Genomic DNA, 57671 nt, shown 5'->3' with positions numbered 1-57671 from the left:
GCATGGCCTGCCGCTATCCGGGCGGCGCCACCTCGCCGGAGGCGCTGTGGAAGCTGCTGTCCGAGGGCGGCGACGCGATCTCCGGCTTCCCGGAGGACCGCGGCTGGCCCGAGGACCTCTTCGATCCCGAGCTCCGCGAGCCGGGCCGCAGCGCGGTGGACGCGGGCGGCTTCCTGCACGGCGCCGGCGGCTTCGACGCCGGCTTCTTCGGCATCGCGCCGCGCGAGGCGCTGGCCATGGACCCGCAGCAGCGACTGCTGCTGGAGACCGCGTGGGAGGCCGTGGAGGGCGCGGGCATCGACCCGGCCTCGCTCCAGGGCAGCCGTACCGGCGTGTTCATCGGCGGTACGGCCCTGGAGTACGGCCCGCGTATGCATGACGCCCCCGCAGGCGTCCACGGCCACGTCCTGACCGGCTCCACCGCGAGCGTCATGTCGGGCCGCATCGCCTACCAACTGGGCCTCATCGGCCCCGCCGTCACCGTCGACACGGCCTGCTCGTCGTCCCTGGTCGCCCTGCACATGGCCGTACGGTCGCTGCGCTCCGGGGAGACCGGTCTCGCTCTGGCGGGCGGTGTCACGGTGATGGCCACCCCCGGCATGTTCGTGGAGTTCTCCAAGCAGCAGGGCCTCGCGCCGGACGGACGGAGCAAGTCGTTCTCCGCGTCGGCGGACGGCACGTCCTGGGCCGAAGGCGTGGGCCTGCTGCTGGTGGAGCGGCTCTCGGACGCGCGGCGCAACGGCCACCAGGTCCTCGCGGTCGTCCGTGGCACCGCGATCAACCAGGACGGCGCCTCCAACGGCCTCACCGCGCCGAGCGGCCTCGCCCAGCAGCGGGTGATCCGCGAGGCGCTCGCCGACGCGGGCCTGTCCGCCGGAGCCGTCGACGCGGTGGAGGCCCACGGCACCGGCACCCGGCTCGGCGACCCGATCGAGGCGGAGGCGCTGCTCGCCACGTACGGCCGGGAGCGCGAGGGCGACCCGGTGTACCTGGGCTCGCTGAAGTCCAACATCGGCCACACGCAGGCCGCCGCCGGTGTCGGCGGCATCGTGAAGATGGTCCAGGCGATGCGGCACGGCACGCTGCCGAGGACGCTGCACGCCGACGAGCCGACGCCGCACGTGGACTGGTCCTCCGGTGCCGTGGAGCTGCTCACCGAGGAGCGGGAGTGGCCGCGCACCGGGCGGCCGCGCCGGGCCGCCGTCTCGTCGTTCGGGATCAGCGGCACCAACGCGCACGTGGTGCTGGAGGAGGCGGCCGAGGCCGACGTCCCGGCGCCGGCCGTCACGCCCGCGCCGGCCACGCCGGTGCCGTGGGTGGTCTCCGCGCGCGACGAGGCGGCGCTGCGGGCGCAGGCGGCCCGGCTGCACGAGCACCTCTCCGGCCGCCCGTCGCTGCCGGTCGCCGATGTCGGCCGCTCGCTGGCCGCCCGTACCGCGTTCGACCGGCGGGCGGTGGTCACCGGCACGGAGACCGCCGACTTCCTGACGGGCCTCCAGGCGCTGGCGCGCGGTGAGCAGTCGCCGCACGTGGTGGTGGGCGACGCGGGCCGGGACGGCCGTACGGCCTTCCTCTTCACCGGCCAGGGCGCCCAGTACCCGGGCATGGGCCAGGAGTTGTACGCCGCCCACCCGGTCTTCGCGCAGGCGCTGGACGAGGTGGCGGCGGCGCTGGAGGGCCATCTGGAACGGCCGCTGCTGGAGGTGATGTTCGCCGATCCCGACGCCGGTGACGGCTCCGACTCCGGTGACGCGTTGCTGCACCGCACCACCTACACGCAGCCCGCGCTCTTCGCCGTCGAGGTGGCGCTGTTCCGGCTGCTGGAACACCACGGCCTGGTGCCCGACCGGCTGGCGGGCCACTCGATCGGCGAGCTGGCCGCGGCCCATGTGGCCGGAGTGCTGTCGCTGGCGGACGCGGCGGCCCTGGTCGCCGCGCGCGGCCGGCTCATGCAGTCGGCGCGTACCGGCGGCGCGATGATCGCCGTGGAGGCCGACGAGGCCGAGGTGGTACGGAGTCTGGCCGGCCACGACGGCGCGCTCGCCGTCGCCGCGGTGAACGGCCCGGACGCGGTCGTGGTCTCCGGTGACGAGGAGGCCGCCGAGCAGGTCGCGGCCCACTGGCGGGAGCAGGGGCGCCGGACGCGGCGGCTGCGCGTCAGCCACGCCTTCCACTCGCCGCACATGGACGAGGTCCTGGAGGAGTTCCGGGCGGTCGCCGCCGCGCTGGAGTTCCGTGCGCCCGTGATCCCGCTGGTGTCGACGCTGACCGGCGAGCTCGCCACCGCCGACGAGCTGGCCTCGCCGGACTACTGGGTGCGGCAGATCCGCTCCACCGTGCGGTTCCTGGACGCGGTCCGCACGCTGGAGGCCGACGGCGTCACCCGGTTCGTCGAGGTCGGTCCCGACGCCGTGCTCACGGCCATGGCGCAGGCCTCGTTCACCACGGAACACGCCACCGCCGTCCCGCTGCTGCGCGCGGGCCGGCCCGAGACCGCCGTCCTCGCCACCGGCCTCGCCCGCGCCCACGCGCTCGGCGCCGGACTGGAGCTGGACACGTTCTTCCCCGGCGCCGCCCGCGCCGACCTGCCCACGTACGCCTTCCAGCACGAGCACTACTGGTTCGTCCCCGAGGAGCGGACCGACGCAGGCGGCCTCGGTCTCACCGTGTCCGAACACCCGCTGCTCGCCGCGTCGGTGGAGCTGGCCGACCGCGACGGCACCATCCTCACCAGCGTGCTCTCGCCGGCCCGGCAGCCGTGGCTGGCCGACCACGGCATCGGTGACGCCGTCCTGGTGCCCGCCACCGCCTTCCTCGAACTGGCCGTGGCAGCGGGCGAGCAGGCCGGGACCGGCCGGGTGGAGGAGCTCACGCTGGAGGCGCCGCTGGTGCTGGCCGAGCGCCGCAGCACCCGCCTCCAGGTCACCGTCGGCGCACCCGAAGCCGACGGCAGCCGCTCCTTCGCGGTGCACGCGCAGCCCGTCACGGACGACGCCCCGGCCCCGTGGACCCGCCACGCCTCCGGCACCCTCACCGCCCCCTCCCCCGCACCCGCCTCCGAGGCCCCGGGCCCCTGGCCGCCCGCCGGTGCCGTCGCCGAACCCCTCACGGGCGTCTACGAGCGGCTCGCCGGGCTCGGTTACGCGTACGGTCCCGCCTTCCAGGGCCTGCGGAGCCTGTGGCGGCGGGGCGAGGAGCTCTACGCGGAGCTGCGGCTGAGCGACGACCAGCGCGAGGCGGCGAGCGGGTACGCGGTCCATCCGGCGCTGCTCGACGCGGCGCTGCACCCGATGGTGCTGGACGCGGCCCGGGACGGTGACGACGACCGGGAGATCCGGCTGCCGTTCGCCTGGAACGGGGCGGCCGTGCACGCCGTGGGCGCGAGCGAGCTGCGGGCCCGGCTGGCTCCGGCCGGACCCGACGCCTACACGCTGACGCTCACCGATCCCACCGGCGCGCCGGTCGCCACCGTCGACCGGATCTCGCTGCGGCCCGTCCCCAAGGACCGGCTCGGCCAGGCCGCCGGCTCGCGCGCCGAGGCGCTCCACACCGTCTCCTGGCCCGTGGTCCCCGCCCCGGCCGGAGCCACGGTGACGCTGACCGAGGCGGCCGGGGACGTCCTGCCGGACCCTGCGGGCGCCGACGCCGTCGTCGTCACGTACGGGCCCGCGAGCGGTGACGCGCTCACGGCCGAGGCGGCGCACGAAACGGCGACGCGGGCCCTGCGCACCGCCCGCGGCTGGCTGGCCGATCCCCGGTACGCCGAGACCCGCCTGGTGTTCGTGACGCACGACGCCGTGGCGGTGCGCCCCGGCGACCGGCTCACCGGCCTGGCCGCCGCACCGGTGTGGGGCCTGGCCCGGTCGCTCCAGTCCGAGCACCCGGACCGGGTGGTCCTCGTCGACCTCGACGCCTCGGGCACGGAGCTGCTGGCCGCCGCCGTCGCGAGCGGCGAGCCGCAGGTGGCGGTCCGCGACGGCGCGCTCCATGTGCCGCGGCTGGCCCGTGCGGTGCGCGCCGAGGTCGCCACCGGTCCGGTCCTCGGGCCCGACGGCACGGTGCTCGTCACCGGCGGCACCGGCGGCCTGGGCGGACTGCTGGCCCGCCATCTGGTGGCCCGGCACGGTGTGCGCCATCTGCTGCTGACCAGCCGCCGGGGCCCGGACACGCCGGGCGTCGACGTGCTGCGCGCGGAACTCGCGGAGCTGGGCGCCGAGGTCACCGTGGTGGCCGCCGACGCGGCCGACCGCGCGGCGCTCACCGCCGTACTGGACGGCATTCCGGCCGAGCACCCGCTGACGGCCGTCGTGCACACGGCAGGTGTCCTGGACGACGCCACCGTGGAGTCGCTCACCGATGAGCAGCTGGCCTCGGTGCTGCGGCCGAAGGTGGACGCGGCGTGGAACCTGCACGAGCTGACGCGGGACCACGACCTGGCCGCGTTCGTCCTGTTCTCCTCCGTCTCCGGCATCACCGGCACGGCCGGCCAGGCCAACTACGCCGCCGCCAACACCTACTTGGACGCGCTCGCCGCCCACCGGTCCGCCTTGGAGCTGCCCGCGCTCTCGCTGGCCTGGGGCCTGTGGGGCGGCGGAAGCGGCATGGGCACCACGCTGGGCGACGCGGACCTCGCGCGCTGGGCCAGGTCCGGTATCGCGCCGCTGGACCCGGACCACGGCCTGGAGCTGTTCGACGCCGCGCTCGCCGGTACGGAGGCGCTGGCCGTACCGGTCACGTTCGACGCGGCCCGGCTGCGCGCCGCCGCCGGAGCACCGCCCGCGCTGCTGCGCGGCCTGGTCAGGCCCCGTCCCCGTACCGCCGCTGCCGGAGGAACGGGCGAGGGCGCCTCGTCCTGGGCGCAGCGGACGGCGGCGCTCGGCGAGGCGGAGCGGCGGACGGCGGTCCTGGCACTGGTCCGCTCCACGGTCGCCGCCGTGCTCGGCCACCCGGACCCCGAAGCCGTCGATCCGGACCGGGCGTTCAAGGAGGCCGGTTTCGACTCGCTCTCCGGTGTGGAGCTGCGCAACCAGCTCTCCGCCGCCACCGGTCTGCGGATCCCCGCGACCGCCGTCTTCGACCACCCGTCGCCCGCCGCGCTCGCCGCGTACGTCGACGACCAGGTCTCCGGCACCCGCGCGGCCGGTCCGGTCGCGGTGCGGGCTGCGGTGGCGGACGAGCCGATCGCGATCGTCGGCATGGCGTGCCGCTTCCCGGGCGGAGTGCGTTCGCCGGAGGAGCTGTGGCGGCTGGTGGCGGAGGGGACGGACGCGATCAGCGAGTTCCCGGACAACCGCGGCTGGAACCTGGAGGAGCTGTACAACGCGGACCCGGACGTCATCGGTACGTCGTACGTCCGGCACGGCGGGTTCCTGCACGAGGCGGACCGGTTCGACCCGGCCTTCTTCGGGATGTCGCCGCGTGAGGCCACCGCGACCGACCCGCAGCAGCGGCTCCTGCTGGAGACCGCGTGGGAGACCTTCGAGAACGCCGGTATCACCCCGGCCTCGGTGCGCGGCAGCAACGCCGGGGTGTTCACCGGCGTGATGTACGACGACTACGCCTCGCGCCTGGCGGCGGCCCCGGAGGAGTTCGAGGGCTTCCTGCTCGCCGGGAACCTCTCCAGCGTGGTCTCCGGCCGCCTCGCCTACACCTACGGCCTGGAAGGGCCTGCGATCACCGTCGACACCGCCTGCTCGTCGTCGCTGGTGGCGCTGCACCTGGCCGCCAACGCGCTGCGGCAGGGCGAGTGCGACCTGGCGCTGGCCGGTGGCGTGACGGTCATGTCCGGGCCGAACACCTTCGTCGAGTTCTCGCGGCAGCGCGGGCTCTCGCCGGACGGCCGGTGCCGTTCCTTCTCGGCGGACGCGGCCGGCACAGGCTGGTCCGAAGGCGTCGGTCTGCTGCTGGTGGAGCGGCTGTCGGACGCCCGGCGCAACGGCCACCGGGTGCTGGCGGTGCTGCGCGGCTCGGCGGTCAACCAGGACGGCGCCTCCAACGGCCTCACCGCGCCCAACGGCCCGTCGCAGGAGCAGGTGATCCGCCAGGCGCTGGCCAACGCGGGCCTCGCCGCCGCCGAGGTGGACGCGGTGGAGGCGCACGGCACCGGCACCACGCTCGGCGACCCGATCGAGGCGCAGGCGCTGCTGGCGACGTACGGCCAGGACCGTCCCGGGGACCGGCCGCTGTACCTGGGTTCGCTGAAGTCCAACATCGGCCACGCGCAGGCGGCCGCCGGGGTCGGCGGTGTGATCAAGATGATCGAGGCCATGCGGCACGGCACGCTGCCGAGGACGCTGCACCTGGACGAGCCGTCGCCGCACGTGGACTGGGAGTCGGGAGCGGTCGCGCTGCTCGCGGAGGAGCGGGAGTGGCCGGCCGAGGACGGGCGGCCGCGCCGGGCCGGTGTGTCGTCGTTCGGCATCAGCGGCACCAACGCGCACGTGATCCTGGAGCAGGGCCCCGAAGAGGCTCCGCGTGACGAGGAGGAGGCGGTCGGACCGGAGGCGGTCCTGCCGCTGGTGGTCTCGGCACGGGACGAGGCGGCGCTGCGCGACCAGGCCGGCCGGCTGTACGAGCACCTCGTACGCCACCCCGCGCTGCGCACCGCCGATGTGGGCTTCTCGCTGCTGAGCACGCGGGCGCTGCACGAGCGGTCGGCCGCCGTCGTCGGCGACCGGGAGGAGCTGCTGAGCGGCCTCGAAGCGCTGGCGCAGGGCCGTACGGCACCTTCGGTGGTGCGGGCGGCGCCCGGCCGGCGCGGCGGGACGGCGTTCCTGTTCACCGGTCAGGGCAGCCAGCGGCTGGGCATGGGCCGGGAGCTGTACGCGAGTTCACCGGTGTTCGCGCAGGCGTTGGACGCGGTCTGCGCTCACCTGGACGGTGAACTGCCCCGCCCCCTCAAGGAGGTTCTCTTCGCCGAGCCGGACTCCGCCGAAGCGGAGCTGCTGGACCGGACCGTCTTCACGCAGGCCGCGCTCTTCGCCGTCGAGACGGCGCTGTTCCGGCTGCTGGAACACCACGGCGCGGCCCCGGACTATCTGCTCGGCCATTCCATCGGCGAGGTCACCGCGGCGCATCTCGCGGGCGTTCTCGACCTGGCGGACGCCGGTGTCCTGGTCGCCGCGCGCGGCCGGCTGATGCAGGCGGCGCGTGCGGGAGGCGCGATGGCGGCGGTGCAGGCGAGCGAGGAGGAGATCCTCGCCTCGCTCACCGGCCTCGGTGACACGGTCGCCGTCGCCGGGATCAACGGCCCGGACTCCGTCGTCGTCTCCGGCGACGAGGACGCGGTGGAGAAGATCGCCGCGCACTGGCGGGAACAGGGCCGCAAGACGAAGCGGCTGACCGTCAGCCACGCCTTCCACTCGCCGCACATGGACGAGGTGCTGGAGGAGTTCACCGCGATCGCCTCGGGCCTCACGTTCCACGCCCCGAAGATCCCGGTCGTCTCCAACGTCACCGGAGTCCTCGCCACCGATGAGCAGCTGCGCTCGCCGGAGTACTGGGCCGGGCACATCCGCGCGGCCGTCCGCTTCCACGACGGGATCCGCTTCCTGGAGGACCAGGGCGTCGGCGACTTCGTGGAGGTGGGCCCCGACGGCGTGCTCACAGCGATGGCCCAGTCCTGCCTGACGAAGGAAGCCGCTCTCCTGACCCCGGTGCTGCGCTCCGGCCGGTCCGAGCAGCACACCACCGTCGCGGCGCTGGCCCTGCTGGAGCTGCGCGGCGGCGCCCTGGACCGGTCGGCCCTCTTCCCGGGCGCGACACGGGTGGAGCTGCCGACGTACGCCTTCCAGCACTCGCGCCACTGGCTGGAGGCGCCTTCGGTGCCCGGCGACGCGGCGGGGCTCGGGCTGGGGGCCACCGGGCATCCGCTGCTCGGTGCGGCGGTGCCGATGGCCGGTCAGGACGGGTTCCTGTTCACCGGCCGGGTCTCCCGCCACACCCACCCGTGGCTCTGGGACCACGCCGTGCACGGGGTCGCGCTGCTGCCGGGAACGGCGTTCGCGGACCTGGCGCTGCGCGCCGGTGAGCACGTCGGCTGCGACGAGGTCGAGGACCTCACCCTCACCGCGCCGCTCGTCCTGCCGGACCGCGAAGGCGTACGGATCCAGGCGGTGCTGGGTGCGGCGGACGACGCCGGCCGCCGCACGCTGGAGGTCTACTCGCGGCCCGGCACGGACGACCTGACGCCGTGGACGCTGCACGCGACCGGCCGGCTGGCGGCAGCGTCGGACCGGCCGGCCGAGGTGCCCGAGCTGGGCGCCTGGCCGCCGGCGGGTGCGACGGAGGCGGACCTGGAGGGCGTGTACGAGCGTCTCGCCGGCCACGGATACGCGTACGGGCCCGCCTTCCAGGGGCTGCACCGGGTCTGGCACACGGAGACGGAGCTGTTCGCGGAGGTGGCGCTGGCGGAGGCGCAGCAGGCGGACGCGGCACGGTTCACCGTGCATCCGGCGCTGCTGGACGCGGCGCTGCACCCGCTGCTGCCCGGAGTCGCGGACACCGGCCGGCCGGCCGTGCTGCCGTTCGCGTGGTCGGGTCTGACCGTACGGGCCACGGGCGCCACGGAATTGCGGGTGCGGCTCTCGACGACCGGTCCGGAGACCGTCGCGCTGACGGTCACCGACGGCCTGGGCGCGCCGGTGGCCTCGGTCGCCGAGCTGGCGCTGCGGCCGCTGACCGAGGAGGCGCTGCGAGCGGCGGCCGAGACGCACCGCGAGGGCCTGCTGGAGGTGCGGTGGACGGAGGCCGGCGCGGTACGTGCGGTGGCCGGCGAGCACGCCGTGCTGCTGGGCGAGGCTCCGGACGCCGGATTCGACGCCTTGACCCGCTACCCGGATCTGGCGGCGCTGGTGGCGGCGGTGGAGGCCGGGGCCGAGGTCCCGGGCCTGGTACTGAACGTGCCGCAGCCGCTCCAGGACGACGACCTTCCCGTACAGGCCCGTGAGGCGGCCGTACGCCACCTCGAACTGGCCCAATCCTGGCTGGCCGACGAGCAGTTCGCACAGTCACGTCTCGTGGTCGTCACCCAAGGCGCCATCGCGACCGGCCCGGAGGACGTCACCGACCTCGCGCACGCGGCTCTCTGGGGCCTCCTGCGCTCGGCCGAGAGCGAGAACCCCGGCCGCTTCGGCCTCGTCGACCTCGACGGAGACACCGCGGCCGACACTCCCCTGCTCCTCGCCGCCGCACTGAGCGAACCGCAGGCGGCACTGCGCAAGGGCCAGATCCTGGTGCCGCGTTTCGCCCGGGTGAAGCCGGACCCCACTGCCGTACCGGAACCGCCGCGCTGGGACCAGGGCACCATCCTCATCACCGGCGCCACCGGAGCACTCGGCACCCTCCTCGCCCACCACCTCGCCGCACAAGGAGCGAAACACCTCCTCCTCCTCAGCCGACGCGGCATCGACGCCCCCGGAGCCACCCAACTCCGCGACCACCTCCACGCGGCAGGCACCACCACCACCTTCGCCGCCGCCGACGCAGCCGACTACGACGCACTCGCCGGCGCGATCGACCAACTTCCCGCCGAACACCCCCTCACCGCCATCATCCACACCGCAGGAACCGTCGACGACGGCCTCCTCACCAGCCTCGACCCCCAACGCCTCCACACCGTCCTGCGCCCCAAGATCGACGCAGCCTGGAACCTCCACCAACTCACCCACCACCACCCCGTCCACACCCTCACCCTCTACTCCTCCATCGCCGGACTCCTCGGCACCGCAGGCCAAGCCAACTACGCCGCCGGCAACACCTTCCTCGACGCCCTCGCCCACCACCGCACAGCACAAGGCCACCCCACCACCTCCCTCGCCTGGGGACTCTGGGACGGCGAACACGGCGGTATGGGCGGCTCGTTGACCGAGGCGGACCTCAAGCGGCTGGCCCGCAGCGGACTGCGGGCGCTGGCACCGGAGGAGGGCATGGAGCTCTTCGACGCCGCGCCGCTGACCGGCCGGCCGGTCCTGGCCGTCACCGGTCTCGACCTGGACGCGCTGCGCTCCGGCGGTGAGGAGCCGCCGCTGCTCTTCCGCGGCCTGGTGCGCCGGCCGGCCGTACGCGGGACCGCAGCACGCGGCGGCGAGCAAGCCGGGCCGTCGCTGGCCGAGCGGCTGGCCGGGCTACCGGAGCCGGAGCGCGAGCGGCTCCTGGTCGATCTGGTACGGGCCCGGGTGGCCGAGGTCCTCGGCCACGCCGACCAGGGTGCGGTGGGCGCGGACCGGGCCTTCCAGGAGCTGGGCTTCGACTCGCTCACCGCGGTCGAGCTCCGCAACCGGCTCGGCGAGTCCACCGGACTCCGCCTGCCCACCACCCTCGTCTTCGACCACCCCACCCCGTCGGCGCTCGCGGCCCATCTGCGCGGTCAGCTCGTGGTGGAGGACGCCGGACCGTCCGGCGACGTGCTCGCCGGACTCGACCGGATCGAGGAGCTGCTCCGCTCGGCGGCGCCCGACGGACCGTCCGACGGGTCCGCTCAGGACCGGATCGGTGACCGGCTGCGGCAGCTGCTGCTGCTCGTCGAGGCCACGGACCGCAACGGCCGGGAGGAGCTCAGCCATGACGATCTCGAATCCGCCTCGGACGAGGACCTGTTCGCCCTCGTCGACAACATCGACTGACCGGGCACCGCAGCCGGGGCACTCCGGCATCACCGCACGCCATTCCACGCAACACACTGGGGAGCTGACCGCACGTGGCTGACGAGAAGGAACTCCGCGACTACCTCAAGCGGGCGATCGCCGACGCCCGGGACGCGCGCAGGAAGCTGCGCGACGTGGAGGAGAAGGCCCAGGAGCCGATCGCCATCGTGGGCATGGCCTGCCGCTACCCGGGCGGCGTCTCCTCGCCGGAGGATCTGTGGCGGCTGGTCGACGACGAGGTCGACGCGATCTCCACGTTCCCGGAGAACCGTGGCTGGGACCTGGAGAACCTGTTCGACGCGGACCCGGAGCAGGTAGGCACGTCGTACGTCCGCCACGGCGGATTCGTGCACGAGGCCGACGGGTTCGACCCGGAGTTCTTCGGGCTCTCGCCGCGTGAGGCGCTCGCCGCCGACCCGCAGCAGCGGCTCCTGCTGGAGACGACGTGGGAGGTGCTGGAGCGCTCGGGCATCGACCCGGCCCAGCTGCGCGGCAGCCGGACGGGTGTCTTCACCGGGCTGATGTACTCGGACTACGGCTCCCGTCCGCATCTGCCCGGCGACGGCTTCGAGGGCTACCTGTTCAGCGGCAGCGCCGGCAGCATCGCCTCCGGTCGGATCGCGTACACCTTCGGTCTGGAGGGTCCGGCGGTCGCCGTCGACACGGCGTGCTCCTCCTCGCTCGTCGCGATCCACCTGGCGGTCAACGCGCTGCGCGGCGGCGAGTGCGATCTGGCGCTGGCCGGTGGTGCGGCCGTCATGTCGACGCCGCAGGGGTTCGTCGAGTTCTCCCGGCTGCGCGGGCTGGCTCCCGACGGCCGGTGCAAGCCGTTCTCGGCGGCGGCGGACGGTACGGCCTGGTCGGAAGGGGTCGGCGTGCTCCTCGTCGAGCGCCTCTCGGACGCCAAGCGCAACGGCCACCACGTCCTCGCGGTCATCCGTGGCACGGCCGTGAACCAGGACGGTGCCTCCAACGGCCTGACCGCGCCGCACGGCCCGTCGCAGGAGCGCGTCATCCGTCAGGCGCTGGCCAACGCGGGCCTGGCTCCGGGCGACGTCGACGCGGTGGAGGCGCACGGCACCGGCACGCGTCTCGGCGACCCGATCGAGGCCCAGGCCGTCATCGCGACGTACGGCCAGAACCGGCCCGAAGGACGGCCTCTCCACCTCGGCTCGCTCAAGTCCAACACCGGCCACACCCAGGCCGCAGCGGGTGTCGGCGGTGTCATCAAGATGGTCCAGGCGATCCACCACGCCACGCTCCCGAAGACCCTCCACCTGGAGGAGCCGACGCCGTTCGTCGACTGGGAGTCCGGCGATGTGTCGCTCCTGACCGAGGCGCGGCCGTGGCCGGAGAAGGACGCGCCGCGCCGGGCCGCCGTCTCCGCGTTCGGCATGGGCGGCACCAACGCGCACCTCATCCTGGAGCAGCCGCCGGCGGAGGAGCCGGCCGAGCAGGCCGAGACCGATGTGCCGATCGGGCAGGCCGAGCGGGCAGAGGCCGACGTGCCGGCCGTCCTGCCGTGGCTGCTCTCCGCCAAGACCTCGCAGGCCCTCGCCGACCAGGCCGGCCGTCTGCTGGAGCACCTGGAGGCGCACCCCGGGCAGTCGCCGCTCGACGTCGCGTACTCCCTCGCCACCACCCGTACGACCCTCGATCACCGCGCCGTCGTCCTCGCCGCGCCTGACGTCCTCCCGCGCGAGCAGCTGCGGGCGCTCGCCGAGGGCGCTCCCGCGCCGGGCACGGTGCGGGGCTCGGCGGCCGAGGCGTCAAAGACGGCGTTCGTCTTTCCGGGTCAGGGCTCGCAGTGGGCGGGCATGGCGGCCGGGCTGATGGACACCTCACCGGCGTTCGCCGCCTCCATCACGGAGTGCGCGAAGGCGTTCTCGCCGTACGTGGACTGGTCGCTGGAGGAGGTGCTGCGCGGGACCGAAGGCGCGGCCTCGCTGGAGCGCGTCGACGTCGTGCAGCCGGTCCTGTTCGCGGTGATGGTCTCGCTGGCGGAGCTCTGGCAGACGCACGGCGTCCGGCCGAACGCCGTGGTGGGCCACTCGCAGGGCGAGATCGCCGCCGCGTACGTGGCCGGCATCCTCAGCCTGGACGACGCGGCCCGTGTGGTGACCCTGCGCAGCCAGGCCATCGGCCGCGTGCTGGCGGGCCTGGGCGGCATGGTCTCCGTCGCGCTCCCGGCCGACGCGGTGCGCGAGCGCATCGCCCGCTGGGAGGGCCGCGTGCAGGTCGCCGCGGTCAACGGCCCGGCCTCCGTGGTCGTCTCCGGCGAACCGGAGCCGCTCCAGGACCTGTTGGAGGAGTGCCGGGCCGACGGCGTACGAGTGCGGGGCATCCCGGTCGACTACGCCTCGCACTCCCACTACGTGGAGCTGCTGGAGGAGGAGCTGGGCACGCTGCTCGCGCCGGTGAGCCCGCGCAAGGCGGCCATCCCGTTCTTCTCGACCGTGACCGGTCAGTGGGTCGTGGGGACGGAGCTGGACGCGGGGTACTGGTACCGCAACCTGCGGCAGCCGGTGGAGCTGGAGCACGCGGTACGGACGCTCCTGGAGGAGGGGTTCGGCACCTTCATCGAGTCCAGCGCGCATCCGGTCCTGGCGCTCGCGGTGCAGGAGACGGCGGAGGCGGCGGGACGGGACGCGGTGGCGTTCGGTTCGCTGCGGCGCGACGAAGGCGGGCTGGAGCGGTTCCTGCTCTCCGTGGGCGAGGCCCACAACCGCGGTGTCCTGGTCGACTGGCGGTCCGTCTTCGGCGACACCCGGCCGGGCCGGGTCGACCTGCCGACGTACGCCTTCCAGCGCACCCGCCACTGGCTGGAAGCGGTCTCCGTGCCGAGCGACGCCGCCGGTCTGGGCCTCGGTTCGACCGACGGCCACCCGCTGCTCGGCGCCGCCGTCGCGGTGGCGGACCGGCCGACCCTCCTGCTGACCGGCCGCATCTCCCGCCACTCCCACCCGTGGCTCGCGGACCACGCCGTGCACGGCACCGCGCTGCTGCCGGGCACCGGGCTGGTCGAGCTGGCGTTGCGGGCCGGTGAGTACGCGGGGTGCGAGCGGGTCGAGGAACTGACGCTCTCCGCGCCGCTGTTGCTGCCGGAGCGCGACGGCGTCCAGCTGCAGATCGTGGTCGGCGAGGCCGACGAGGCCGAGCGCCGCACAGTGGAGATCTACTCGCGGCCGGACACCGCGGACGAGGACATGGCGTGGACGCTCCACGCCGAGGGACGACTGGCCTCGGATTCGGCCTCGGCCTCGGCTTCGGCTTCGGCTTCGGCTTCGGCTTCGGCTTCGGCTTCGGCTTCGGCTTCGGCTTCGGCTTCGGCTTCGGCTTCGGACGCAGCGGTGGAGGGCCTGCTGGTCTGGCCGCCGTCGGGGGCCGTGGAGGTCGACCTGGACGGCGCGTACGACCGGGTGCTGGAGCAGGGTTACGCGTATGGGCCCGCGTTCCAGGGACTGCGGCGGGCCTGGCGGGGCGCGGAGGCGGGAGAGCTCTTCGCCGAGGTGGCCCTGCCGGACGAACTCCACGCGCAGGCTGGCCTCTTCACCGTCCATCCGGCGTTGCTGGACGCGGCGCTGCACCCGCTGCTGCCGGGCGTGGTGGACGAGGACCGGCAGGCTCTGCTGCCCTTCTCCTGGTCGGACGTGACGGTGTACGCCACCGGCGCGTCGGTCCTGCGGGTGCGGCTGACGCCGACCGGGCCCGAGTCGGCCGCGCTCCTGGTGGCCGACGGCCTGGGCGCGCCGGTCGCTTCGGTGGCCGAGCTGGCGCTGCGGCCGCTCTCCGAGGAGGCGCTGCGAGCGGCGGCCGACGCGCACCGCGAGGGCCTGCTGCGGGTGGAGTGGTCGGCGATCGGCGCCGTGGACTCGTCTGCGAAGAACGGGACTTGGGCGCTGCTGGGCGATCCGGGTGCGCTGGCGTTGCCGGTCGACTCCTCGCGTACGTACGCGGATCTGGCGGCGCTGGTGGCGGCGGTGGAGGCCGGGGCCAAGGTCCCGGACGTGGTGCTCACCGTGCCGCAGCCGCTCCAGGACGACAGCCTTCCCGTACAGGCCCGTGAGGCGGCCGTACGCCACCTCGAACTGGCCCAATCCTGGCTGGCCGACGAGCAGTTCGCACAGTCACGTCTCGTGGTCGTCACTCAAGGCGCCATCGCAACGGGACCGGAGGACATCACCGACCTCACGCACGCGGCTCTCTGGGGCCTCCTGCGCTCCGCCGAGAGCGAGAACCCCGGCCGCTTCGGCCTCGTCGACCTCGACGGCGAGCCGTCCGCATCGCTCCTACCGGCCGTCATCGCCTCCGGTGAGAGCCAGGCGGCGGTACGCGCCGACACCGTACTGGTGCCGCGTTTCGCGCGGGTGAAGCCGGACCCCGCCACCGCACCCGAGCCGCCGCGCTGGGACCAGGGCACCATCCTCATCACCGGCGCCACCGGAGCACTCGGCACCCTCCTCGCCCACCACCTCGCCGCACAAGGAGCGAAACACCTCCTCCTCCTCAGCCGACGCGGCATCGACGCCCCCGGAGCCACCCAACTCCGCGACCACCTCCACGCGGCAGGCACCACCACCACCTTCGCCGCCGCCGACGCAGCCGACTACGACGCACTCGCCGGCGCGATCGATCAACTCCCCGCCGAACACCCCCTCACCGCCATCATCCACACCGCAGGAACCGTCGACGACGGCCTCCTCACCAGCCTCAACCCCCAACGCCTCCACACCGTCCTGCGCCCCAAGATCGACGCAGCCTGGAACCTCCACCAACTCACCCACCACCACCCCGTCCACACCCTCACCCTCTACTCCTCCATCGCCGGACTCCTCGGCACCGCAGGCCAAGCCAACTACGCCGCCGGAAACACCTTCCTCGACGCCCTCGCCCACCACCGCACAGCACAAGGCCACCCCACCACCTCCCTCGCCTGGGGACTCTGGGAGGAGAGCAGTGCCAGCACCAGCCACCTGGAGGACGTCGACCTGCAGCGGATGGCGCGGTTCGGGCTGCTTCCGCTGACGTCGGAGGCGGGCATGGCCCTGTTCGACGCCTCCCACGCCTCCGCCGAACCCCTGCTCGCGGCGACCGGTCTCGACCTCGCCAACCTCCGCCGCAAGGGTGTCGAGCCGCTGCCGCTGATGCGTGGCCTCGTGCCGGCGGTCCGCCGCCGCGCGACGGCCGGTTCGGCCGCCGGGTCGTCGCTGGCCGAGCAGCTGGGCGCGGTCTCCGAGGCCGAGCGCCGACGGGTGCTCGTCGATATGGTGCGCTCCCAAGTGGCAGGCGTACTCGGCCACTCGGACCTTCAGGCCGTGGAAGCCGACCGTGTCTTCAAGGAGTTGGGCTTCGACTCCCTGACGGCGGTCGAACTCCGCAACCGGCTCGGCGAGTCCACCGGACTCCGCCTGCCCACCACCCTCGTCTTCGACCACCCCACCCCGTCGGCCATCGCCGCCTACCTCTCCACGCTCATCGCCCCCGTGGAGCCGCAGGGCGCCGCGAGCGCCGGCCGTGCGCCGGACGCCGCCGAGGACCCGATCGTCATCGTCGGCATGGCGTGCCGTTATCCGGGCGGGGTCTCCTCGCCGGACGAGCTGTGGCGGCTGGTCGCCGACGAGGTCGACGCGATCTCACCGTGGCCGACCGACCGCGGCTGGGACACCGAGGGCCTGTACGACCCGGAGCCCGGCACACCCGGCAGGTCGTACTCGCGCCACGGCGGATTCCTGTACGACGGTGACCACTTCGACCCCGCCTTCTTCGGGATGTCCCCGCGCGAGGCGCTCGCCACCGACCCGCAGCAGCGGCTGTTGCTGGAGGCCGCCTGGGAGACGTTCGAGAACGCCGGGATCGACGCGTCGTCGCTGCGCGGCAGCCGCACCGGTGTGTACGCCGGTGTGATGTACCACGACTACGCCTCCCGGATCCAGCAGGTCCCGGAGGACATGGAGGGCTACCTCTTCAGCGGCAACGCGGGCAGTGTCGCCTCCGGCCGGGTGTCGTACACCTTCGGTCTGGAGGGTCCGGCGGTCACGGTCGACACCGCGTGCTCCTCCTCGCTCGTCGCCATCCACCAGGCGGTGAACGCGCTGCGCGCGGGCGAGTGCGATCTGGCGCTCGCGGGCGGTGTGACGCTGATGTCGACACCGCAGGGGTTCGTCGAGTTCTCGCAGCAGCGCGGCCTCTCGGCGGACGGGCGGTGCCGCTCGTTCTCCGCCACGGCGGACGGCACGGGCTGGTCGGAAGGGGTGGGCCTGCTGCTGGTCGAGCGCCTCTCCGACGCCGAGCGCAACGGCCACCACGTCCTCGCCGTCGTCCGTGGCAGCGCGGTCAACCAGGACGGCGCCTCCAACGGTCTCACCGCGCCGAACGGCCCGTCGCAGGAACGCGTCATCCGCCAGGCCCTCACCAACGCGGGCCTGACTCCGAGCGACATCGACGCCGTCGAAGCGCACGGCACCGGGACCCGCCTCGGCGACCCGATCGAGGCCCAGGCACTCATCGCCACCTACGGCCAGAACCGGCCCGAAGGACGGCCTCTCCACCTCGGCTCCCTCAAGTCCAACACCGGCCACACCCAGGCGGCGGCCGGTGTCGGCGGCGTCATCAAGATGGTCCAGGCCCTGCGGCACGGCACGCTGCCGAGGACGCTCCACCTGGAGGAGCCGACGCCGATCGTGGACTGGGACGCCGGTGACATCTCTCTCCTCACCGAGGCCCGTCCGTGGCCGGAGAAGGAGGGCCCGCGCCGCGCGGCGGTCTCGTCCTTCGGGATCAGCGGGACGAACGCGCATCTCATCCTGGAGCAGCCGCCTGTACGGGAGGTGGCGGAGCCGGAGGAGGCGCAGGTGCCGCCCGCCCTGCCGTGGCTGCTCTCCGCCAAGTCCCCTCAGGGCGTGGCGAGTCAGGCGGCGCGGCTGCTGGAGCACGTGGAGGCGCACCCCGAGCTGTCACCGCTCGACATCGCGTACTCCCTCGCCACCACCCGTACCGCACACGACCACCGCGTGAGCGTGACCGGTGCGGGACTGGACGAACTGACCGCCGGACTGCGGTCGGTACGGGCCGGGGCGCGGCCGGCGGTCCGGGCGCAGGCGGACGGGTCCGGCCGGACGGCGTTCCTGTTCACGGGCCAGGGAGCGCAGTATCCGGGGATGGGCAAGGAGCTGTACGCGACCTTCCCGGTCTTCGCCGAGGCGCTCGACGCGGTGTGCGCGCAGTGGGAAGGGGCCTTCGAACGGCCTTTGCTGGAGGTGATGTTCGCCGATCCCGGCACCGAGGCCGCAACTCTGCTCGACCAGACCGGCTACACCCAGCCCGCGCTCTTCGCGCTCGAAACGGCACTCTTCCGGCTCATCCGGTCCTGGGGCATCACCCCCGACCACGTCGCCGGACACTCCATCGGCGAGATCACCGCCGCCCACGCCGCCGGCATCCTCACCCTCGAAGACGCCACCACCCTCGTCAAAGCCCGCGCCACCCTCATGCAAGCCCTCCCCACCAACGGCACCATGATCGCCGTCCAAACCACCGAAACCGACATCCGGCCCCACATCGAAGCCCACGACGGCATCGACATCGCCGCCATCAACAGCCCCACCAGCCTCGTCCTCAGCGGCGACACCACCCCCCTCCTCACTCTCGCCGCCCACCTCCGCGAACAAGGCCACAAAACCAAGCAACTCCCCGTCTCCCACGCCTTCCACAGCCCCCACATGGACGCCATGCTCGACGACTTCCGCAGCGTGGCCGAAACCCTCACCTACCACCCACCCACCATCCCGATCACCTCCACCCACACCGGCGACGCGGCCACCGAACTCCACCACCCCGCCTACTGGGCCGACCAGCTCCGCGGCACCGTCCGCTTCGCCGACACCATCACCACCCTCAACCACCACGGCACCACCACCTACATCGAAATCGGCCCGGGCCGTACGCTCAGTGCGCTGGTCCAGGAGAACGTGGAGAGCGTGCCGGTCGTCCGGCCGCTGCTGCGCCCGGCGGCGCCTGAGCCGGAGACGCTCGTCGCGGCGGTCGCGGAGCTGCACGACGCGGGGCTGCGGGTCGACTGGGAGGCGTTCTTCGCCGGCCATGGGGCCCGGCGGGTGACGCTGCCGACGTACGCGTTCGAGCGCCGCCGCTACTGGCTGGACGCGGGCCCGGCCGGGTTCGACGCCGCCGAGTGGGGCCTGCGGTCCACGAGCCATCCGTACCTCGGGGTCACCGTGCCGCTGGCCGGTGGCGAGGGCACGGTGTTCTCCGGGCGGGCCGTTCCGCGCCGGGACGCCTGGCTGGCCGAGCAGGTGGTGATCGACGAGCCCGTCCTGCCGGTCTCCGCCCTGGTGGAGACGGTGCTGCGCGCGGGCGCCGAGCTGGGCTGCGGTGTGCTGCACGCGTTCGACGTACCGGCACCGCTGATCGTCCCGGCGGCCGGTGCCGTACAGCTTCAGGTCTCCGTGGGCGAGCCGGGTGCGGACGGACGGCGTACGGTACGGGTCTTCGCCCGGCCGGACGACCGGGACGGGGTCTGGCAGCCGGCGGCCGAGGGCGTCCTCTCCACCGGGGACGTGCCGGTCCCGGACGGGGCCGGTGAACCCTTCGCCGTCAAACCCTTCACCGTCCGGATACCCGAGTGGCTGCGCGGCGAGGCGGACCGCTTCGGCCTCCACCCGGCCCTGCTGGACGCGGTGCTCGCCGCGCGCCCGGCCACCGCCGCGCCCGGCACCGTCGCCTTCCCGGCGCGGTGGCGCGGCGTCCGGCTGTACGCCTCCGGCGTGACGGAGGCCGAGGCCGCGCTGACGGATCTCGGTGACGGGTCGTTCGCGGTGCGGCTGACCGACGAGGCCGGCCGGCTGGTCGCCACCGTCGCCTCGGTCGCCTTCGTGGAGCTGCCGGAGGCCCGGTTCAGCGGTGCGCGTGACTCGGCGTTCGCGGCTCTGCTGGAGCCGGGCCGGGTTCCGGTGCCGACGGCCGCTTCCGGCGGACCGTTCGCCTGGGGCGTCCTCGGTCCGTGGGCCGGAGCGACGCCGGCCGGCGCTGTCGTCCTGCCGGACGCGGCGACTGCGGCCTCCGGTGCGGAGTTCGGGGCCGTACTCTTCGGCCCTCAGGTGCCGGACAGCGGCGATCCGGTCGGCGCGGTGCACGCGCTGACCCGTGAGGTGCTGGCCGTCCTCCAGGAGTGGCTGGCGGACGAGCGGCTGACGGAGACGCCGCTCGTGGTGGCGGTGCGCGGCGCGTCCGGTCCGGTGGTCGCGGCGGTGCGCGGGCTCGTGCGGTCGGCGCAGGCCGAGGCGCCGGGCCGGATCGTCCTGGCCGAGGTGGAGGGCGACACCGCCGAGGTGTACGCGGCGCTGGCCTCGGCCGTCCGCTCCGGTGAGCCGGAGGTCGCTGTCCGGGGCTCGGGCGTGCAGGCGCCGAGGCTGCGGAGGGTGACGGAGCCGGCCGAACCGGCCGGGGCCTCCTGGAACCCGGACGGGACCGTCCTCATCACCGGAGGCACCGGGTCGCTCGGCGGAGTCTTCGCCCGGCACCTGGTGGTCCGGCACGGTGTGCGGCATCTGCTGCTCGCGGGCCGCTCCGGTACGGAGTCCGCCGCGACGGCCCTGCTCCGCGAGGAGCTCGGTGTGCTGGGTGCGACGGTGACGGTGGCGGGCGGTGACCTCGCGGACCGGGACGAGGTGGTGCGGCTGCTCGGGCGGATTCCGGCGGAGCACCCGCTCACCGGAGTCGTCCACGCGGCGGGCACCGTGGACAACGCGATGGTCGCCACGCTGACGCCGGAGCAGCTGACGTCGGTGCTGGAGCCCAAGGCCGACGCCGCCTGGCACTTGCACGAACTGACCCGTGATCTGCCGCTGAGCGCCTTCGTCCTCTTCTCGTCGAGCACGGGTTCTCTCGGCGGTCCCGGCCAGGCCAACTACGCGGCCGGCAACGCCTTCCTCGACGGCCTCGCCGAACACCGGGCCGCCGAGGGCCTGCCCGCGGTCTCCATCGGCTGGGGGCTCTGGGCGCGGGACACCGGGCTCGGCGCGGCGCTCGGCGAGGGCGAGCGGGCCAGGTTCGCCCGGGAAGGGTTCCGGGCGGTCACGGACGAGCAGGGCCCGGCCCTGTTCGACGCGGCGCTGACGCTCGGCCGGCCGGTCCTGACGGCGCTCCCGGTCGACGCGGTGGCGCTGCGGGCCCGAGGCGATGTGCCGGCTCTGCTGAGCGGCCTGGTCACGGTGCCGGTCCGGTCGGAGGACCGGGCCGGGACCGGTGCGGAGCCCGCCGTACCGCTGGTGGACCGGATCTCCGGCCTTCCGGCCGAACAGCGGTACGACGCCGTCGCGGAGGTGGTCCGGGCCACGCTCGCCGTGGTGCTCGGCCACCCGGACCCGGACGCCATCGACGAGGAACGGCCTTTCCAGGAGCTGGGGTTCGACTCCCTCACCGCTGTCGATCTCCGCAACCGGCTCGGCCTGGCCGTCGGCCTCAAGCTGCCCGCCACGCTGGTCTTCGACTTCCCGACACCGGCGGCGCTCTCCGCGCACATCCTCGCGAAGGCGGCGCCGGAGGCCGGGGCCGGGACGGGCGGCGGTGCGCTGGCCGAGCTCGACCGGCTGGAGTCGGCGCTCGCCTCGGTGGCGGAGGAGGGCGAGGAGCGTGACGCGCTCGCCGCGCGGCTGCAGTCGCTGCTGTCCCGGGTGAACGGCACGGCCGTACCCGCCGGGACGGTCCCGCCGGCGCGGCCGGAGGCGGAGGACGTCAGCTCGTACACCTCCGCGGACGAGATCTTCGACTTCATCGACCACCAGCTCGGCCGCACGTCCGGCTGACCACCAGTCCCCCAGCCAGTCCCCCAGCACGTGTTCCGAGGAGATGTGGGTGTCGCATGTCTGACCCAAGCAAGGAAGAGAAGCTCGTCGAGTACCTGAAGTGGGTGACGGCCGATCTGCAGAAGGCGCGTCAGCAGATCTCCGACCTGGAGGCGGCAGCGGCCGACGAGCCGGTGGCGATCGTGGGGATGGCGTGCCGTTATCCGGGCGGGGTCTCCTCGCCGGACGAGCTGTGGCGGCTGGTCGCCGACGAGGTCGACGCGATCTCGCCGTGGCCGACCGACCGCGGCTGGGACACGGAGGGGCTGTACGACCCGGAGCCCGGCACACCCGGCAGGTCGTACACTAAGGAGGGCGGCTTCCTGGAGGGCGCCACCCGGTTCGACGCCGAGTTCTTCGGGATCTCGCCGCGTGAGGCGGTCGCCATGGATCCGCAGCAGCGGGTCCTGATGGAGAGCGCCTGGGAGGTGTTCGAGAACGCGGCCATCGACCCGGCCACTCTCAAGGGCAGCCGGACCGGGGTCTTCGTCGGAGTGGTGGAGGAGAGCTACCTCGGTCTGGAGGCACCCCGCGAACTCCAGGGCTACCTCATGACGGGCAAGCTGGGCAGCGTGGCGTCGGGGCGCATCGCCTACACGCTGGGGCTGGAAGGTCCTGCCGTATCGATCGACACGGCGTGCTCCTCGTCCCTGGTGGCGCTGCACCTCGCCGTGCAGTCGGTGCGTTCGGGCGAGTCGGATCTCGCGCTCGCCGGCGGGTCCACGGTCAACGGCGACCCCGGCGGCTTCGTGGACTTCTCGCAGCAGCGCGGGCTCGCCGCCGACGGCCGGATCAAGTCCTTCTCGGCGGCGGCCGACGGTACGGCCTGGTCGGAGGGGGTGGGCCTGCTGCTGGTCGAGCGCCTCTCCGACGCGCAGCGCAACGGCCACCACGTCCTCGCGGTGATCCGTGGCAGCGCGGTCAACCAGGACGGCGCGTCCAACGGCCTCACCGCGCCGAACGGCCCGTCGCAGGAACGCGTCATCCGCCAGGCCCTCACCAACGCGGGCCTGGCTCCCGGGGACATCGACGCCGTGGAGGCCCACGGCACCGGCACGCGTCTCGGCGACCCGATCGAGGCCCAGGCGCTCATCGCCACGTACGGCCAGAACCGGCCCGAAGGCCGTCCGCTCCACCTCGGCTCCCTCAAGTCCAACATCGGGCATTCGGTGGCGGCCGCCGGAGTGGGTGGCGTGATCAAGATGGTCCAGGCGATGCGGCACGGCACACTGCCGAGGACGCTGCACCTGGACGAGCCGAGCCCGTTCGTGGACTGGGACGCCGGTGAGGTCTCCCTGCTGACGGAGGCCCGGCCGTGGCCGGAGAAGGAGGGCCCGCGGCGGGTGGCGGTCTCGGCGTTCGGTGTGAGCGGGACGAACGCGCATGTGATCCTGGAGCAGCCGCCGGTACGGGAGTCGGCCGAGCCGGCATCGGAGGACGAGCCGGTCGAGCCGCAGGTGCCGCCGGTGCTCCCGTGGCTGCTCTCCGCCAAGTCCCCTCAGGCCCTTGCCGGTCAGGCGGCGCGGCTGCTGGAGCACGTGGAGGCGCACCCCGAACTGTCACCGCTCGACATCGCGTACTCCCTCGCCACCACCCGTACCGCACACGACCACCGCGCCGTCCTCCTCACCGGGTCCGGCACCCACCCGCGCGAGCAGCTCGACGCACTCGCGCGGAACACGCCCACGCCGGGCACCATCGGCGGCGAGGCGGGTTCCCGGCGAGGCAAGGTGGCCTTCCTGTTCACCGGTCAGGGAGCACAGCGGGCCGGTATGGGCAAGGAGTTGTACGCGGCGTTCCCGGTCTTCGCTGCCGCGCTCGACGAGGTGTGCGCGCATCTCGACAAGGATCTGGAACGGCCTTTGCTGGAGGTGATGTTCGCCGATCCCGGCACCGAAGCGGCAGCCCTGCTCGACCAGACCGGCTACACGCAACCCGCGCTCTTCGCGCTGGAAACCGCGCTGTTCCGGCTCATCCGGTCCTGGGGCATCACCCCCGACCACGTCGCCGGACACTCCGTCGGCGAGATCACCGCCGCCCACGCCGCCGGCATCCTCACCCTCGAAGACGCCACCACCCTCGTCAAAGCCCGCGCCACCCTCATGCAGGCTCTCCCCACCAACGGCACCATGATCGCCGTCCAAACCACCGAAACCGACATCCGACCGCACATCGAGGCCCACGACGGCATCGACATCGCCGCCATCAACAGCCCCACCAGCCTCGTCCTCAGCGGCGACACCACCACTCTCCTGTCCCTCGCCGCCCACCTCCGCGAACAAGGCCTCAAGACCAAGCAACTGCCCGTCTCCCATGCGTTCCACAGCCCGCACATGGACGCCATGCTCGACGACTTCCGCAGCGTGGCCGAAACCCTCACCTACCACCCCCCGACCATCCCGATCACCTCCACCCACACCGGTGACGCGGCCACCGAACTCCACCACCCCGCCTACTGGGCCGACCAGCTCCGCGGCACCGTCCGCTTCGCCGACACCATCACCACCCTCCACACCCACAACACCACCACCTACATCGAAATCGGTCCCGGCGGCGCCCTCAGTGTCGCGGCCGGAGAGACGCTCGCGGAGGCGGGCGGCGACCGGTCGGTGGTGCCGCTGCTGCGTCGGCTCGACGCGGAGGCGGAGTCGCTGGTCGGCGGCGTGGGCCGGCTGCACGCGCACGGCGTGGCGGTGGACTGGCCGTCCTTCTTCGCGGGTTCGGGCGCGCGGCGGGTGGAGCTGCCCACGTACGCCTTCCAGCAGCGGCGGTACTGGCTGGACGGTGAGCGCGCGGGTGGCGGTACGGCCGCCGGAGAGGCCGGTGCGAGCGGTCATCCGATCCTCGGCCAGGCGGTCGAACCGGCCTCGGGCGGTGGCCTCCTGCTCAGCGGCCGGCTCGCTCCGGCCGCCCTGCCCTGGGCGTCCGGGCTCGTCGTGGAGGGTTCCGCGGTGCTGCCGCCCGCCGCTCTGGTGGAGCTCGCGGTACGCGCCGGCGACGAGGCCGGCTGCACGGTCCTGGACGAGTTGACGGTCACCGCGCCGCTGCCGGTGTCCGGGCAGCAGGCGGTCCAGCTCCAGGTCGCGGTGGGCGCGGAGGACGCGGACGGCCGCCGGAGCCTCACGGTCCACTCCCGGCCCGACGCCGGTACGCCGTGGACCGCGCACGCGCACGGCACAGCGAGCTTCGGCGGCAGCGCCGCGCCGTTCGACCTGACGCAGTGGCCGCCTGCCGGTGCGGAGCCGGTCGAGATCGCCGACGGCTACGCGGCGCTGGAGGCGGGCGGCCTGGTCCACGCTCCCGCGCTGCGCGGGCTGGAAGCCGCATGGCGGCGCGGAACGGACTTGTTCGCCGAGGTGACGCTCCCTCAGGATGTCGGTGTGGCACAGGGGTTCGGGCTGCATCCGGTGCTGCTCGACGCCGCACTGCAGCCCGCCCGGTTCGACGGCGTACCGGAGGCCGTGGCGGGTGCGCGGTCCTCGCTGTGGCGTGGCGTACGGCTGTACGCGACGGAGGCCGAGGCGCTGCGGGTGCGGCTGAGCCGGACCGCCGAGGGCGAGCTGTCGCTGTGGCTGGCCGACGCGTCCGGGCAGCCGGTCGCCTCGGTCGACGCGCTGGCGGCGGGCCCGGAGACGCCGGGCGAAGGCGCCCCGGACCGGGCCGCGCACCTGGGCTCCCTCTTCACGGTCGCCTGGCGGCCGATCACCCTCGCCGAGCCGTACGAGGAGCCGACCTGGGCCACGCTCGGGCAGGTGGCGCCCGGGGTGGGGGGCCCGTGGCCGGACGCCTCGGGCCTGGAGCTGCTCGACGGCGTCGCCGAGGTGCGCCGGGCCGTCCGCTCGGGCCGGCGTCCGGACGCGGTGGCCGTCCTGTGCGACACCTCCGGGCGCGACGACGCGGCCGGTGCGGCGCACGAGCTGACGCGGGGAGCGCTGGAGCTGCTCACCACCTGGCTCGCCGACGACGAACTGACCGGGACACGGCTGGTGTTCCTCACCCGGGGCGCGATCGCGGCCGAGGAGTCCACGGCACCGGACCCGGCGGCGGCCGCGCTGTGGGGCCTGCTGCGCTCGGCCCAGTCGGAGGCGCCCGGCCGGATCACGGTGATCGACACCGCAGCCGGGGACGCGGTGGGTACGCCGGAGTGGCGGCGGGCGCTGTCGCGGATCCTCGCCTCCGGCGAACCGCAGGCGGCGCTGCGGGCGGGCCGGGTCTCGGTTCCCCGGCTGAGGGCGGTGGAGGCCGGACCGAGCAGGACGGAGGCCGGACCGAGCGGGACGGGGGCCGGACCGAGCCCGGCGGAAGCAAGCCCCGGCCCAGCGGAAGCAAGCTCCGGCCAGGCGCAAGCCGACCCGGCAGGGCCCGAGCCCACCGCCGACACCTGGAACCCCCACGGCACCGTCCTCATCACCGGCGGCACCGGCTCCCTGGGTGGCCTCTTCGCCCGGCACCTGGCCGCCGAGCACGGCGTGACCAGGTTCGTCCTGCTCAGCCGTCGCGGGCCGGACGCCCCAGGCGCCGGAGAGCTCGTCCGGCAGCTGGCCGAACTGGGCGCCGAGGCCACCGTGGTGGCGGGTGACGCCGCCGACCGGGACGCGCTCGCGGCTCTGGTCGCGGGCCTGCCCGCCGACCGTCCGCTCACCGGCGTCGTGCACATGGCCGGTGTCGTGGACGACGGGCTGGTCTCGGCGCTGACGCCCGAGCGGCTCGCCGCCGTCCTGCGTCCGAAGGTGGACGCGGCGTGGAACCTGCACGAGCTCACCCGGGATCTCGACCTGTCGGCGTTCGTGCTCTTCTCGTCCGTCGCCGCCGTCGTCGGCGGTCCCGGCCAGGCCAACTACGCGGCCGCCAACGCCTTCCTCGACGGCCTGGCCCAGCACCGCGCCGCCCAGGGCCTGCCCGCCACCTCCGTCGCCTGGGGCCTGTGGTCGCAGAGCACCGGGATGAGCGGGCACATGGAGGAGGCCGACTTCCGGCGCATCGCGCGTTCGGGCCTCCTGGCCATCGCGGAGAGCACCGGCCCCGCTCTCCTGGACACCGCCCTCACACTCGGCACCGCCGCCGTCGTCGCCACTCCGGTGGACCGCGAGGCCCTGCGCGAGAACGCCGCTCAGGTCCCGGTCGTGATGACCGGACTGCTCCGCACACCCCAGCGGCGTACGGCGGTGAACTCGGCCGCCGCCCTCTCCCTCGCCGACCAGCTCACCGGCCTCGACGAGGAGGAGCGCGAGGCGCATGTGCTGGCGCTCGTGCGGGCCGAGGTCGCCGGGGTGCTCGGGCACGCCGACGCCACCGGGAGCGGCCTCGGGCCCGAGCAGCCGTTCGGCGATCTCGGCCTCGACTCGCTGACCTCCGTCGAGCTGCGGAACCGGCTCGCGGCCCTGGTCGGCACCCAGTTGCCGAGCGGCCTGGTCTTCGACCACCCGAACCCCCGCGCCCTGGCCGACCACCTGCTGGAGACCGCGCTGCACGGGCCGGGCTCCTCGGGCGGCGCGGGCCGGCAGACCGTCGACCTGGAGGCGGAGGTGCGGCTGGCCGAGGACATCCGGCCGGCGGCCGAGGTCAGCCGGGTGGCCGTCGATCCCGATGCGGTGCTGCTGACCGGCGCCACCGGCTTCCTCGGGGCCTTCCTCCTCCGGGACCTGGTGCGCGGGACCCGGGCGCAGGTGCACTGCCTGGTGCGCGGCGCCGACGAGGCGGACGCGCGCGAGCGGCTGCGGGCCAACCTGGAGTGGTACGGCCTCGCGGACGAGGTCGACCCGGCACGCCTCACCGTCCTGGTGGGCGACCTCTCCCGGCCGCGACTGGGCCTGGACGAGGAGACGTACGAGCACCTGGCCCGCACCGTGGACGCGGTGTACCACGCGGGGGCCCATGTGCACTGGCTGCGCCCGTACACGGAGCTGAAGTCCACCAACGTCGACGGGACCGAGGAGGTCCTGCGGCTGGCGGCCCGGCACCGTACCGTCCCGGTCCACCACGTCTCCACCGTCGGCGTCTTCCCGAAGGCGCTGAGCGAGGGCGTGCCGCTGCGGGAGGACGATCCGACGGGTCCGGCGCGGGAGCTGCCGACCGGGTACGTGCAGAGCAAGTGGGTGGCGGAGCAGATGATCGGGCTGGCCAGGGAGCGAGGGCTGCCGGTCAGCGTGTACCGCGTGGACGTGGTCTCCGGTGACCGGGTCAACGGCGCCTGCCAGACGCAGGACTTCGTGTGGCTGAGCCTCAAGGGGCTGCTCCAGGCCGGCGCGGTGCCCGAGGGCCTGTCGGCGGCGGTGCACCCGGTGCCGGTCGACTACGTCAGCGAGGCGGTCCTCACGATGTCCCGGCAGGAGCGGGCGGCGGGCGGGACGTACCACCTGTCCAACCCGAGCAGTCTGGAGTTCGCCGCGTGCGTCGAGCACTTCCGCTCGGCGGGGTACGGGCTGGCCGAGCTGAGCTGGGACGACTGGTACGCCCGGGTGGCGTCGGACACCGACAACGCGATGAACCCGCTGCTCGACGCCTTCCAGGTGCTGGCGACCGACAGCCACCGGTTCTACCCGCGCTTCGACACCACCGGCACCGAGACGGCGCTGGCCGGAACCGGGGTCGCCTGCCCGGAGATGACGCCCGAACTGTTCGCCCGGTACGTCTCCTTCTTCGTGGACCGGGGCTGGTTCCCGGCCGTGCCCGCGTGACCTGAGTACGGCGAAGGGCCGGGCACCGCGTGAGCGGCGCCCGGCCCTTCGCCGTGCCCCGGGGGCCCGGAGGTCTCAGAGCGGCTTCAGCACCGCACAGCCGAAGTCCGGCCCGCGCCCGGCTCCGGCCAGCACCACCAGCGGGGCTCCGGCCTCCCTGCCCCGGTGGAGCAGATCGGCGAGCGCGGTCAGCTGGTCCGGCGTGCGGACGACCCGCGCGACATCGGCCAGGGACGCGCCCGCCTCGTCCACGGCCCGCGCCACCGCCTCGCGCTCCGGCCCGCCGAGCGGCGGCAACGTCACGGACTGCGGCGACCGCCCGGCCCTCCGGCGGCGGGCGACCAGGACGCGGGGGAGGCCGGAGCGGCGGGCGGCCGGTTCCCGCCAGGCCAGGTCGCCGCGGAAGAGAGCGCCTTCGGGCGACCCGCCGAGAAAGGCCGTCGCCAGGATGCGGGCCGCTCCGACCCCTTCGGCGCCTCTGGCGACCAGCGCGCCGGCGGGGTCGGAGGCCGGGGCGGCGCCCCCACGGTCCGCGGTGACCAGGGCCGCGCCCGGCCCCTCGGACGCGGACAGGTACCGCGCCGCCACATGCAGCGCGGCGAGGCCGCCATCCGCCTCCCGGAACACCCGCACCGTTGTGGCACGGCCGTCCTCGTGCCGTGGCCGTACGCGGTCCGCGCGCCCGCTCCGCGCGTGGACGACGAGGTCGATGCCGCTCGCGGGGGCCGGGGGGCAGAGGGGCTGCGGACCGGCCGCGACGACGAACACATCTTCCCAGCAGGTCATATGACTCCTCGTCAGGTCATGAGAAGGGGGCGTCGTGAGAAGAGGGCGAGGAAACGGCGGTGGGCCGCGACGCACGTGCGTGCGTCGCGGCCCACCACCGTGACCGGACATCCGACCGCCCGGGTCCCGCTCACTCTCCGGCCGTCACCTCGCCGCGGATACGGGCATGACGTGGCCGAGCGCGTCCAGGACCGTCCGGGCGACGCGCGGGAGGTGCGCGTCGAGGAAGAAGTGGCCGCCGTCGAAGACATGGGTGCGGGCCGGTGCCGTGGTGACGTGCTGCCAGGCCCGGGCCTCGGCGACGCTCGCCACCGGGTCCCGGTCGCCGACGAGCACGGTGAAGGGGACGGCGAGCGGCGGGCCGGGCTGCCAGGTGTACGAGCCGATCGCGCGGTAGTCGGCGCGCAGTGCGGGCATGACCATCTCGCGCAGTTCGGGGTCGTGCAGCAACTGCGGTGTGGTTCCGCCGAGTTCGCGGACCGCGCGCAGGATGTCCGCGTCCGTGCGCAGCCGGTCGTGCGAGCTGGGCTCGGGGGTCGGCGCGCGGCGGCCGGAGAGGACGAGCGCGGCGGGCCCGGTCACCCGGCGCCGCTGGAGGACCCGGGCCACCTCGTAGGCGAGGACCGCGCCCATGCTGTGGCCGAAGAAGGCGTACGGCGTCCCGTCCGCAACGGGTATGTGGTCGGCGAGCGCCTCGGCGAGGGTGCCGATGTCGGCGAAGGGCGCCTCACGGCGGCGGTCCTGGCGGCCGGGGTACTGGGCGGCCAGGACGTCGAGTTCCGGCGTCAGCTCCCGGGCCAGCGGTACGAAGGTGCTGGCCGCGCCTCCGGCGTGCGGGAAGCAGTACAGCCGGGGGGCCAGGAGTTCGGGGCGGACCTGGCCGCCCGGGCCGCCGAACCTGCGGAACCACTCGCTCATGACCACGACTCCCCGCCGCACGCACGCGCCGCCCGTCGCGGCCCACCGGCCACCAGCGTGGACCCGGGCGTTCAAAGGACGCACAAACGGCGCACAAACGAGGCGGTCACGCCACTCTGCAGTCCTCCAGCTCCCAGCAGTCGTCCGGGCACCGCTCGGTCTGCCAGAGAGCGGGCGCGGGACCGTCATCGGCCGGCAGCTCGCCTCCGTCACCGGTGAGCCGGGGCAGCATCAGCCGCCAGAACCCCTGGACGACGCCGGCCGAGAGGTCGCCCTGCCGCTTCCTGCGGGAGAGCGTCGCGAATCCGGCCATGACGGCGGTGATGGCCGAGACCGCGTCGGCCAGGTCGACGTCCGGCGCCAGCGAACCCTGGTCCCGTGCCACGGTCAGCATCAGATGGACCCAGTCGTGCCACTGCTCCCACAGGTCCACGCCGCCGCGCCAGCCCGCGTCGTCCGCGAGGCTGAAGCCGGCCCGCAGGACCACGTCGCGCTGGAGCTCCCGGGCCAGTGCCTCCGAGGTGTCGACGAGGTGGCCCACCGGGTCCGGGTGGCGCAGCGGCACCGGGCCGGTGAGGTAGAGCAGCCGCTGCGCCGCCGCGGCTTCGACCGCCTCGCCGAGCGCGCGCTTGTTGCGGAAGTGGAAGTGCAGCGCGCCGTTGCTCACCGCCGCGCGCGAGCTGATGGTGGTGATCGAGGAATCCGCGTATCCGGCTCCGTGGAAGACCTCCGCCGCGGAGTGGATCAGCTCCTGACGCGTGAACTGGGCACGGTGCTGCTGGGCCATGTTGGCACTCCAAGAGTGACGTCGCGCGACTGCCTTTGCGCACGAAAACATGCCACACCGACGGTGGGGTGCAGGGCGCAGACGGGACAGTTGGTGCAGAGATTGACCGGAAGTTGACTCTCCGCACAACGGCGGTCACCAACTGGACGAACGGCCGTGCGAGGACCGCGCGGGACGGCGGACCGGAGCACCCCGGCGGACCCGGGCACCCCTTCGGCGTAACACCACCGGCACGGGGCGCACCGGGGCCGCGCCCGCGCTGCGCGGACGCCCGACCCGCCTTACTGTCGGTCCTGGAGCAGCCACGGACGGCCACCGGGGCCGTCGAAGCCCCGGGAGCCGCCGGACCGGGCCGCCGGAGCCCGGCGGCCCACACAGGCACCCCGCACCAGGAACCCGTACAGGAGGAGCCCATGCCGGAGCTGTTCATCGGCGGCCGGTGGACCGCCGCCGCCGACGGGGGCACGCGGGAGATCCGCTGCCCGGCCGACGGCACGCCGGTCGCCACCGTCGACGAGGGCGGGCGCAAGGACGCCCAGGCGGCGGTCGCCGCCGCGCGGGCCGCTTTCGACGACGGGCCCTGGCCCCGGACGCCGGCCGCCGAGCGCGGGCGGCTGCTGCTGCGGGTCGCGGAGCTGCTGGAGCGCGACAAGGACATCTTCGCGCGGGCGGAGTCGCTGGACACCGGCAAACGGCTGGTGGAGAGCGCGTACGACATGGCCGATATCGCCAACTGCTTCCGGTACTTCGGCAACCTCGTCGCCGCCGGGTCCACCGACCGGGTCGTCGACACCGGGCTCGCGGACGTCGACAGCCGGATCACGCACGAGCCCGTCGGCGTCTGCGCGCTGATCACCCCGTGGAACTATCCGCTGCTCCAGACCGCGTGGAAGGTCGCGCCGGCGCTGGCGGCCGGAAACACCTTCGTCCTCAAGCCGAGCGAGCTGACGCCGCACACCGCCGTCCTGCTCATGGGGCTGCTCGTCGAGGCCGAGCTGCCGGAGGGCGTCGCCAATCTGGTGCTCGGGGCGGGCGCGGCCGTGGGCGCGCCGCTCACCGAGGATCCGCGGGTCGACATGGTGTCGTTCACCGGCGGGCTGGTGACCGGGCGGGCCATCATGGCGGCCGCCGCGCCGACCGTGAAGAAGGTGGCGCTGGAGCTGGGCGGCAAGAACCCGAACATCGTCTTCGCCGACGCCGACTTCGAGACCGCCGTCGACTACGGGCTGATGGCGGTCTTCCTCCACTCCGGCCAGGTCTGCTCGGCCGGGGCGCGGCTCCTCGTCCAGGACGAGCTGCACGACCGGTTCGTGGACGAGCTGGTGGCGCGGGCCCGCCGGATCAGGCTCGGCGGCCCGTTCGACGAGGAGGCCCGCAGCGGCCCGCTGATCTCCGCCGCGCACCGCGACAAGGTCGAGGCGTACGTGGCGGAGGGCATCGCCGAGGGCGCCGTACTGCGCTGCGGCGGCGCGCGGCCCGACGATCCGGCGCTGGCGGACGGCTTCTACTATCCGCCGACCGTGCTCGACGAGTGCCGCGCCTCCATGTCGGTGGTGCGGGACGAGTCGTTCGGGCCGGTGCTGACGGTGGAGCGGTTCCGGGACGAGGACGAGGCGGTGCGGCTCGCCAACGACACCGTGTACGGGCTGGCGGGCGCGGTCTGGACGCAGGACGCCGGGCGCGCTCACCGGGTGGCCTCGCGGCTGCGCGCCGGGACCGTGTGGATCAACGACTTCCACCCCTACGTACCGCAGGCGGAGTGGGGCGGCATGAAGCAGTCCGGCTTCGGCCGCGAGCTGGGCCCGGCGGGTCTGGCGGAGTACCAGGAGGCCAAGCACATCTGGCGCAATGTCGCCGCGGCCCCGCAGCGGTGGTTCGAGTGAGCCGGACCAGGGGACCCGAGGACCGGGCGGCGGACAGCGGCCACGACGACGACGCGCTGGGTGAGCTGGGCTACAAGCCCGAACTAAAGCGCACGCTCGGCAACTTCCACACCTTCGCCGCCGGGATCAGCTACATCTCGATCCTCACCGGCACCTTCCAGCTGTTCTACTTCGGCGTCAGCTTCGGCGGTCCCGCCTACTGGTGGTCCTGGCCGATGGTCTTCTGCGGGCAGCTGATGGTGGCCCTGTGCTTCTGCGAGCTGGCGGCCCGCTACCCGGTGGCCGGTTCGGTCTACAACTGGGCCAAGAAGATGGGCGGCCCGCATGTGGGGTGGCTCGGCGGCTGGATGATGATGACGGCCACCATGGTCACGCTCTCGGCGGTGGCGCTGGCCTACCAGATCACGCTGCCGCAGATCGACGGCTGGTTCCAGTTCGTCGGCGACGGCAGCGGAAAGAACGACCAGGCGGCCAACGCGGTCCTCCTCGGCACGGTGCTGATCCTCTTCTCCACGCTGGTCAACGCGTTCGGCGTCAAGCTGATGGCCCGGATCAACTCCGCGGGCGTCTTCATCGAGCTGATCGCCGCCGTCGCGCTGATCATCTTCCTGGGCGCGCACATCACCCGGGGCCCCAGCACCGCGCTGACGGAGACGTACGGCCTCGGCAGCGGCCAGTCGCTCGGCTACTTCGGCGCGTTCCTCACGGCGTCGCTGGCCTCCGCGTACGTCATGTACGGCTTCGACACCGCCTCCTCCCTGGGCGAGGAGTCCCACAACCCGGGCCGCAACGCGCCGCGCGCCATCCTGCGGGCGCTCATCGCCTCGTTCCTGATCGGCGCGTTCATCCTGCTCTTCGCGCTGCTCTCGGTGCCGGACCTGAAGGCCGAGGAGCTGTCCACGGGCGGACTGCAGTACGTGGTGCTGGCGACGCTCGGCGAGACCATCGGGGAGATCTTCCTCTGGTCGGTGGTCGTCGCGATCACCGTCTGCGTGCTGGCCGTGCAGGCGGCCGGGATCCGGCTGATGTTCGCCATGGCCCGGGACAACAACCTGCCCGCCGGCTCGAAGCTGGCCCGGGTCAGCCCCCGGTTCAAGACACCGGTGGTGCCCGCCGTGCTGATCGGCGTGGTCGGCGTGGTGATCCTGGTGGTGAACATCAACCAGCCGCAGATCTTCTCGGTGATCACCAGCATCGCGATCATCATGATCTACGTGGCCTATCTGATGGTCACCGTGCCCATGCTGCTGCGCCGGCTGCGGGGCGAGTGGCAGCCGCGCGAGGGCGCCTTCTCGCTGGGCCGCTTCGGGCTGCCGGTCAACATCCTCGCGGTGCTCTGGGGCACGGCGATGTCCCTCAACCTGGCCTGGCCGCGCGCCGAGGTCTACAACGCGACGGGCCCGCAGCACTGGTACCTGCGGTGGGGCGCGTTCCTGTTCATCGGCGTCGTCGCGCTCGGCGGCTTCGCCTACTACTGGTTCGTCCAGCGGCACCGTACGGGGGTGCTCGCCGAACACCGCTTCGAGGCCGAGGACCCGGCCGTTCCGCCGCAGAATCCCTGAGCTCTGGAGACGCGATGCCCGAAGAGAGCCCTGTGCCCGCGTACGACTACGTCGTGGTGGGCGGCGGTACGGCCGGTGCCGTCGTCGCCGCCCGGCTCACCGAGGACCCCTCCGTCACCGTCTGCGTGCTGGAGGCGGGCCCCTCGGACGTCGGCGACGACAGCATCCTGCGGCTGGAGAGGTGGATGGCGCTGCTGGAGTCCGGTTACGACTGGGACTATCCGGTGGAGCCGCAGGAGAACGGCAACAGCTTCATGCGCCACGCCCGCGCCAAGGTGCTCGGCGGCTGCTCCTCGCACAACTCGTGCATCGCCTTCTGGGCCCCGGCCGAGGACCTCGACGAGTGGGGTGCGCTCGGCTGTACGGGGTGGAGCGCGGCGGACTGCTTCCCGCTGTACAAACGGCTGGAGACCAACGACGCGCCCGGCGACCACCACGGCCGCTCCGGCCCGGTCACGCTCCGCACGGTCCCGGCCGACGACCCGTGCGGCACGGCGCTGCTGGCGGCTTGCGCCGAGGCCGGCATCCCCACTACGCCGTTCAACACCGGCACCACCGTCGTCCGGGGCGCGCACTGGTTCCAGATCAACGCCCGCGAGGACGGCACCCGCTCCTCGGCCTCCGTCTCGTACCTGCATCCGATCCTCGGGAAGCGGCCCAACCTGGAGCTGCGGACGGGGCTCCAGGCGAAGCGGCTCCTCTTCGAGGGTGAACGGTGCACCGGTGTGGAGTACCTGGAGCCGGACACCGTCCACAGCGGCCGGGTGCACGCCCGGCGCGAGGTGATCGTGGCCTGCGGCGCGATCGACTCGCCGAAGCTGCTGATGCTCTCCGGGATCGGCCCGGCCGGCCATCTGCGGGAGACCGGGATCGACGTCCGGGTGGACTCCCCCGGCGTCGGCTCGCACCTCCAGGACCACCCGGAGGGCGTGATCATGTGGGAGGCGAAGCAGCCCATGGTCACCTCTTCCACCCAGTGGTGGGAGATCGGGATCTTCGCCGACACGGAACCGGGTCTGGACCGGCCGGACCTGATGTTCCACTACGGCTCGGTGCCGTTCGACCTGAACACCTACCGGCGCGGCTACCCCACCTCCGAGAACGCGTTCTGCCTCACCCCGAACGTCACCCGGGCCCGCTCCCGGGGCACGGTGCGCCTCCGCACCCGGGACTTCCGGGACAAGCCGAGGGTCGATCCGCGCTACTTCACCGACGAGTACGACGTACGGGTGATGACGTACGGGCTCCGCCTCGCCCGGGAGATCGTGGCGAAGCCGCCGATGGCCGCGTGGGCGGGGACCGAGCTGGCGCCGGGGCCGGGCGCGACGACGGACGCGGAGCTGTTCGACTACATCCGCGAGACGCACAACACCGTCTACCACCCGGCGGGCACGGTCCGGATGGGCCCGGTGGACGACCCGGAATCGCCGCTCGACCCGCAGCTGCGGGTCAAGGGCGTCACGGGGCTGCGGGTGGCGGACGCGTCGGTGATGCCGGTGCTGACCACGGCCAATCCGTGCATCACGACCATGATGATCGGCGAGAAGTGCGCCGACCTGATCAAGGAGAGCTGAGGCCTTCCCGGAGAACGCTATTCGCACACCCGTACGAATAGCGTTAGGCTCGTGCCATGGCCGTACACCTCCAGTCCTCGCTCTTCGACCAGGGGACCGACATCGCCGTCCGCCCGCTGACCGGGCTGCGCCGCGAGCAGCTCGGCCACGGCGCCTGGATCGACGTACTCCCGCAGTGGCTCCAGGGGGCCGACGCGCTGTTCGAGACGCTGGCGGGCGAGGTGGCCTGGCGGGCGGAGGAGCGGGTGATGTACGAGCGGGTGGTGGCGGTCCCGCGCCTGCTGGCCTTCTTCGGCGGGAGCGACCCGCTGCCGCATCCGGCGCTCGACGCGGCCCGTACGGCGCTGAGCGCGCACTACGGGGCCAAGCTCGGCGAGCCGTTCACCACGGCGGGGCTCTGTTACTACCGGAACGGACGGGACGGGGTCGCCTGGCACGGTGACACGATCGGCCGAGGCTCCACCGAGGACACCATGGTGGCGATCCTCTCGCTCGGAGCACCGCGCCATCTGGCGCTGCGGCCCCGCCGCCCGGGCCCGGTGCCCGTACGCCGGGCGCTCGGCCACGGGGACCTGATCGTCATGGGCGGCAGCTGCCAGCGCACCTGGGAGCACGCGATCCCGAAGACGGCACGGGCGGCGGGTCCGCGCATCAGCGTCCAGTTCCGGCCCGCCGGCGTGCGCTGAGCGCACCGGCGGCCACGTGGATCCGCCCCGATCGGCCGCGGCGCGGGCGTACCGCAGTTGTGCCCGCCGTGGCCAGGGCGGATTCTGAGGACCATGGACCAGGCCGGTGTGGCGCGGTGAGCGCGACCAGAGCGGCGGATGCCGCCGACTTCCGCGGCCCCCTGGACATCGCCAGGGCGGCCACGGTGGTTCTGGACGGCCGGGACACGGTGATCGGGTGGAGCCCGGCCGCGACGGAGCTGCTCGGCTACAGCGCGCGGGAGGCGGTCGGCCGGCCGCTGACCGCGTTCCTGTTGCCGCTGCCCGCGGAGGGGCCAGGGCTGCCCGCCGAGGGGCCCGTCCCGGTGGTCCCGGACACGGCGGGCGCTTCGAACGGCCCCGGTCCGGCCATCCGCACGCCGGACGGCCCCGCCCCGCGTCCCGGCAACGAGATCCGCCTCGCGCGCCACCGCGACGGCCGCGAGCTGCTGGTGGCGACCACCCTGTGCCCGCTCGCCGGAGACGGCGCCGAGGGCCCTCAGGCGCCGGGCCGGGTGCTGGTCGCGGCCGAGCTCGGGGAGCTGCGGCAGTGGGAGTCCCGGCTCGCGCTGCTCCAGGGGCTCGCAACCCAGTCGCCGGTCGGCCTGGCGATCTACGACACCGACCTCCGGCTGACCTGGAGCAACACCGCCTACGAGCGCGAGATCGGCAAGCCGCTCGCCGAGTACCGGGGGATGCGGGCCGACGAGCTGTACTCCGGCGGCCGGTTCGTCACGCCGGGGTATCCGCCGACGCTCGACGCGGTGATGCACCACGTGATCGACACCGGCGAACCCATCCTGGACCTGCACTTCCAGGGCATTCCGCCGAGCGACCCCGGCACCCAGCACCTGTGGTCGTGCTCCTACTACCGGCTGGAGGACTCCGAGGGCCATGTCTTCGGGGTCTGCGAGGACGCCTTCGACATCTCCGACCGCCAGCGCGCCCAGCAGCGGCTGGCCCTGCTGGTGGAGGTCGGCCGCCGGATCGGCACGGTCCTGGACGTGGTCACCACCGCCGAGGAGATCGCCGAGGTGACGGTGCCGGAGTTCGCCGACGTCGTACGGGTCGACATCGCGCGGGTGACGGTGATGAGCGGGGAGCTTCCGGCGACCGGGAGTTCGGCGGCGATGGACCTGCTGCGGGTCGGTGAGCACTCCGTGGACCCGGGGATGGCCGATCCGGGCGAGCCGGTGTATCCGGGCGCTCCGGGAAGCCCGGCCAACCGCTATCCGCCGGTCGCCTATCCGCCGGGTTCGCCGCAGGACCGCTCGCTGGCCTCCGGCGGTCTGGTGCTGGACGACAACACGCTGGTCGTGCCGTTGCGGGTCGGCGGCAGTGTGCTGGGGCTCGTCAGCTTCGTACGGAGTACGCGCCCCGAGGCGTCCGGCCGCATGGTCGCCCACGGTCCGGCCAACACCTTCGACAACGGTGAGGTCGCGCTGGCGGACGAGCTGGCGGCGCGGGCGGCGGTCTGCATCGACAACGCCCGCCGCTTCACCCGCGAGCGCTCCGCGTCCCTCGCCCTCCAGCGCCAGCTGCTGCCGCACCACGTGCCGCCGCAGTCGGCCGTCGAGATCGCGCACCGCTATCTGCCGTCGGACGACGTGACGGGGGTGGGCGGTGACTGGTTCGACGTGATCCCGCTCTCCGGGACGCGGGTCGGCCTGGTGGTCGGGGACGTCGTCGGCCACGGCCTCCAGGCGGCCGCCACCATGGGCCGGCTGCGGACGAGCGTGCGCGCCTTCGCCCAGCTGGACATGGCCCCGGACGAGCTGCTGACCCGGCTGGACGACCTGGTGGGACAGCCGGGCGTACCCCAGGGCCCGTCCTCGGACGCGTACGACGAACTGACCACGGGCGCGACCTGCCTGTACGCCGTCTACGACCCGGTCTCGCGGCAGTGCGTCATGGCCCGGGCCGGGCATCTGCCGCCTGCGGTCGTGCATCCCGACGGCCGTGTCACGTTCCCGGACCTGCCGGCCGGGCCGCCGCTGGGTCTTGGCGGTCTGCCGTTCGAGTCCATGGAGATCGAGCTGCCGGTGGGGAGCCTGCTGGCGCTGTTCACGGACGGTCTGGTGGAGGCCCGCGACCACGACATCGACCAGGGCCTCGCAGCGCTGGGCCGGGTGCTCGCCGATCCGGCGGCCTCGCTGGAGGAGTTGTGCGACCGGGCCGTCTCCGCGCTGGTGCCGGACGCCACGACCGCCGACGACACCGCCCTCCTGCTGGCCAGGACCCGCCGGCTGGACGAGGGCCAGGTCGCCGAGTGGGAGCTGCCGGCGGAAGCGGTGACGGTGGGCCGGGCCCGCGAGCTGGCCACCCGGCAACTCGCCGTCTGGGGCCTGGAGGAGCTGTCCTTCGCCACCGAACTGGTGGTCAGCGAGCTGGTCACCAACGCGGTCCGGTACGGCGGCGGGCCGCTGCGGCTGCGCCTCGTCCGGGACCGGACGCTGCTCTGCGAGGTCGCGGACACCGGCCACACCTCACCGCATCTGCGCCACAGCGCGGAGGACGACGAGGGCGGGCGCGGCCTGTTCATCGTCGCCCAGCTCGTCCAGCGGTGGGGGACGCGCTACACCCCGGCCGGCAAGACCATCTGGACGGAACAGGCCTTTCCGCCGGTCGAGTTCGGCTGAATCCGATCGCTTCGACCGGCCCTCGTGCGCCACTTTGTTGACAACCTCAACATCATTGGACTTAGGTGTGCCTTACCTAAGCCGACTGGGTGTCCGTGGTTCTGGTTCCGATGCCGAGAAAGGTGCTCATCCGATGAGTGCTGTTCCCTCCACCCGTACCGTCGCCCGCACGGGCCTCGCCCTCTTCTCCGCCGCCGCCCTGGCGCTCTCCCTCGCCTCCCCCGCCGCCGCGGCGACCGGGACCCGTACGATCACCGACGGGGGCACGACGTACAACCTGTCGCTGACCGCGCCGAACACGGCGACCGCCACCGGGCAGAACATCACCGTCACCGGCAGCGGGTACAACCCGGGCCAGGGCGTCTACGTCAGCCTCTGCGTGGTGGACGGGGCGCAGGGCGCCAACAAGCCCTCCCCGTGTCTCGGCGGTCAGGACGAGTCCGGTACGACCGGCGCCTCGCACTGGGTCTCCAGCCTCGGCGGCGGCCTCCCCAACACCTCGCCGTTCGGCGCCGGCGGCACCTTCAGCGTGCAGATACACGTCAAGGCCGACCTCGGCGGCGGCAACGTCTGCGGCGACACCGTCGAGTGCGCGGTGGTGACGCGCGCCGACCACACCGACACCAACGACCGGAAGTACGACGTCCACACGCCGATCGACTTCGTGTAGGACACCAGCCATCGGCCCGGTCCCGGCGCTTCCCGCCGGGGCCGGGCTCCCCGCGTTGTGACGAGGAATGACATGACACCCACTCCGGGCACCCCGCAGACCGGCCCCGGCAGACCCCGCAGACCCGGCGCGCGCCGCCTCTCCGCGGCCGCCGTCGCCGCCCTGCTCCTCGCCGCGGTCCCGGCGGGCGCGGCGGTGAGCGCCGACGCCGCCACCCCGAAGAGCGCCACCGGCCCCGAGGGCCAGAAGCTCACCGTCTCGGCCACCACCGGCCTCGACCCGGCGGGCCAGAAGATCCGGGTCACCGGCGAGGGGTACGGGCTGAAGAGCGGCATCTACGTCGCGCTCTGCAAGGACAACGGCGCCAACCGCGTCCCCTCCCCCTGCCTCGGCGGCGCCGACATGAGCGGCGGTTCGAAGAACTCGCAGTGGATCGTTCCTCCGGGCGATCCGTACGAGGGCGAGCTGGCCCTGCCGTTCGGTCCCGGCGGCACGTTCGACGTGGAGATCGAGATCCGGTCCAAGGGCGACGGCCTGGACTGCGCCGACGTGCCGTGCTCCGTCGTCACCCGGGCCGACCACCGGTCGAGCGGCGACCGTACGCAGGACGTGCGGATACCGGTGACCTTCGCGGACCAGGAGCCCGGCGAACCGGGCAGCGAAGGTGTCGACGTACCGGCCGGGACCGTCTCGTACAAGCCGGTCGCCGACTTCACCTCGGCCGGCAAGCCGCTGGACCTGCTCCTGCACCCGGATTCCAAGAAGCTGTACGTCGGCGCGGACAACCTCCCCGACACGGCCGACGTCGACGAGCGCGGGCTGTACGCGCTGAACCCCGAGGACGGGAAGGCGGAGAGCTGGATCAGCGACGCACCCGGCTCGACCGGCGCCCTGCGCGCCTCGGCGGCGGCCCGGATCTCCGGTCCGCTGCCCGGCGACGGCGTGGTCTACAACTACCCGCTGCGCGGCGTCGGGAGCGCCAAGGCGGGCGACGCGGCCGCCTCGGGCGTCTGGCTCGCCGGCTCGACGATCACGGACATCGCTCCCGGTACGGCTCCGGGCACGGTGCTGGTCGCGCAGGGCGCGAAGCTCTCCGAGATCGGGACCGCGACCGGTGCGGCCACCCGGAGCGTCACGCTGCCGGGCGGCAGCCAGTTCGCCGCCGACCACGCGCGGCACACGGTCTGGTTCAGCGATTTCGCCGCCGGGAAGCTGCACCGGGTCGATCTCGTGACCTTCACCGTGACGGACTCCTTCGACCTGCCGGGCGCCGACGGCATGACCGGGTTCACCGAGACCGACCCGGCGAGCGGCGCGGTCTGGGTCGGCGTCAACCGGTCCGTGCTGGTCTTCGACGCCACCGGCAAGCTGGTGAAGACGCTGGTCGGCAAGGACCTGGCCCGGGACGCCGCCTTCGACACGGCGAGCGGGCGCGCCTTCGTCGTCTGGCAGGACGGCGGCGACCTCTCCGACCCGGCCAACGACAACAACGGCACGCTGACGGTGTACGGCACCGAGGACTTCGCTCCGGCCGCCAAGGAGCTGTCGTTGCCCGGCAACCACTCGCAGTCGGGCGCCGCCTCGCTCGCCGTCGAGCCGGGCGGGGCCACGGTCTTCGTGACCAGCCCGGCCGAGGGCAGGATCACCCGGCTCGTCCGGCAGGTCTCACCGCTGGTCACCCAGGCGCCCGCCGACCGCTCGGTGAAGGCCGGCGAGGAGGTGGCCCTCACGGCGCGCGCGGAGGGCACACCGGAGCCTTCGGTCCGCTGGGAGGTGAGCACCGACGGCTCGCAGACCTGGCAGGCGCTCTCCGGGGCCACCGAGCCCGTGCTGACGTTCACCGCGAAGACCGCCCAGGACGGCTACCGCTACCGCGCCGAGTTCCGCAACGACGTCGGCACCACCCGTACGGCCCCGGTCACGCTGACGGTCACGGAGGCGACGGGCGGCGGGGACAACGGCGGCCAGGACGGCGGAGCCACCGGAGGCGACAGCGGCGGTGACGGCGGTGACAGCACCGGCAGCTCCGGAGATACGTCAACTGGCAGCGGCACCAGCGGTGGTGACGGTTCGACAGGCGCCTCCGGCACCGGCGGCGGCGGGTCCGGCTCCTCCGGCGGTTCCACCGGCTCCTCCGGTTCGGCCGTCGGCGGCGCCGGGGCCACGGTCGGTGGCGGCGTCGGCGGCGGATCCGGTACGGAGACCGCGTCCGGCGGGAGCCTCGCGGCGACCGGGGTGACTGTGATCTCGGTAACTCTCCTTGCCGCAGCGCTCCTTGGCGGCGGACTGCTGATCCACCGCCGGGCCAGGAGGCGCACGGCCGGGCTCGTCTGACCCCGTGGGCGCCCCCTACCACCCCAGGGGCACGCCCACGGACCGTGAACCCCCTGGTGGCGCAGGTCGCCGCCAGGGGGTTCACGCTTTCACTCCGGCGTGCGCCGGAGTGAACCGTTCCGCCCACGGATGGCGTCCTGCCCTCTCGACAAGCGCTTGCCGATCTGTTGACCTGTCAACGACCGCCCCCCACAGGCGAGATCAGCCGGTTGCACCGGATCGCGGGAGTCTGGACCGAGCCGTCTGAACTTCACGGGAACTCCAGCGAAATGGCACGTGTGTGGATATCGTGCACCGAGCGAGGGCGCATCCGTCAGTCCATGGGATCGACGGATGCGTCGCGTTTGTGGGGGTGCGACTGTGACTGGGGGGTTCATGGGGCATGTCGAAATACCTGAGACCGACATATCCGGGCCGGTGGGGCTCCGGGGCGCGCCGCGCCCCCGCACCGCCGCCTCCCGGAATCGTACGGCGGCGCTGGAGCAGCTGTGGCGCGCCCCGACGGCGGGGCGCGACCGGACAGGCCGGGCCCCGGTCCGCCGGAGGCCGGTCCACCGGCCGTCGCTCGGCGCGCTGGCCGACCTGCTGGCGCTGACCGGGCCGGCCTGGCTGGTGCTGCACCTGGGCGAGCAGCCGCGACCGTGGCTCGCCGCCACGGTGGCGGGTCTGCTGTGGACCGGACTGCGCGGTGCGCGCGGGCGGTACGCCGACCCGGTGCACGGGGAGCCGGGCGGTGCGTTCGGCGCGCTCGGGGACTGGCTGGTCCTTCTCGGGGTGCTGGCCGTCCTGCACGCGGCGGCCGACGGTTCCGTGGACCCGGCGACGGCCGTCGTGGCCGTGGCGCCGGGGCTGCTGGTGGCCACGGCCGTGGAGGGGCTGCGGAGTGCGCGCAGGGCACAACGGGCGGTGCGCCGCGTGCTGTTGGTGGGTGAGGCGGCGGGCCTGGAGCGCGCGGCCGAGCTGCTGGGCTCCCGTACGGACCACGCCTACCGGCTGGTCGCCGCGATTCCGGTCGGACCGGACCGGCCTTCGCACGAGGGTGTGCCGGTGCCGGGGCGGCTCGCCTCCAGCCCGGCGGACGACGACGTGACGACGGTGCTCGGCGGGGCCTACGCGCACGAGGCGGACCTGGTACTGGTGGCTCCCGGGCCCCAGCTGACCGGTGACCGGCTGCGGCGGCTGGGCTGGGGGCTGCACGACGCGGGCGTGGCCCTGTGCGTGGCCTCCGAACTCTCCGGCATCGCGGCGTCCCGGGTCCGCCCGGTGACGGCGGCCGGGCTCACGCTGCTGCACATCGCGCCGCCGCTGCGCGGGGGCCCGCAGGGGGCGCTCAAGGCCGTACTCGACCGGGGCGGCGCCCTGTTCGGCCTGCTGGTGCTCGCTCCGCTGCTGCTCGCGGTGGCGTTGTGCGTGCGGCTCTCCTCGCGCGGTCCGGTCTTCCACCGGCAGGTCCGGCAAGGGCTCCACAACCAGCCGTTCACCATGTGGAAGTTCCGCACGATGGTGGCGGACGCGGAGGCGCGCAGGGAGCAGCTCGCCGAGGACAACGAGGTCGACGGGCCGCTCTTCAAGATGCGCGAGGACCCGCGGGTGACACCGGTGGGGCGTGCGCTGCGCCGCACCTCGATCGACGAACTGCCGCAGCTGTTCAATGTGTTGCTGGGTCAGATGTCGTTGGTGGGACCGCGGCCTCCGCTGCCGGAGGAGGTCTCCCGGTACGACGAGCGGGAGGGCCGCAGGCTCGCCGTGAAGCCGGGGCTGACCGGGCTGTGGCAGGTCAGCGGGCGCTCGGACCTGTCCTGGCAGGAGACGGTCGCGCTGGACCTCTGGTACGTCGACAACTGGTCGGTGTCCACGGACATGGGGCTCCTGGCCCGTACGGTGCGCGCCGTCACCGACGGCCGCGGGGCCTACTGAGAACGGCGGACGGTCGATGCGAGGAGTTCCGGTGCGCCACCGCGCGCGCTGTGCGCGCGGTGGCGAACGGTCATGCGGTCGGCGCGAGCTGGCCGAGCCACCAGGCGTAGGTGCGGGCGATGCCGTCACGGAGCGGGATCTGTGGCGTGAAGCCGAGGGAGGTCAGGCGGGAGACGTCGAGCAGCTTGCGCGGGGTTCCGTCGGGCTTCGAGGTGTCCCAGCCGATCCGGCCCTGATAACCCGTCACCTCAGCCACCGTCTCGGCGAGTTCGCGGATGGTGAGGTCCTCGCCGCAGCCGATGTTGACCGGCGCGTCACCGTCGTACGCCTCCAGCAGGCGCACGCAGGCGGCGGCCAGGTCGTCGACGTGGAGGAACTCGCGGCGCGGCGAGCCGGAGCCCCAGAGGGTGATCTCCTCGGCGCCGTCGCGCTGGGCCTCGTGGAAGCGGCGGATCAGCGCGGGCAGGACGTGCGAGGTCTCCAGGTCGAAGTTGTCACCGGGCCCGTAGAGATTGGTGGGCATGGCGCTGATGTAGGAGGCGCCGTACTGCCGGCGGTAGGACTGGGTCTGGACGATGCCGGCGATCTTGGCCAGCGCGTACGCCTCGTTGGTGGGCTCCAGCTCGCCGGTGAGCAGCGACTCCTCGCGGATCGGCTGCGGGGCGAGGCGGGGGTAGATGCAGGACGAGCCGAGGAAGAGCAGCCGCCCGGTGCCCGCCGCGTGCGCTCCGGCGATCACGCTGAGCTGGATGCGCAGGTTGTCCTCCAGGAACTGCACCGGATAGGTGCTGTTGGCCATGATCCCGCCCACCTTGGCGGCGGCCAGCACCACGGCGTCCGGCCGGATGTCCCGCAGATACGTCTCGGTCCGCGCGGCGTCGCGCAGGTCGAGGAGGTCGCGGCCGCGGGTGAGGACCTCGTGGCCGTCGTCGGCGAGACGGCGGGCCACCGCCGAGCCGACCAGTCCGCGGTGGCCCGCGACGAATATGCGGGAGCCCGGGCGCAGTAGGGGGCGGGCGGATTCCTGGGGTGGGACGGGGAGTTCGGTCGTCATGGCTCGGATTGTGCCAGCAGTAACGGACTGTGGCGATGTTTTGCCGCAGAACGCTCCAATTCCGATATGTCGGTGAGATGTTCGTCGAACGGACGGACAGCAGAGAAGGGGGAATCGTGGCGAAGACCGCGCTCATCACGGGAGTGACCGGCCAGGACGGCTCGTACCTGGCGGAGTTGCTGCTCGACAAGGGGTACACGGTCCACGGCCTGATACGCCGCTCGTCGAGCTTCAACACCGAGCGGATCGACCACATCTACCAGGGTCCCGAGGAGCCGGAGCGCTCCTTCGTCCTGCACCACGCGGACCTGAGCGACGGTGTGGCGCTGGTGAACCTGTTGCGCGACATCCAGCCCGACGAGGTGTACAACCTCGGTGCCCAGTCCCATGTGCGGGTCTCCTTCGACGCCCCGCTCTACACCGGTGACGTCACCGGCCTCGGCACGATCCGGCTGCTGGAGGCGGTCCGGGCGAGCGGTATCGAGACGCGGATCTACCAGGCCTCGTCCTCCGAGATGTTCGGCGCGAGCCCGCCGCCGCAGAACGAGAAGACCCCGTTCCACCCGCGCAGCCCGTACAGCGTGGCGAAGGTCTACTCGTACTGGGCGACGGTCAACTACCGCGAGGCGTACGGCATGTTCGCCGTCAACGGGATCCTCTTCAACCACGAGTCGCCGCGCCGCGGTGAGACCTTCGTGACCCGGAAGATCACCCGTGGGGTGGCCCGGATCAAGGCCGGGCTCCAGGACCGGCTGCACCTGGGCAACCTGGACGCGGTACGGGACTGGGGGTACGCGCCGGAGTACGTGGACGCCATGTGGCGGATGCTCCAGTGCGACACCCCGGACGACTACGTGGTGGCGACCGGCGAGGGCGTCAGCGTCCGGCAGTTCCTGGAGTTCGCCTTCGAGCACGCGGGCCTCGACTGGGCCGAGCATGTGCGGTACGACCCCAAGTACGAACGCCCCAGCGAGGTCGACGCGTTGATCGGTGACGCGTCCAAGGCGGAGGAGCTGCTGGGCTGGAAGCCCGAGGTCAAGTCCCGCGAGCTGGCCCGGATCATGGTCGACGCGGACATCCGCCTGCTCTCGGACCAGCTGACCGGGGCCGCTGTTCGGGTGGACAGATGAGGGGGCCGGGGCGCCGGGAGCGTACCGGGGTCCGGGCTTCGCTCCGCAGGCGCGGCGGCGTCCTCACCGCCGTGCTCGCGCTGGCCGCCGGAGTGCTCGCCCCGGTGGCCGCCGCGCCGCCGGCGGCCGCGCTGACCGCTCCGGTCGGCTTCACCGCCGACCATCTGCCGACCTACCAGACCAACGGGATCGTGTGGTCGCTGGCGGAGGCGAAAGGCGTCGTCTACGCGGGCGGCACGTTCTCCTCCGTCCGCCCGGCCGGTACGCCCTCCGGCGGCGCCTCCACGCCCGCCGTCAACTTCGCGGCGTTCAACGCGGCGACCGGGGCTCCGGCGGGCTGCTCGCTCTCCTTCACGCGGAGCAGCGGCACCGCCACCGTGCGGGCGCTCGCCGTCTCACCGGACAGGTCGACGCTGTACGTGGGGGGTTACTTCAACGCGGTCAACGGAAGCAGCGCCAACGGGCTGGTCGCCGTCGACACCACCACCTGCACACGGCGGGCGGGGTTCTCGCCGAACTTCTCGGCGACGGTCCGCGCGCTGGACGTGGCGGCGAACGGCACGGTCTACGCGGGCGGCGACTTCCAGTCGGTGAACGGCCAGACCCGGCGCTCCTTCGCGGCGCTGACCCCGGCGGGCGCGGTCACCGCGTGGAACCCGGACGCGAACGCCCCGGGGCGGACGCTGCGGGTGACGCCGGACGGGCAGTCGGTGCTGATCGGCGGTGACTTCTTCACCGTGGGCGGCGCCGACTCCCATGCGATCGCGGTGACCGGTGCGGCCACCGGCTCCCTCACCCGGGGCTATCCGAACAACTTCATCCCGTCCACCGCCGTCATCAAGGACATCGTCACCGACTCCGCCTCCGGCGGCTGGTACGCGGCCGGTGAGGGCCGGGGCGGCGGCTCCTTCGACGGCCGGCTCGCGATGGAGCTGGACGGCTTCGGCCAGCGCTGGCGGGACACCTGCCAGGGTGCGACCCAGGCGCTGCGGGTGTACAAGTCGGTGCTCTACGCGGCGAGCCATGTGCACGACTGCTCGACGATGGGCGGATTCCCCAACCAGGCGCGCAAGCACCTCACCGCGCAGGGCGTCGACGATCCGGCGCTGCTGGGGTGGCTGCCGGACACGAACGACGGGATCGGCGAGCCGGTCGGGCCGCGCGCGCTGACCGTCTCCACCCGCGACGGCCGTGACTTCCTCTGGGTGGGCGGGGAGTTCACCACGGTCAACCGGGTGGCGCAGCAGGCGCTGACCCGGTTCGCCAACACGCCGGACACCGGCGCGCCGAGCCTGCCGGCCGCCAGTGTGTCGGCTCCGCGCGCGGGTGAGGTGCGGGTGAGCTGGCGGGCCTCGCTGGACCTGGACGACAGCCTGCTGACGTACCGGGTGTACCGCAACGGCGGTTCGACGCCGGTGCACACCACGACCGGCTCGTCGCTCTTCTTCAGTCGGCCGCAACTCACCTTCACCGACCGCAATGTGACGGCGGGCCAGTCCTACTCCTACCGGATCACGGCGACCGACGGCGCCGGCAACACCAGCGCCCTCTCCCCCGCCGTCTCCGTGACCGCCGCCTCCGCCGCCTCGCCGTACCAGGAGCGGGTGCTGGCCGACGGGGCCGATCTGTACTGGCGGTACGACGAGCCCGGCGGAGCGTTCGCGGCGGACGCGTCGGACAGCCGGAACGGCGGCGTGTACGCGAACACGCCCACGTACCGGGCCACACCGTCGGCCGTCGCCGGTTCGGCCGCGCTCTCGCTCAACGGCAGCGACGAGTACGTGTACAGCGACCGGCTGCACCGCTACACCTCGCCCACCCCGTACTCCATCGAGACCTGGTTCCGTACGACGTCGACGAACGGCGGCCGGATCGTCGGGTTCGGCAACCGCATCGGCACGGCACAAGGCCATACGAGCTCCGTCTCCGACAAGCTGCTCTACCTGACGGACAACGGGCGGCTCGCCTTCGGCGTCCAGGTCGGCAGCACCAGCAGCCGCCCCACCCTGACCAGTGCGGCGAGGTTCAACGACGGGCGGTGGCACCACGCCGTCGCCACGCAGGGGCCCGGCGGCATGGCGCTGTACGTGGACGGGGTGCGGGTCGCCGCCAACACGACCGCCGGGAACCGCTCGTACAACGGGTACTGGCGGGTCGGCGGTGACGCGATGAACGACGCCTGGCCGAACCGGCCGTCCTCCACCTACTTCGCCGGCCAGGTCGACGAGACGGCGGTCTACCCCACGGCACTGACCGCCGCCCAGGTCGCCGCCCACCACCAGCTGGCCCAGGCACCCGCTCCGCCCGGCGACACCACGGTGAGCCTCCAGGCCGATGAGGACGCGTACGTCAACGGGGTGGCGGCCAACACGAACTACAACGACCAGCAGCTGGCCTCCCGGGGCTTCACGCCCTACCTGAGCTATCTGCGCTTCACCCTGCCCGCCGCCCCGGCCGGGCAGGTCCTCAAGGGAGCCCGGCTCCAGTTCCGTACGTCGTCGGATCCGACGGCGGGCTCCACCGACAGCCACACCGTGGTGCCGGTCACCGGCGCCTGGACCGAGTCGGCGGTCACCTACAACTCCCGGCCGGCGCTCTCCGCGTCCGTGCTGGGGAGCATCACCGGCGCAACCGCCGTCTCCACCGAGCATTCGGTGGAGCTCACCGCGCCGGCACTGGGCGGGGCCCTCGGCTCCGCCTACTCACTCGCCCTGACCAGCAGCGGGACGGACAGTCTGCGCATCTGGTCGAGCGAGGCAGGATCGGCGGCCTCCAGGCCGCAGCTCGTTCTCACCTTCGGAGCTGAATGATGAACGGAAGTACGGGGCAAAGATTCGGAGGGCGCGGCCGTCTGCGGGCCGCTTCCGCCGCTCTCTGCCTGCTGACCGGAGCCCTGACCGCCACGGCGGCCGGGGGTTCACCGGCAGCCGCACTGACCCCGCCGGTGGCCCTCACCGCGGACGACCTCTCCACCTGGCAGACCAACGGCATCGTCTGGGCGATGGCGGCCGGCAACGGCGTGGTCTACGCGGGCGGCACCTTCTCCACCCTGCGGCCGCCCAAGGCCGCGCCCGGCACGAGTGAACAGCCCGCGGTGAACTTCGCCGCCTTCGATGCGGCGACCGGGGCGCCCACCGACTGCTCGCTGTCGTTCACGGTCTCCTCCGGGACCGCGACCGTCCGCTCGCTGGCGCTCTCCCCGGACGGGCAGACGCTGTACGCGGGAGGCCAGTTCGGAGCGGTGAACGGGGTCGGGGTCAGCAACATCGCGGCGATCGACACCGCGACCTGCACCGTCCGCGACAACTTCAAGATCGGTGTCTCGGCCACCGTGCGGGGACTCGCCGTCACCTCCGACACGGTCTATCTGGCCGGAGACTTCGCCACCGTCGGCGGACAGACGAGGAGCCGTTTCGCGGCCGTCTCCACGGCCGGGGCCTCGCTCCTGCCGTTCACGGCCAACGCGGACAAGGTGGCCCGCGCGATCGAGGTGACCCCGGACGGCCAGAACGTGCTGCTCGGTGGGGACTTCCTCAAGATCAACGGCACCGACACGCACGCACTGGCCGTGGTCGACGCCACCACCGGACAGCTCACCAAGAGCTACCCGGGCTTCATCCACGAGAAGTCCACCGTCCAGGACATCACCACCGACGCCACCGGCTTCTACACCGCCAACGAGGGCAGCGGCGGCGGAGTGTTCGACGGCCGGATCGCGCTGAACCTGAGCAACTTCCAGCAGCGCTGGCGTGACACCTGCCTCGGCGCCACCCAGTCCGTGGAGGTCTACTCCGGGGTCCTCTACAGCGGCAGCCACGCCCACGACTGCGCCTCCATGGGCGGCTTCCCGGACCAGCCGCGCAAGCACCTGCTGGCCCAGTCGGTCGACGACCCGAAGCTGCTGCCGTGGTTCCCGGACACCAACGACGGCATCGGCGAGCCGGTCGGTCCGCGGGTGATGACCCAGACGGGCAGCGGCGACCGCCACTACCTCTGGGTCGGCGGCGAGTTCACCACCGTCAACAGCGCCCCGCAGCAGGGGCTGACCCGGTTCGCGAACGGACCGGACACCGGGGCACCGTGGGTGCCCAACGTCAGCCTGTCCACGCTGAATCCGGGGACGGTCGAGGTGAACTGGCAGACCAGCTTCGACACCGACGACGGTGAGCTGACCTACCGGATCTACAAGGACGGGTCCAACACCCCGATCCACACCACGACCGGCTTCTCGGTCTTCTGGAGCCGGCCGCAGCTGAGCTGGACCGACACCGACGTGGTGGCGGGCCAGACCTACTCGTACCGGATCACCGCGAGCGACGGCACCAACACCAGCGCCAAGTCCCCCGCCCAGTCCGCCACCGTGGCGACCGCGACCGAGGCGTACCCGGCCCGGGTCAAGGCCGACGGAGCCACGCTCTACTGGCGCTACGACGAGGCCAGTGCCACCTTCGCCCACGACAGCAGCGGCAACCTCAACAACGGCTTCCTGCGCAACGCACCGGCCTACCGGCAGACCCCGGCGGCCGTCGCGGGACCGTCCACCGCGATCGGGCTCAACGGCACCGACGAGTACGCCTACAGCAACCGTCTCCAGCCGGCGCCCGGGCGGTTCACCCTGGAGACCTGGATCAAGACCACCACCACCCGCGGTGGGAAGATCATCGGCTTCGGGAACATCACCCAGCAGAACAGCACCCGGGACGACAAGCACATCTACATGCGCGACGACGGGCGGCTCGTGTTCGGCGTCTACAGCAGTGGCAACCGGACGGTCACCACGTCGGCCGCGTACAACGACGGCCAGTGGCACCACGTCGTCGCGACCCAGGGCCCGCTGGGCCAGGGGATGTCGCTCTACGTCGACGGACAGCTCCGCGCGTCGAACATCCTGATCTCCAACAACGAGACCACCCCGGGGTACTGGCGGGTCGGCGGGGACGACCTGTTCGGCTGGCCGAACCGTCCCACCAGCAACTTCTTCGCCGGTCAGATCGACGAGACCGCCGTCTACCCGACCGCGCTGACCGGCTCCCAGGTCAGCGCCCACTACGCACTGAGGAATAGCTGATCCATGCGGAATCCGTTCCTGGCCGGCGCCGCCGTCGTGATGACGGTGGCGGCGCTGGCCGCCTGCGGCTCGTCCGCGGACGGGAACGGGCCGGAGGCCGCGGGCGCCCAGCGCCCCGCGGCCTCCGGGCCCGCCGTCCCCGGCCCCATCGCCGCCACGTCCACACCGCCCGCCACGCCCACGGCTCCTGGGGCGCCCACCGCGCCCGCCGTCGAGGAGCCGGCGGTCCCCGGGCCGTCCGCGCCCGCCGCGACCGCCGAGGGCCCGAAGACCCCGTCCGACGAGATCACCCCGGCCACCGGGACCTTCACCAAGAAGCAGAAGGAGTACCTGGAGGACCGGGTGCCGCAGGGCATGGACCCGGCCGCCGTGCTCCAGACGGGCCAGGAGACCTGCGACAAGCTGAGCTACCTGGTCGAGGTCGACCGGGACACCGCCGTGGGCGCGATCGCCACCGAGGAGATCCGCGACGCACCGGCCGCGGTGGCGGGGCTCTGCCCCCAGCACCAGGACCTGGTCGACGAGGCCGCGTACGCCTACGCCGACGGCGGCCACACCGGCAGGACGCTGCGGCCCGGCGTCTACCGATCCGCCTCGCCCACCATGAACTGCTCCTGGCACATCGAAGGAGCGGGCGGCAAGGAGCTGGCCTCCGGCACCTCCGACACCGGCAAATCCCGGAAGATCACGATTCCGGAGTCCGCCCGTACGTTCACCTCCACAGGCTGCTACGCCTGGCTGGCCGAAGGAGCCAAGGGATGACCGCTGGTACGACCAAGCTGCCGATAGCCGTCGCGATCCCCACGAAGAACGAGGGCCTCAACATCGCCGAGGCGGTGAAGTCGGTGCTCGGCCACTTCGAGGCGGTCGTCGTGGTGGACTCGCACAGCACCGACGACACGGTGAAGATCGCCGAGGAGTGCGGGGCCGAGGTGGTCACGTACACCTGGGACGGGGGCCATCCGCGGAAGAAGCAGTGGTGCCTGGAGAACGTCCGCACCGACCTGGACTGGATCCTGCTGCTCGACGGCGACGAGCGGCTCAGCCCGGGGCTGCTGGCCGAGCTGCGGGAGACCTTCCGCGATCCGTCGGCGCCGAAGCCCGCCGCGTACGACATCCCGCTCGGGTACTGGTTCTCCGGCAAGCGGCTGCGGCACGGATACACCATCCGCAAGCGGTCGTTGACCGACCGCACCCGCTCCTTCTACCCGGAGGTCGGCGACCTGGACGCGCCGGGCATCGGCGAGGTGGAGGGCCACTACCAGCCGGTCGCGGCGACGGTGGGGACGCTGACCCATCCGATCGAGCACCAGGATCTCGACCCGGTCACCGCCTGGTTCGAGCGCCACAACCGGTACTCGGACTGGGAGGCGTGGCTGGAGCACCACCCCCAGGTGAAGGAGCAGGTGCGCCAGGTCAAGTCACGTCAGGGGCAGCTGTTCCACAAGGCGCCGTTCAAGCCGGTGGTGTCGTTCGCGTACATGTACCTCTACCGGCGCGGCTTCCTGGACGGCCGCGCCGGGTTCGACTTCGCGCTGGCGATGAGCTTCTACCGCTGGCAGATCGCGCTGAAGTCCCGCGAGAAGCCCGTACGTTGACCGATCGGCCGGGCTCGCCCGCTCACCCTCGCCTCCGGCGGACCACGTCCTCGTAGGTCCGCCGGAGGGTGGCGGTGACGGCCTCGATGGTGAACTGGTCGTTGACCAGCTCCCAGGCGGCCTTGCCGGCCTGCTCGGCGGCCTCCGGCTCCAGCAGCTCCAGGATCGCGTCGGCGACCTTGCGGGCGTTGGCCGCGTCCTCGCCGACCCGGCTGTCGATGACCCGGCCCGATCCGGCCTGCGCGACATCGGGGGCCTGGCCGCAGGTGCGGGTGATGACGACCGGGGTGCCGACCGACATCGCCTCCAGCACGGAGACCGGGAACGGCTCCTCGATCGCGGGCAGCACATAGACATCGGCCTCGCGGTCGGCGGCGAGCACCTCGTCGTGCTCCAGCGGGCCCCGGTGGTCGAGCGAGCCGGTCACGCCCAGCTTCTCGGCGAGCGCCAGGGTTTCGGCCAGCGCGCCGGTGTCCGGGCCGGCCAGCACGAAGCGGGCGTCCGGGTGGCGGGCGAGGACGTGCGGCATCGCGGAGACGAAGTCCTCGGGCCGCTTGCGCTCCTGGATCCGGGCGAGGTAGAGGATGGTCGGCGGGCGGCCGGGTTCGCGGGCGGGCTTGCGCTCCTGCGGGCGCACGCCGTTGACCAGCCGGACGGTACGGGTGAGCGGGACGGGTGCGGCGACGGCGTTCACGTCGACGCGCTCCATCTCGGTGAGGTGCAGCACGGCGTCGGCCTCGCGCAGCACCTTGCGGACGCCGAGGACGTCGGTGAGCTGGGCGACCTTCTTCTCGGTGGGGTCGATCATGCCGTGGGTCTGGACGACCAGGGGGGTGCGGGTCGCGAGCGCGAGGAGCGCGGCGGGCAGGGTCACCAGGTCCCGCATCAGATGGACGTGGACGAGGTCGGCGCCGCGCATCATGCGGCGTGCGGTGCGCAGCAGCGCGGCGGAGGTGATGCCGCTGACCTCGAACATCGGGAGCAGGTGCCGGGCCTGGAAGAGGTGGACCGGAACTCCTTCGACCTGGCTGGGGAGTTCGCCGCCGGGGAAGCCGTCGCCGAGCGCCATGACGCGGGCGTCGTCGCCGTGGGCCCGCTGGACCTTGGACAGGTTGAACGCCACCCGGGTCGGACCGCCGAAGGCATGGTCCGGGGTATGGAGCGTGACAACATGCAGGATTTTCACCAGAGTTCCCCTCAACTGCGGTCAATGATTCACAGAGTAGTCATCGCACCTCCCTCAAGTGGGGCGATTCGTTAGAGTGTTCAGCGGTTCACTGAACGGGGGGCGCATGACGTCGGTGCACACGTCGGCGCACTCGTCGGCAGACGGACCGGCCGCCGGGAAGGCCGTCGACGCGGCCGGGCCGCGGCCGGAGCGGCCCAGGCCCATGGGCGGCCCTCCGGAGCCGCCCGAGCGGACGATCGCCTGGTCGATGCTGTCGCGGGCGGTGTCCGTGCCGCTCATCCTGGGGCTGGTCTGCTTCCTGCCCGCGGTGATCGCGGCGCAGCCCGGCAGCGGGGTCCGGGACACGGCGTACTGGCTCCAGCTGGTGCTGACCTGCTATGCGGGGGCCCGGCTGGCGACGACGATCCTCTCCACCCAACGGCGGCTGCTCCAGGGCGTCTTCTGGATGTTCGTGTACATCGCGATGGGCGTGGCGCCGTTCGCGCAGGTGGTGATCGGGCAGACGCCGACGCCGATGGTGGGGCCGCGCCAGGACCTGGTCACGGCCATCGCGATGGTGCTGGTCGGGTGTGCGGCGTACGACCTGGGGGCGCTGCTGGCCTCGCGGCGGCCGATGCGCCGTCGTACGCCTTCCGCACGAGGCTCGGGCGGCGGTCCGGCGCTGGCGCATCCGGTGCGGCTGCGGCTGCTGGTGGTGCTGGCGTTCGCGGCGAGCGCGTTCTACGTGCTGAAGCTGGGCGGGCCCGCGGTCTTCTTCTCCAGCCGGCAGGAGATCACCGAGTCCGTCGCGGCGAGCGGGGTCGTCACGGAGGGCTCCAATGTGGGCTCGGCGTTCGTCAAGGGCTTCGGCCAGGTCCCGGCGCTGCTGGCGCTGCTCTTCTACACGCGCCGCCTGGCCACCTCCTACCGGGCCCGGCGCACGCCGTCGACGGTGCTGGTGTGGGTGGCCCTGATCGCGCTGAACCTGGTGGTCAACAACCCTATCTCCAACGCCCGTTACTGGTTCCTGACCGTGATGATGGCGTTCGTCTTCACCGCGTTCCCGAGCAGTGCCGCGATCTACCGCACGGTGCTGACGACCGGAGTGGTGGGGGCCCTGGTGGTGTTCCCGTACGCGGACAAGTTCCGGTACGACGACCAGGCCAGCCAGCGTACCGCGCAGTCGGCCTCGGTCTTCGAGCCGCTGGTGACCAAGGACTACGACCAGATGGTGATGTTCGCCAACACCATCTCGTGGGTCGACACCCGCGGCCACACCTACGGCCGTCAACTGACCGGCTGTGCACTGTTCTTCGTGCCGCGCGCGGTGTGGAGCGGGAAGCCGGAGGACACCGGGGTCCGGGTCGGGCAGTGGATGGGGCTGCGGATGACCAACCTCTCGGCGCCGGTGTGGACCGAGTTCTGGGTCGACTTCGGCGCGACCGGCATGATCGGCGGCCTCGCCCTGATCGGTTACGCGTCGTCCCGCACCGACCGGCGCTATGCCCTGGCCGTCACCCGTGCGGGTCCCGGCCCGGGGAGCGTGCTGGCCGTCGCCGCGCCGCTGCTCGCCGGCTACACCTTCATCCTGCTGCGCGGCCCACTGCTCCAGGCGGCGGGGAAGCTGGCCATCGCCGCGCTCTGTCTGCTGGCGATCAGCACCTTCATGGAGCGGCGGGCAGGGCGTCGGCGCTGAGGTCGTGGCCGGGTTCCGGGGTACGGCGGCGGCGCAGCCGGGCAACCCTGATCCAGGTGGCGGCGGCCTTGCAGAGCGAGCCGAGGAAGAGCCCCCAGGCGGCTCCGAGGACGCCGCCGACGACGTAACCGCCGGCGAGGAACGCCACGGTGGTGAGCGAGAAGACGACCTGGATGGCGAGTGTGGTGCGCGGGTCGAGCATCCGCAGGGCCAGCAGCCCGCAGGTGCCGACGGCCATCGCCGCGTACTGGCTGCCGGTGGCAGGCAGCAGTCCGGCCGCCACCGACCAGGTGTCGCCGAGGAGTTGGCGTCCGGCGCTGTCCGGGAGCAGGGCCAGGACGGTGGCCCAGAGGCCGGCGACGGCGGCGAGGACGGCGGCGAGCGCGGCGGTGGCCCGGACGCGGCTCCGCTCGTCGGTGATGCGGCCGAGCAGCGGCGGGCCGAAGGAGGTGGCGGAGGTGAACAGCACGTTGAGCGGGCCGAACAGGGTGGTGGCACCGCGCAGGGCGCCGACCAGGAGCGGGTTGCCGACGGCGCCGAGGCCGAGGACGGAGAGCTGGCTGGTCGCGTTGCCGACGCCGAACTCGACGGTGAACCGCTGCCCGAGGTACCCGCGCCGGAGCATCGGCCGCACCACGAGCGGGGCTCCGGCGGTGGCGCGGTGGAGCAGCGCGGCGGAGAGCAGCAGCGCGGGCAGCGCGGAGAGGCCCCAGAGTCCGATCAGGCGCGCCGGGGACGCACCGTACACCTGGGTCCCGAGCGCCCCGAGGACGCACGCGAGCCGCAACAGGTCGGAGAGCAGGGCGAGATGGGGCTGCTGGAGGGTGGAGAAGGCGTACCGGACGGCGTCCTGGCCGAGCACCACCGGCAGGACCAGGCCCAGCATCAGCAACGCCCGTGCGGTGTCGCCGGGGACGAGGAGGCAGCCGGCGGCCAGGAGCGCGCCGAGCGCGGCGGCGGCGAGCACGGTGAAGGCGACGGCGGAGCGGCAGGCGCCGCGGGTCTCCTCGCCGCCGCCGCGCTTGAGGACCAGCGGCTGTCCGGTGTACGCGCCCGAGACGCCGAGCAGCACCGTGAAGACCAGGTAGACGGCGGAGAAGCGGGCGAAGTCGGCGACGGTGGAGAGCCGGGCGGCGGCGACCAGCACCAGGATGTTGGTGAGCGCCGCGACGCCTTGGTCCGCGACCGAGCAGAGGACGGCGGTGCGGGCTCTCACCGCCGCGCCGTCGGCAGGGTCAGGGAACGCAGGCCGAGGGTCTCGGTGGGGTCGCCGGTGATCTCGGGCCCGTCCGGCCCGGCGCCGGGGGTGGGCCCGTCTCCGCTGCTGCGGCGCCGGACGGACTTCGGGCGGCGCTCGGAGCGGCTGAGGCGCCGCCGGCCCGGGTGGAGCAGGGCGCCGAGGACGGAGCCGCCGGAGGCGCTGATGATCTCGCGGATACGCTCCAGGTCGCTGCGGTGCACCTCGCGCGGGTCGCAGACGATCATCACGCCCTCCACCCGGTCCACCAGCGCGACCGCGTCCGCGTAGGAGAGGACGGGCGGGGCGAGGACGATGACGACGCTGCCGGGGCGGTCGGCCTCGGCGACGATCCGGCCGACCGGGGTGGAGGTGAGGGCGCGCGGCACGTTGTCGACGGTCTCCCCGGGGATCAGGGCGAAGGCGCCGGAGCCGGGGACGTCCACGTTGGAGCGGCCGCCGGTGGGCCAGCTGCCGTCGCCCTCCTCGGCCGCCCAGCGCGGCGGGCGGACCTCGTGCGCGGCGGATCCGAGTGCGCGGGCGAGGGAGGGCGTACGGAGGTCGGCCTCGACCAGGAGGACGTCCCGGCCCATCTCGGCGAAGGCGGCGGCCAGGTTGGCGGCGGCCGCCGCGGCCTCCTCGTTGTCGCCGCGCGGGGCGGTGACCAGCAGGCGGCGGCTCTCGGCGAAGGACGGGTCGTAGGCGAGCCGGAAGGCGACCGCGCGGTACTCCTCGGCGAGCCGGGAGCCGCTGCGGCCGATCGCCAG

The 57671-nt window shown here is 73.3% G+C and carries 24 protein-coding genes (2 of these 24 only partly in view); 17 read left to right on the top strand and 7 right to left on the bottom strand.

The features are described from left to right. From ACQP09_RS28950 to ACQP09_RS28940, 3 genes are all read left to right on the top strand, one after another. On the top strand, positions 1-10622 hold the 3' portion of the coding sequence (locus ACQP09_RS28950; protein ID WP_433404902.1) for an SDR family NAD(P)-dependent oxidoreductase. 3112 nt of this gene lie to the left of the window's left edge; 10622 of the gene's 13734 nt are visible here — the last part of the coding sequence; its start codon lies beyond the left edge, outside the window; it ends in the stop codon at positions 10620-10622. Between the two features lie 74 nt (positions 10623-10696). Beyond that, positions 10697-21463: an SDR family NAD(P)-dependent oxidoreductase gene (locus ACQP09_RS28945; RefSeq protein WP_433404899.1), complete on the top strand. Its 10767-nt coding sequence runs from the start codon at positions 10697-10699 to the stop codon at positions 21461-21463. Positions 21464-21519: 56 nt separating this feature from the next. Beyond that, positions 21520-28179: a type I polyketide synthase gene (locus tag ACQP09_RS28940; RefSeq protein ID WP_433404896.1), complete on the top strand. Its 6660-nt coding sequence runs from the start codon at positions 21520-21522 to the stop codon at positions 28177-28179. Positions 28180-28254: 75 nt separating this feature from the next. On the opposite strand, the gene ACQP09_RS28935 is transcribed toward ACQP09_RS28940, so the two are convergent. From ACQP09_RS28935 to ACQP09_RS28925, 3 genes are all read right to left on the bottom strand, one after another. Next, a complete protein-coding gene (locus tag ACQP09_RS28935; RefSeq protein WP_433404893.1) occupies positions 28255-28965 on the bottom strand; it encodes a hypothetical protein in 711 nt (236 codons plus the stop codon). Between the two features lie 144 nt (positions 28966-29109). Next, entirely contained in the window at positions 29110-29883 is a 774-nt protein-coding gene (locus tag ACQP09_RS28930; protein WP_433404892.1) for a thioesterase II family protein, read from the bottom strand. Between the two features lie 106 nt (positions 29884-29989). After that, entirely contained in the window at positions 29990-30670 is a 681-nt protein-coding gene (locus ACQP09_RS28925) for a ScbR family autoregulator-binding transcription factor (RefSeq protein WP_433404889.1), read from the bottom strand. 413 nt (positions 30671-31083) lie between these two features. Here ACQP09_RS28925 and ACQP09_RS28920 point away from each other — a divergent pair, with 413 nt between their 5' ends. The 8 genes from ACQP09_RS28920 to ACQP09_RS28885 all read left to right on the top strand — a co-directional run bounded on the left by ACQP09_RS28920 (position 31084) and on the right by ACQP09_RS28885 (position 43953). Then, the gene (locus ACQP09_RS28920; protein ID WP_433404887.1) at positions 31084-32553 is read left to right on the top strand and encodes an aldehyde dehydrogenase family protein; all 1470 of its coding nucleotides are present in this window, start codon (positions 31084-31086) and stop codon (positions 32551-32553) included. Continuing rightward, positions 32550-34115: an APC family permease gene (locus ACQP09_RS28915; RefSeq protein WP_433404884.1), complete on the top strand. Its 1566-nt coding sequence runs from the start codon at positions 32550-32552 to the stop codon at positions 34113-34115. Before ACQP09_RS28920 ends, ACQP09_RS28915 begins: the two co-directional genes overlap by 4 nt. Positions 34116-34129: 14 nt before the next feature. Then, positions 34130-35689, top strand: coding sequence for a GMC family oxidoreductase (locus ACQP09_RS28910; protein WP_433404881.1), 1560 nt, complete (start codon positions 34130-34132; stop codon positions 35687-35689). A 56-nt stretch (positions 35690-35745) separates the two neighbouring features. Continuing rightward, positions 35746-36375: an alpha-ketoglutarate-dependent dioxygenase AlkB gene (locus tag ACQP09_RS28905; protein WP_433404878.1), complete on the top strand. Its 630-nt coding sequence runs from the start codon at positions 35746-35748 to the stop codon at positions 36373-36375. Positions 36376-36491: 116 nt separating this feature from the next. Next, positions 36492-39032, top strand: a complete 2541-nt coding sequence (locus tag ACQP09_RS28900) for a SpoIIE family protein phosphatase (RefSeq protein ID WP_433404875.1) — start codon at positions 36492-36494, stop codon at positions 39030-39032. Positions 39033-39165: 133 nt separating this feature from the next. Next, a complete protein-coding gene (locus ACQP09_RS28895) occupies positions 39166-39702 on the top strand; it encodes a hypothetical protein (protein ID WP_433404872.1) in 537 nt (178 codons plus the stop codon). A gap of 72 nt (positions 39703-39774) precedes the next feature. Next, positions 39775-42036, top strand: coding sequence for a hypothetical protein (locus tag ACQP09_RS28890; protein ID WP_433404869.1), 2262 nt, complete (start codon positions 39775-39777; stop codon positions 42034-42036). A gap of 375 nt (positions 42037-42411) precedes the next feature. Then, the gene (locus ACQP09_RS28885) at positions 42412-43953 is read left to right on the top strand and encodes a sugar transferase (RefSeq protein WP_433404866.1); all 1542 of its coding nucleotides are present in this window, start codon (positions 42412-42414) and stop codon (positions 43951-43953) included. A 70-nt stretch (positions 43954-44023) separates the two neighbouring features. On the opposite strand, the gene ACQP09_RS28880 is transcribed toward ACQP09_RS28885, so the two are convergent. Continuing rightward, a complete protein-coding gene (locus ACQP09_RS28880) occupies positions 44024-45007 on the bottom strand; it encodes a GDP-L-fucose synthase family protein (protein ID WP_433404863.1) in 984 nt (327 codons plus the stop codon). Between the two features lie 116 nt (positions 45008-45123). On the opposite strand from ACQP09_RS28880, the gene gmd reads away from it, so the two are divergent. The 5 genes from gmd to ACQP09_RS28855 are packed head-to-tail and all read left to right on the top strand — an operon-like array spanning position 45124 to position 52803. Further along, positions 45124-46137, top strand: coding sequence for a GDP-mannose 4,6-dehydratase (gene gmd / locus ACQP09_RS28875; protein WP_432150664.1), 1014 nt, complete (start codon positions 45124-45126; stop codon positions 46135-46137). Next, a complete protein-coding gene (locus tag ACQP09_RS28870; RefSeq protein ID WP_433404860.1) occupies positions 46134-48947 on the top strand; it encodes a DNRLRE domain-containing protein in 2814 nt (937 codons plus the stop codon). Before gmd ends, ACQP09_RS28870 begins: the two co-directional genes overlap by 4 nt. After that, positions 48944-51205, top strand: coding sequence for a LamG-like jellyroll fold domain-containing protein (locus ACQP09_RS28865; protein ID WP_433404856.1), 2262 nt, complete (start codon positions 48944-48946; stop codon positions 51203-51205). The genes ACQP09_RS28870 and ACQP09_RS28865 overlap by 4 nt, the downstream gene beginning before the upstream one ends. A 3-nt stretch (positions 51206-51208) precedes the next feature. Further along, positions 51209-51967 carry a hypothetical protein gene (locus ACQP09_RS28860; RefSeq protein ID WP_433404853.1) on the top strand — a complete coding sequence of 253 codons (759 nt, stop codon included), beginning with the start codon at positions 51209-51211 and terminating at the stop codon, positions 51965-51967. Continuing rightward, positions 51964-52803 carry a glycosyltransferase family 2 protein gene (locus ACQP09_RS28855; RefSeq protein WP_433404850.1) on the top strand — a complete coding sequence of 280 codons (840 nt, stop codon included), beginning with the start codon at positions 51964-51966 and terminating at the stop codon, positions 52801-52803. The genes ACQP09_RS28860 and ACQP09_RS28855 overlap by 4 nt, the downstream gene beginning before the upstream one ends. 22 nt (positions 52804-52825) lie before the next feature. Here the strand turns inward: ACQP09_RS28855 and ACQP09_RS28850 are convergent, their stop codons facing one another. Further along, a complete protein-coding gene (locus ACQP09_RS28850; RefSeq protein WP_433404847.1) occupies positions 52826-53989 on the bottom strand; it encodes a glycosyltransferase in 1164 nt (387 codons plus the stop codon). Positions 53990-54095: 106 nt separating this feature from the next. On the opposite strand from ACQP09_RS28850, the gene ACQP09_RS28845 reads away from it, so the two are divergent. After that, entirely contained in the window at positions 54096-55667 is a 1572-nt protein-coding gene (locus ACQP09_RS28845; protein ID WP_433404845.1) for a hypothetical protein, read from the top strand. Here the strand turns inward: ACQP09_RS28845 and ACQP09_RS28840 are convergent. Continuing rightward, a complete protein-coding gene (locus tag ACQP09_RS28840) occupies positions 55636-56883 on the bottom strand; it encodes a hypothetical protein (RefSeq protein ID WP_433404842.1) in 1248 nt (415 codons plus the stop codon). The two genes, ACQP09_RS28845 and ACQP09_RS28840, sit on opposite strands and share 32 nt — an antisense overlap. Then, a protein-coding gene (locus ACQP09_RS28835; protein ID WP_433404839.1) for a lipopolysaccharide biosynthesis protein crosses the window boundary here: on the bottom strand, positions 56880-57671 show its end. 894 nt of this gene lie beyond the right edge of the window; only the last 792 of its 1686 coding nucleotides appear in the window; its start codon lies beyond the right edge, outside the window; its stop codon occupies positions 56880-56882. Before ACQP09_RS28835 ends, ACQP09_RS28840 begins: the two co-directional genes overlap by 4 nt.

This window comes from Streptomyces sp. CA-146814 (assembly GCF_050942385.1).
In the GTDB taxonomy this organism is placed as follows: domain Bacteria; phylum Actinomycetota; class Actinomycetes; order Streptomycetales; family Streptomycetaceae; genus Streptomyces.
The sequence above is the reverse complement of the archived record's forward strand: the minus strand, read 5'-3'. Positions and strand labels throughout refer to the sequence as shown.

Excerpts from the sequence above, each read along its gene's own strand:
- ACQP09_RS28940 (WP_433404896.1), top strand. The coding sequence starts at position 21,520 with ATGTCTGACCCAAGCAAGGAAGAGAAGCTCGTCGAGTACCTGAAGTGG.
- ACQP09_RS28935 (WP_433404893.1), bottom strand. The coding sequence starts at position 28,965 with ATGACCTGCTGGGAAGATGTGTTCGTCGTCGCGGCCGGTCCGCAGCCC.
- ACQP09_RS28930 (WP_433404892.1), bottom strand. The coding sequence starts at position 29,883 with ATGAGCGAGTGGTTCCGCAGGTTCGGCGGCCCGGGCGGCCAGGTCCGC.
- ACQP09_RS28925 (WP_433404889.1), bottom strand. The coding sequence starts at position 30,670 with ATGGCCCAGCAGCACCGTGCCCAGTTCACGCGTCAGGAGCTGATCCAC.
- ACQP09_RS28920 (WP_433404887.1), top strand. The coding sequence starts at position 31,084 with ATGCCGGAGCTGTTCATCGGCGGCCGGTGGACCGCCGCCGCCGACGGG.
- ACQP09_RS28910 (WP_433404881.1), top strand. The coding sequence starts at position 34,130 with ATGCCCGAAGAGAGCCCTGTGCCCGCGTACGACTACGTCGTGGTGGGC.
- ACQP09_RS28905 (WP_433404878.1), top strand. The coding sequence starts at position 35,746 with ATGGCCGTACACCTCCAGTCCTCGCTCTTCGACCAGGGGACCGACATC.
- ACQP09_RS28895 (WP_433404872.1), top strand. The coding sequence starts at position 39,166 with ATGAGTGCTGTTCCCTCCACCCGTACCGTCGCCCGCACGGGCCTCGCC.
- ACQP09_RS28890 (WP_433404869.1), top strand. The coding sequence starts at position 39,775 with ATGACACCCACTCCGGGCACCCCGCAGACCGGCCCCGGCAGACCCCGC.
- ACQP09_RS28885 (WP_433404866.1), top strand. The coding sequence starts at position 42,412 with ATGGGGCATGTCGAAATACCTGAGACCGACATATCCGGGCCGGTGGGG.
- ACQP09_RS28880 (WP_433404863.1), bottom strand. The coding sequence starts at position 45,007 with ATGACGACCGAACTCCCCGTCCCACCCCAGGAATCCGCCCGCCCCCTA.
- ACQP09_RS28870 (WP_433404860.1), top strand. The coding sequence starts at position 46,134 with ATGAGGGGGCCGGGGCGCCGGGAGCGTACCGGGGTCCGGGCTTCGCTC.
- ACQP09_RS28865 (WP_433404856.1), top strand. The coding sequence starts at position 48,944 with ATGATGAACGGAAGTACGGGGCAAAGATTCGGAGGGCGCGGCCGTCTG.
- ACQP09_RS28860 (WP_433404853.1), top strand. The coding sequence starts at position 51,209 with ATGCGGAATCCGTTCCTGGCCGGCGCCGCCGTCGTGATGACGGTGGCG.
- ACQP09_RS28855 (WP_433404850.1), top strand. The coding sequence starts at position 51,964 with ATGACCGCTGGTACGACCAAGCTGCCGATAGCCGTCGCGATCCCCACG.
- ACQP09_RS28845 (WP_433404845.1), top strand. The coding sequence starts at position 54,096 with ATGACGTCGGTGCACACGTCGGCGCACTCGTCGGCAGACGGACCGGCC.